The 57,671-nt window shown below is 62.3% G+C and carries 51 protein-coding genes (2 of these 51 cut by a window edge); 33 read left to right on the top strand and 18 right to left on the bottom strand.

Annotated elements, in window-relative coordinates:
* The 3 genes from KRX51_RS08480 to ppk2 all read left to right on the top strand — a co-directional run.
* Positions 1-499: the 3' portion of a hypothetical protein gene (locus KRX51_RS08480; RefSeq protein WP_218362708.1), read on the top strand. It extends 251 nt beyond the left edge of the window; the window shows 499 of its 750 coding nt (coding positions 252-750); its start codon lies beyond the left edge, outside the window; it ends in the stop codon at positions 497-499.
* Positions 496-870 (top strand): GntR family transcriptional regulator, encoded by a 375-nt coding sequence (locus KRX51_RS08475; RefSeq protein WP_218362707.1) that lies wholly within the window; start codon positions 496-498, stop codon positions 868-870. The genes KRX51_RS08480 and KRX51_RS08475 overlap by 4 nt, the downstream gene beginning before the upstream one ends.
* A gap of 75 nt (positions 871-945) precedes the next feature.
* The gene (gene ppk2 / locus KRX51_RS08470) at positions 946-1,842 is read left to right on the top strand and encodes a polyphosphate kinase 2 (RefSeq protein ID WP_218362706.1); all 897 of its coding nucleotides are present in this window, start codon (positions 946-948) and stop codon (positions 1,840-1,842) included.
* A gap of 64 nt (positions 1,843-1,906) precedes the next feature.
* On the opposite strand, the gene KRX51_RS08465 is transcribed toward ppk2, so the two are convergent.
* From KRX51_RS08465 to KRX51_RS08450, 4 genes are read right to left on the bottom strand one after another with little or no spacing between them, the layout of a single operon-like run.
* Positions 1,907-5,791, bottom strand: a complete 3,885-nt coding sequence (locus tag KRX51_RS08465; RefSeq protein ID WP_218362705.1) for a Pls/PosA family non-ribosomal peptide synthetase — start codon at positions 5,789-5,791, stop codon at positions 1,907-1,909.
* Positions 5,788-6,318, bottom strand: coding sequence for a MarR family winged helix-turn-helix transcriptional regulator (locus tag KRX51_RS08460; protein ID WP_218362704.1), 531 nt, complete (start codon positions 6,316-6,318; stop codon positions 5,788-5,790). The genes KRX51_RS08465 and KRX51_RS08460 overlap by 4 nt, the downstream gene beginning before the upstream one ends.
* Before the next feature lie 16 nt (positions 6,319-6,334).
* Positions 6,335-6,628, bottom strand: a complete 294-nt coding sequence (locus tag KRX51_RS08455) for a rhodanese-like domain-containing protein (RefSeq protein WP_218362703.1) — start codon at positions 6,626-6,628, stop codon at positions 6,335-6,337.
* Between the two features lie 36 nt (positions 6,629-6,664).
* Positions 6,665-7,138, bottom strand: a complete 474-nt coding sequence (locus KRX51_RS08450; protein WP_218362702.1) for an inorganic diphosphatase — start codon at positions 7,136-7,138, stop codon at positions 6,665-6,667.
* A gap of 111 nt (positions 7,139-7,249) precedes the next feature.
* Here KRX51_RS08450 and dacB point away from each other — a divergent pair, with 111 nt between their 5' ends.
* The 15 genes from dacB to lysS all read left to right on the top strand — a co-directional run bounded on the left by dacB (position 7,250) and on the right by lysS (position 22,922).
* Positions 7,250-8,548 (top strand): D-alanyl-D-alanine carboxypeptidase/D-alanyl-D-alanine-endopeptidase, encoded by a 1,299-nt coding sequence (dacB, locus tag KRX51_RS08445; protein WP_218362701.1) that lies wholly within the window; start codon positions 7,250-7,252, stop codon positions 8,546-8,548.
* On the top strand, positions 8,545-9,615 hold the full coding sequence (gene tilS, locus KRX51_RS08440; protein ID WP_218362700.1) for a tRNA lysidine(34) synthetase TilS: 1,071 nt from the start codon (positions 8,545-8,547) through the stop codon (positions 9,613-9,615). The genes dacB and tilS overlap by 4 nt, the downstream gene beginning before the upstream one ends.
* On the top strand, positions 9,603-10,187 hold the full coding sequence (gene hpt, locus KRX51_RS08435) for a hypoxanthine phosphoribosyltransferase (RefSeq protein ID WP_218362699.1): 585 nt from the start codon (positions 9,603-9,605) through the stop codon (positions 10,185-10,187). The genes tilS and hpt overlap by 13 nt, the downstream gene beginning before the upstream one ends.
* Positions 10,188-10,213: 26 nt before the next feature.
* Complete coding sequence (gene ftsH / locus KRX51_RS08430; RefSeq protein WP_255549578.1) at positions 10,214-12,700, top strand: ATP-dependent zinc metalloprotease FtsH; 2,487 nt, start codon at positions 10,214-10,216, stop codon at positions 12,698-12,700.
* Positions 12,697-13,266, top strand: coding sequence for a GTP cyclohydrolase I FolE (folE, locus tag KRX51_RS08425; RefSeq protein WP_218362698.1), 570 nt, complete (start codon positions 12,697-12,699; stop codon positions 13,264-13,266). The genes ftsH and folE overlap by 4 nt, the downstream gene beginning before the upstream one ends.
* Before the next feature lie 6 nt (positions 13,267-13,272).
* Entirely contained in the window at positions 13,273-14,178 is a 906-nt protein-coding gene (gene folP, locus KRX51_RS08420; RefSeq protein WP_255549577.1) for a dihydropteroate synthase, read from the top strand.
* Positions 14,178-14,549 (top strand): dihydroneopterin aldolase, encoded by a 372-nt coding sequence (gene folB / locus KRX51_RS08415; protein WP_218362697.1) that lies wholly within the window; start codon positions 14,178-14,180, stop codon positions 14,547-14,549. The genes folP and folB overlap by 1 nt, the downstream gene beginning before the upstream one ends.
* A complete protein-coding gene (folK, locus tag KRX51_RS08410) occupies positions 14,549-15,049 on the top strand; it encodes a 2-amino-4-hydroxy-6-hydroxymethyldihydropteridine diphosphokinase (RefSeq protein WP_218362696.1) in 501 nt (166 codons plus the stop codon). Before folB ends, folK begins: the two co-directional genes overlap by 1 nt.
* Entirely contained in the window at positions 15,049-15,540 is a 492-nt protein-coding gene (locus tag KRX51_RS08405; protein ID WP_218362695.1) for a DUF3180 domain-containing protein, read from the top strand. The genes folK and KRX51_RS08405 overlap by 1 nt, the downstream gene beginning before the upstream one ends.
* A gap of 10 nt (positions 15,541-15,550) precedes the next feature.
* The gene (locus tag KRX51_RS08400; protein ID WP_218362694.1) at positions 15,551-16,636 is read left to right on the top strand and encodes a DUF6779 domain-containing protein; all 1,086 of its coding nucleotides are present in this window, start codon (positions 15,551-15,553) and stop codon (positions 16,634-16,636) included.
* Positions 16,637-16,639: 3 nt separating this feature from the next.
* Positions 16,640-17,512 (top strand): DUF2520 domain-containing protein, encoded by an 873-nt coding sequence (locus KRX51_RS10365; RefSeq protein WP_218362693.1) that lies wholly within the window; start codon positions 16,640-16,642, stop codon positions 17,510-17,512.
* 92 nt (positions 17,513-17,604) lie between these two features.
* Positions 17,605-18,627, top strand: coding sequence for a pantoate--beta-alanine ligase (gene panC / locus KRX51_RS08390; RefSeq protein ID WP_218362692.1), 1,023 nt, complete (start codon positions 17,605-17,607; stop codon positions 18,625-18,627).
* Positions 18,628-18,629: 2 nt separating this feature from the next.
* Positions 18,630-19,043: an aspartate 1-decarboxylase gene (gene panD, locus KRX51_RS08385; protein ID WP_218362691.1), complete on the top strand. Its 414-nt coding sequence runs from the start codon at positions 18,630-18,632 to the stop codon at positions 19,041-19,043.
* Positions 19,044-19,217: 174 nt separating this feature from the next.
* Positions 19,218-21,347 (top strand): PhoX family phosphatase, encoded by a 2,130-nt coding sequence (locus tag KRX51_RS08380; RefSeq protein ID WP_218362690.1) that lies wholly within the window; start codon positions 19,218-19,220, stop codon positions 21,345-21,347.
* A 36-nt stretch (positions 21,348-21,383) separates the two neighbouring features.
* Positions 21,384-22,922: a lysine--tRNA ligase gene (gene lysS, locus KRX51_RS08375; protein WP_218362689.1), complete on the top strand. Its 1,539-nt coding sequence runs from the start codon at positions 21,384-21,386 to the stop codon at positions 22,920-22,922.
* Here the strand turns inward: lysS and KRX51_RS08370 are convergent.
* The 6 genes from KRX51_RS08370 to KRX51_RS08345 all read right to left on the bottom strand — a co-directional run bounded on the left by KRX51_RS08370 (position 22,919) and on the right by KRX51_RS08345 (position 31,957).
* Positions 22,919-23,749, bottom strand: coding sequence for a DNA-formamidopyrimidine glycosylase family protein (locus KRX51_RS08370; protein ID WP_218362688.1), 831 nt, complete (start codon positions 23,747-23,749; stop codon positions 22,919-22,921). The genes lysS and KRX51_RS08370 overlap by 4 nt on opposite strands.
* 3 nt (positions 23,750-23,752) lie before the next feature.
* Complete coding sequence (locus KRX51_RS08365) at positions 23,753-28,399, bottom strand: ATP-dependent helicase (RefSeq protein ID WP_218362687.1); 4,647 nt, start codon at positions 28,397-28,399, stop codon at positions 23,753-23,755.
* Between the two features lie 73 nt (positions 28,400-28,472).
* On the bottom strand, positions 28,473-29,339 hold the full coding sequence (locus KRX51_RS08360; protein WP_218362686.1) for a metal ABC transporter permease: 867 nt from the start codon (positions 29,337-29,339) through the stop codon (positions 28,473-28,475).
* Complete coding sequence (locus KRX51_RS08355) at positions 29,336-30,268, bottom strand: metal ABC transporter permease (RefSeq protein ID WP_218362685.1); 933 nt, start codon at positions 30,266-30,268, stop codon at positions 29,336-29,338. The genes KRX51_RS08360 and KRX51_RS08355 overlap by 4 nt, the downstream gene beginning before the upstream one ends.
* Positions 30,255-30,971, bottom strand: coding sequence for a metal ABC transporter ATP-binding protein (locus tag KRX51_RS08350; RefSeq protein WP_218362866.1), 717 nt, complete (start codon positions 30,969-30,971; stop codon positions 30,255-30,257). Before KRX51_RS08350 ends, KRX51_RS08355 begins: the two co-directional genes overlap by 14 nt.
* A 26-nt stretch (positions 30,972-30,997) precedes the next feature.
* Complete coding sequence (locus tag KRX51_RS08345) at positions 30,998-31,957, bottom strand: metal ABC transporter substrate-binding protein (RefSeq protein ID WP_255549595.1); 960 nt, start codon at positions 31,955-31,957, stop codon at positions 30,998-31,000.
* Positions 31,958-33,068: 1,111 nt separating this feature from the next.
* On the opposite strand from KRX51_RS08345, the gene KRX51_RS08335 reads away from it, so the two are divergent.
* The 4 genes from KRX51_RS08335 to KRX51_RS08320 all read left to right on the top strand — a co-directional run bounded on the left by KRX51_RS08335 (position 33,069) and on the right by KRX51_RS08320 (position 36,799).
* Positions 33,069-33,647: a metallophosphoesterase gene (locus KRX51_RS08335; RefSeq protein ID WP_255549575.1), complete on the top strand. Its 579-nt coding sequence runs from the start codon at positions 33,069-33,071 to the stop codon at positions 33,645-33,647.
* A gap of 126 nt (positions 33,648-33,773) precedes the next feature.
* Positions 33,774-35,153, top strand: coding sequence for an acyl-CoA dehydrogenase family protein (locus KRX51_RS08330; RefSeq protein WP_218362681.1), 1,380 nt, complete (start codon positions 33,774-33,776; stop codon positions 35,151-35,153).
* A gap of 31 nt (positions 35,154-35,184) precedes the next feature.
* Positions 35,185-36,393 carry an acyl-CoA dehydrogenase family protein gene (locus KRX51_RS08325; protein ID WP_218362680.1) on the top strand — a complete coding sequence of 403 codons (1,209 nt, stop codon included), beginning with the start codon at positions 35,185-35,187 and terminating at the stop codon, positions 36,391-36,393.
* Positions 36,394-36,526: 133 nt separating this feature from the next.
* Positions 36,527-36,799: a hypothetical protein gene (locus tag KRX51_RS08320; RefSeq protein ID WP_218362679.1), complete on the top strand. Its 273-nt coding sequence runs from the start codon at positions 36,527-36,529 to the stop codon at positions 36,797-36,799.
* A 125-nt stretch (positions 36,800-36,924) separates the two neighbouring features.
* Here the strand turns inward: KRX51_RS08320 and KRX51_RS08315 are convergent, their stop codons facing one another.
* Together KRX51_RS08315 and KRX51_RS08310 are read right to left on the bottom strand one after the other, a co-directional pair.
* The gene (locus tag KRX51_RS08315) at positions 36,925-38,379 is read right to left on the bottom strand and encodes an FtsX-like permease family protein (RefSeq protein WP_218362678.1); all 1,455 of its coding nucleotides are present in this window, start codon (positions 38,377-38,379) and stop codon (positions 36,925-36,927) included.
* Positions 38,376-39,077, bottom strand: a complete 702-nt coding sequence (locus KRX51_RS08310; RefSeq protein ID WP_218362677.1) for an ABC transporter ATP-binding protein — start codon at positions 39,075-39,077, stop codon at positions 38,376-38,378. Before KRX51_RS08310 ends, KRX51_RS08315 begins: the two co-directional genes overlap by 4 nt.
* 109 nt (positions 39,078-39,186) lie before the next feature.
* Here KRX51_RS08310 and KRX51_RS08305 point away from each other — a divergent pair, with 109 nt between their 5' ends.
* From KRX51_RS08305 to KRX51_RS08295, 3 genes are all read left to right on the top strand, one after another.
* The gene (locus KRX51_RS08305; protein WP_370625078.1) at positions 39,187-39,990 is read left to right on the top strand and encodes a sensor histidine kinase; all 804 of its coding nucleotides are present in this window, start codon (positions 39,187-39,189) and stop codon (positions 39,988-39,990) included.
* Positions 39,991-39,992: 2 nt separating this feature from the next.
* Positions 39,993-40,706, top strand: a complete 714-nt coding sequence (locus KRX51_RS08300) for a response regulator transcription factor (RefSeq protein ID WP_218362676.1) — start codon at positions 39,993-39,995, stop codon at positions 40,704-40,706.
* Between the two features lie 134 nt (positions 40,707-40,840).
* Complete coding sequence (locus KRX51_RS08295) at positions 40,841-42,268, top strand: metallophosphoesterase (RefSeq protein ID WP_218362675.1); 1,428 nt, start codon at positions 40,841-40,843, stop codon at positions 42,266-42,268.
* On the opposite strand, the gene KRX51_RS08290 is transcribed toward KRX51_RS08295, so the two are convergent.
* The gene (locus KRX51_RS08290) at positions 42,265-43,956 is read right to left on the bottom strand and encodes an AMP-binding protein (RefSeq protein ID WP_255549574.1); all 1,692 of its coding nucleotides are present in this window, start codon (positions 43,954-43,956) and stop codon (positions 42,265-42,267) included. The two genes, KRX51_RS08295 and KRX51_RS08290, sit on opposite strands and share 4 nt — an antisense overlap.
* Before the next feature lie 470 nt (positions 43,957-44,426).
* Between KRX51_RS08290 and KRX51_RS08285 the strand changes: the two genes are divergently transcribed.
* Positions 44,427-47,000 (top strand): ATP-dependent Clp protease ATP-binding subunit, encoded by a 2,574-nt coding sequence (locus KRX51_RS08285; protein ID WP_218362674.1) that lies wholly within the window; start codon positions 44,427-44,429, stop codon positions 46,998-47,000.
* A gap of 15 nt (positions 47,001-47,015) precedes the next feature.
* Here the strand turns inward: KRX51_RS08285 and KRX51_RS08280 are convergent, their stop codons facing one another.
* A complete protein-coding gene (locus tag KRX51_RS08280; RefSeq protein WP_370625077.1) occupies positions 47,016-47,900 on the bottom strand; it encodes an A/G-specific adenine glycosylase in 885 nt (294 codons plus the stop codon).
* 31 nt (positions 47,901-47,931) lie between these two features.
* On the opposite strand from KRX51_RS08280, the gene KRX51_RS08275 reads away from it, so the two are divergent.
* Complete coding sequence (locus KRX51_RS08275) at positions 47,932-48,576, top strand: carbonic anhydrase (protein ID WP_255549573.1); 645 nt, start codon at positions 47,932-47,934, stop codon at positions 48,574-48,576.
* A complete protein-coding gene (locus tag KRX51_RS08270) occupies positions 48,573-49,250 on the top strand; it encodes a hypothetical protein (RefSeq protein WP_218362672.1) in 678 nt (225 codons plus the stop codon). The genes KRX51_RS08275 and KRX51_RS08270 overlap by 4 nt, the downstream gene beginning before the upstream one ends.
* Here the strand turns inward: KRX51_RS08270 and radA are convergent, their stop codons facing one another.
* Both radA and KRX51_RS08260 read right to left on the bottom strand, forming a co-directional pair.
* Positions 49,251-50,606, bottom strand: coding sequence for a DNA repair protein RadA (gene radA / locus KRX51_RS08265; RefSeq protein ID WP_218362671.1), 1,356 nt, complete (start codon positions 50,604-50,606; stop codon positions 49,251-49,253).
* A gap of 4 nt (positions 50,607-50,610) precedes the next feature.
* On the bottom strand, positions 50,611-51,318 hold the full coding sequence (locus tag KRX51_RS08260) for a hypothetical protein (protein ID WP_218362670.1): 708 nt from the start codon (positions 51,316-51,318) through the stop codon (positions 50,611-50,613).
* A gap of 144 nt (positions 51,319-51,462) precedes the next feature.
* Between KRX51_RS08260 and KRX51_RS08255 the strand changes: the two genes are divergently transcribed.
* Genes KRX51_RS08255 through KRX51_RS08235 form a run of 5 tightly spaced genes read left to right on the top strand, consistent with a single transcriptional unit; the run spans position 51,463 to position 56,428 of the window.
* Positions 51,463-52,011, top strand: coding sequence for a CarD family transcriptional regulator (locus KRX51_RS08255; RefSeq protein ID WP_218362669.1), 549 nt, complete (start codon positions 51,463-51,465; stop codon positions 52,009-52,011).
* Between the two features lie 31 nt (positions 52,012-52,042).
* Complete coding sequence (gene cysS, locus KRX51_RS08250) at positions 52,043-53,440, top strand: cysteine--tRNA ligase (RefSeq protein WP_218362668.1); 1,398 nt, start codon at positions 52,043-52,045, stop codon at positions 53,438-53,440.
* A complete protein-coding gene (rlmB, locus tag KRX51_RS08245) occupies positions 53,441-54,388 on the top strand; it encodes a 23S rRNA (guanosine(2251)-2'-O)-methyltransferase RlmB (protein ID WP_218362667.1) in 948 nt (315 codons plus the stop codon).
* Entirely contained in the window at positions 54,388-55,212 is an 825-nt protein-coding gene (locus KRX51_RS08240) for a DNA adenine methylase (protein WP_218362666.1), read from the top strand. The genes rlmB and KRX51_RS08240 overlap by 1 nt, the downstream gene beginning before the upstream one ends.
* Complete coding sequence (locus KRX51_RS08235; protein ID WP_218362665.1) at positions 55,205-56,428, top strand: hypothetical protein; 1,224 nt, start codon at positions 55,205-55,207, stop codon at positions 56,426-56,428. Before KRX51_RS08240 ends, KRX51_RS08235 begins: the two co-directional genes overlap by 8 nt.
* On the opposite strand, the gene KRX51_RS08230 is transcribed toward KRX51_RS08235, so the two are convergent.
* The gene (locus tag KRX51_RS08230) at positions 56,391-57,203 is read right to left on the bottom strand and encodes a metal ABC transporter permease (RefSeq protein WP_218362664.1); all 813 of its coding nucleotides are present in this window, start codon (positions 57,201-57,203) and stop codon (positions 56,391-56,393) included. The two genes, KRX51_RS08235 and KRX51_RS08230, sit on opposite strands and share 38 nt — an antisense overlap.
* On the bottom strand, positions 57,203-57,671 hold the 3' portion of the coding sequence (locus tag KRX51_RS08225) for a metal ABC transporter ATP-binding protein (protein WP_370625076.1). It continues 230 nt past the right edge of the window; 469 of the gene's 699 nt are visible here — the last part of the coding sequence; its start codon lies beyond the right edge, outside the window; it ends in the stop codon at positions 57,203-57,205. The genes KRX51_RS08230 and KRX51_RS08225 overlap by 1 nt, the downstream gene beginning before the upstream one ends.

The following is a 57,671-nucleotide window of genomic DNA, read 5'->3' as shown; positions in this document are numbered from 1 at the left end:
CCAGCTTGCGGTCGGCTCATTCGTCACCGCCACCGTCGTCCTGCTCACCGGTATCAATACTGGTAGCGCCGATGATATGGGCCGGTCCGGGCGTGCAATCACCGCATACTGCCAGCCGGATCAATTCGGCTACGCCTCGACTACTACCGCTACGCCATGGCCAGGTAGTTGGTACGCGGTGCCGATCCTCATCGTGCTAGCCGTCTGCGCCATCGTTGCGGTCAGCGCTGTGCTCGTTGTGCACCGGCGACCCGCGCTACCCGTCGAACTCCTCGACGTTGACAAAGCACTACGCCGCACCGCAGGACGCACCATCACAGCGTCAGCAACGATCGCCGCCAGCGGTTCCGCGGCTCCACTTGCTGCGCTGATGTCCTTCCGCTACCCGGATTGCGCAGCCACCAACCCGTTATTTGTCCCCATGGGTGCTATCACCATCGGTTTATGTGGAGCATGGATATGGGCACTGTTCACTTTGGTGGAGGAGCTGAAGGAATGATCGCAGCGATTGCTATCAACACTGCGGACCCCACTCCGGCTTTTGAACAGCTGCGTCGTCAGATCGCCGATCGGATTACCTCCGGGGTGCTGCAGGTCGGCGACCGGCTGCCGTCGGTGCGCCAACTCGCCCGCGACCTTGACCTTGCTCCGGGAACTGTGGCCCGAGCGTACAAAGAACTCGACACGGCGGGGCTGACAGTCTCCCGACGAGGCGGTGGCACCCGCGTGGCCGCCACCGCCACGGCAACTCCTGACCCGGACCGGGCCGCGCGTGATTATGTCGCCCAAGCGCTCGCTGCCGGTGATGACCTAGACCGCGCAATCGTCCGGCTACGGGGCGTCTGGCCTACCCAATTACCGGGGGACTGACAAGTGTGCGAAAGAAAGATGAGCCGTGGTGGGCATACCGTAATTTTGCATCCACGATGCGAGTAAACTAGAGGTATGGCCGAGAATAACGAGGAAGAACACATCGTCGATCTAGCAGCGACCGAGGGTTATGTCGTCGACGACTCCGACGATGATGATCCGGTCCTGATCACTCCCGACGGAACCCCCGTCAACACCTGGCGCGATGGTTACCCCTACGACGAGCGGATGAGCCGCGCGGAGTACGAATCCATCAAGCGCAAACTGCAGATCGAGCTACTGAAGTGGCAGAACTGGACCAAGGACACCGGCCAGCGGCACATCATCCTCTTTGAGGGCCGAGACGCCGCCGGTAAGGGTGGCACCATCAAGCGCTTCAACGAGCACCTCAACCCCCGCGGTGCCCGCACCGTCGCACTGGAAAAGCCCTCCCCGCGTGAGTCGACCTCCTGGTACTTCCAGCGCTATATCGAACACTTCCCGGCCGCTGGCGAGATCGTCTTCTTCGACCGCTCGTGGTACAACCGCTCCGGCGTGGAGCGGGTCATGGGCTTCTGCACCGAATCACAGCACGCAGAATTCCTGCGTGAAGTGCCGATGCTGGAAAATATGATCCTCGGCTCGGGTATCTCGCTCACCAAATTCTGGTTCTCGGTGTCCCAGAAGGAACAGCGCACCCGCTTCGCTATCCGCCAGGTTGATCCGGTGCGGCAGTGGAAGCTGTCGCCAATGGACCTGGCCTCCTTGGACAAGTGGGATGATTACACCCGCGCTAAGGAAGAACAGTTCCGCTACACCGACACCGACGAGTCGCCGTGGATCACTATTAAGTCCAATGACAAAAAACGCGCCCGCATTAATGCCATGCGCTACGTGCTGTCCAAGTTCGAGTACACCGGCAAGGACCACGACCTCGTCGCCCAGCCCGACCCGCTGATCGTCAAGCGCGGTCGCGACCAAATCGGCGACTAAACACCGGCCCACCAGCCAACTACACGCCCGGGACCCACACGGTCCCGGGCGTTTGGCGTAGGTACTAAGAAAACTGCTCCGCTGACGGCTCAATCGGATTGCCCTGCCAGCGCGTTCCCGCCGGAACATGGTCGCCACGCTGCACCAGGGAACCCGGGCCAACCGTGCAACTCTGGCCCAACTCAGCAGCCGGCAGCGCCACCGAATGCGGACCCAGGCTCGCCCCAGCAGCGATATCCACTCGGTCCAAGCTCATCACCCGATCCTGGAACAGGTGCGTCTGCACCACCACGCCTGGCCCCACCGAGGCACCATCGCCGATATGGCACAGGTCAGTCTCCGGTAGCCAGTAGGACTCCAACCACACCCCGCGGCCAATATCGGCACCCAGCAGGCGCAGTGCCCACACCATGCTGTGCGTGCCTGAGGTCATGGTGAAAAACCACGGGGCCGCGACATTCTCCACAAAGACATCCTGGAGCTCATTGAGCCACACAAATGGGCTCCACAACACGTGCTCACCAGGTCGATGCCGCTGCACACACAGCCACTTCGCGGCCACAGTCACCAGCACCGCCACCCAGCCAGCCAGGAGGAACACCACAGGGGAGACCAGCCATGCCACGAACAGCCCGGCCACCCCGGCCACCGCCTGCAAAGAACCACACACGCCCACTGCGATAGCCAACGACGTCATCGGCGCCAGCAGCCGCAGCACCTCCACCGCCGCACGAGCGGCCTTCATACGCCGCGCTGGCTGGTACGTCTGCGTCGCGTCGGCGCCAGCGTCGGCAAGCACCCGGCGTAGCCGCTCCGGGGGAGAACCCCACCAGTTCGACGCCGCCTTCGCCTTCTTCGGCGTAGAGGACAACACCGCCACCAGCGCGTCGCGGCCAAGCTTGCGGCCCGGGGCAGTAATACCGGAATTACCGAGGAAGGCGCGTTTACCAATCCGGGACCGGTCAATATGCAGCCAGCCGCCGCCCAACTCGTAGCCGGCAACCATGGTGTCATCAGCCAGGAACGCGCCATCGCGGATTTCCGTCATCGACGGCACCACCACCGCCGTGGAAATCTCCACATTGCGCCCCACCGACGCACCCAGCGCACGGAACCACATTGGTGTCAGAGTGCTCGCATACAGCGGGAAAATATCGCTACGGGCGGCATCCATCAGCCGCTCTACCGCCCAGACCTGCCAGCCCTGCCGGGACCGCACCGGGTGCACACCAGGCCGCATGCCGACGGAGAGGGCACGCACGAGAACCAACGTCAGCAGCATATACACCGCGAAGGCCGCCACCGCCGCAACCGGAACCCACCCCAGCGCTATAGCCACGGCCGCCCCGATAGTCACCGCATCATGGGCGGCCAGCGCAAGAATCGCCGCCGCGCTCAGCAACGCCGCCGTCGGCACGCCGGCGAGCAGCAAAGCAGACACACCATAAATCGCCACCCAATAAGGCCTGCGTGGGGCAGGCTGGTCCGGGAATACCCGCTTCGACCGGCCGACCTTATGCGCAGGTGAGCCCGCCCACCGGGAGCCGCGTTTGATCCGCTTCTCACCAGTGACACACGAACCGGCCTCAATATGCGCCCCAGGGCCAATATGGGTGCCGGGCAGCAAGGTGCAGCGCGTGCCGACGCGGGCGCCCGGGCCGATAAACACCTCACCAACATGCACCGTATCCCCGTCGACCCAGTACCCACTGAGATCCGTTTCCTGCTCAACGGAGCAATGATCAGCTAGCGTGAGCAAACCCGTCACCGGCGGCAATGTATGCAAACTCACGCCCTTGCCGATTGTCGCCCCCAACGCCCGGGCGTACCACAGCACCCATGGGGCACCGGAGCTGGAGCGGGCACCGGAAATATCAGCGAGCCGCTCAGCCGCCCACAACCGCAGATGCACACTGCCGCCACGCGGATAATCACCCGGCGTAATACCACGCACCACAACCCGGGTGATGAGCGCAGTCATCGGCAGCGTGCCGACAGGGGTGAGGAATAACACCGCCAACACCACAGCCACCCCGACGGGAATATCCACCGCCAAAGGCACCCCAAGGACATGACCAATGGCATTAAAAACCGCCAGCCACGCTATCCAACGGGCAGCCCGCGCCCACTGGATAGCCACCAGACCAATGGCCTGCCAGCAGCGAGTGCGCGCAGCAACCGGGGTGACCTCGGGCACATCCCGCTCAGTCGCCGAGGCCGGTCCGGCAGGATCGACTACGCCGCGGGAGACCAACTCGTCGGCAAGCCGACCCAACCGGGGGTTGTCATATAAGTCGCGCACCGCCACCTGCGGGGCGACCTCACGAATCCGGGAAACCACCGTTGCCGCAGCTAATGAGGTACCACCCAGAGCGAAGAAATCAGCCGCCGGGCCCGGGGTAGGCACCGCCAACACCTCAGCCCACAACTGCGCCAGCCACGCCTCAACCGGGGTGAGCGCACTGGTATCGGCATCGGCCGTGTGCGGCAGTGGCCACGGCAATGCGGCCTTATCGACCTTGCCGGAAGTACGCACCGGCAGCTCATCCATAATGTGTAGCCGTGGCACCAGGGCGGCGGGCATATTCTCCCGCAATATCGCCACGCAGTGCTCAGCATCCATGGTCGAAGCATCACCGCCGGCGCCCACATAGCCCACCAGCACCGAATCGCCCGCCCCGGTTTTCTGCACGATGGCAGTAGCCTGCGTCGCGCCGGGCAAGGCCGCCACATTGGCCTCCACCTCACCCAGCTCAATCCGGCGGCCACCAATCTTGACCTGGTCATCGACGCGGCCGACAAAGTACAGGCCCTCGGGTTCATAACGGACGTGGTCGCCGGTGCGGTAGGCGCGATCCCAGCCCAGCGCGGGGGCGTATTTTTCCGCGTCCTTGGCCGGGTCGAGGTAGCGGGCCAAGCCGACACCACCAATGACGAGCTCGCCGACCTCGCCGAACTCCACCTGGGTGCCGTCGGCACCAATCACAGCTAAGTCCCATCCCGCCAGCGGCAGCCCAATGCTGACCGGCTGGCCTGGGTAGAGCCGCGCCGCCGAGGCCACCACCGTTGCCTCAGTGGGGCCGTAGGTATTCCACATATGCCGCTCATCTGTGGCCAGCCGGTCCACCAACTCAGCCGGGCAGGCCTCGCCACCGACAATGAGCAGCCGCACACTGTCCAGGGCTTCAGCGGGCCACAACCCGGCCAGCGTCGGCACTGTGGACACCGCCGTTATCTGACGGGAAATAAGCCACGGCCCCAAGTCCACACCAGAGCGCACTAAGGATCGCGGTGCTGGTACCAGACATGCGCCGTGCCGCCAGGCCAACCACATCTCCTCGCAGGAAGCATCGAAGGCTACGGACAGGCCGGCGAGCACCCGGTCGTCTGGGCCCAGTGGGCCTTCCGGGTGGTCCTGCAAAAACAGTTGTGCCTCAGCGTCCACAAAAGCCGCGGCATTGCGGTGGGTGACCGCCACGCCTTTAGGAGTGCCGGTGGAGCCAGAGGTGAAAATCACCCAGCAGTCATCGGCCGGGCGCGGGGTGCGGGCGGTATTGCTGGAGTCGCGCACCTGGTGCAGGCCATCGGCGCCGAACCAGGCCACAATATCGGCTTCCCCGAACACCATTTCGGCGCGCTCATCGGGGTCATCGGCATCGACTGGCACATAGGCGGCGCCGACTGTAAGGGTGGCGAGAATCGCGATATAGAGGCCACGATCCCCGGAGGGCATACGCACACCGACGCGGTCACCAGCGCCGATTCCTTTGTCGGCAAGCCAGCTGGCGGTGTGGTCGACCTCGGCGATGAGGTCGGCGTAGGTGAGCACCATATCCCCGTCATCCAGGGCTGCGGCCTGCGGGTATTCCTCAGCGGTGGCCCGCAGGATATCGATCAAAGTGCGCGGGGCGGCAGCCTCAGCATGGCGGGTATAGGGCGGTGTGGTCATCGTCGGCGGCCTCGCAGCGCGATGCGCTTGCGGGCCCGTTCACGCCACTGCGCAAGCCGGTTGGGGTCATTGAGGGCCGCTGTGGCCCGGCGCAAGGCATTGACCACGACTTCGTCGGATTCGACAAGAACTTGTTCTTCAGCCAGGGCGATGCGTTTGCGGATTGTGCGGCGCAGGCGTTCACCAGCGTCGGTAAGCCGCACCAGACGGCGGCGTCGGTCGACACGATCTTGGACGCGCTCGACAAGTCCATCGGCTTCCAGGGAGTCAAGGAGTCGCACCATATCGGAGCGATCCATATTGAGCGCGTCACAGAGTTCACGTTGGGCCCAGGACGCCGTTGGGCCGATGGATTCCAACAGCCAGTAGCCACGCAATGTCGTCGTCGGGCCGTCGGTACGCAATGCCTCTGCGACTGCGGTTCGCAGGGAGGCTTCAAAACGCTGAGAAGCAAAAACCAATGAACCCGTCACTGCGGCCGGAAGTTCCGGCGCAGTGCGGGGAGTTGGGTCCGCAGCATGTGCCATAAGGACAGATTACTGCCTAGGCCTTTTCGATCGGCCGGTTGTGGTACTCCCAGTCGATGAAGCCGCCGGTGACGCTGTAGGCGTCAATGCCGTTGCGCTCCAACCACTGGCCGACCTGGCCCGACCGGCCGCCGGAGCGGCAGATCAGGTAAATGTCCTCGTCCAGGTCCAGCTCGCCGTAGCGGGCCGGGATCTGTTCCATCGGGATGTTGATAGCGCCAGCGGGGTGACCGTCGGCGAACTCTTGCTCAGAGCGCACGTCGATCAGCTGGCAGTTGTCGGGCACGTCTTTCACGGGGATAGTTTCCATGCCCGTGATTCTAAGAGGCTTTGCCCGAAAGCGCTGTTACTTGTATCGCGCGATGGCTTCGTCGAGGATGCGCTGGGCTTCTGCGGTGTTACCCCAACCGGAGCCCTGGACTTCCTTGCCCGGCTCGAGGTCCTTGTAGTGGACGAAGAAGTGCTCGATCTCATCGCGGGTGAAGGAGGAGATGTCCTCAATGTCCTTGATGTGCTCGAAACGGGGGTCATCGAGGACGCAGAGCAGCTTGTCGTCGCCGCCGGCTTCGTCGGTCATCTTGAACACACCGACCGGGCGGGCCTTGACGATGACGCCGGGGAACAGCGGCTCGGGCAGCACTACCAGGGCGTCGAGGGGGTCGCCGTCTTCGCCGAGGGTGTGGTCGATGAAGCCGTAGTCAGTGGGGTAAGCCATCGGGGTGAACAGGTAACGATCGAGGTAGACCTTGCCGGTCTCGTGATCGACCTCGTACTTATTGCGCTGGCCCTTGGGGATTTCGATGGTTACTTCGACGCTCACGTCGGCTCCTTTGTCGTCGGTTTCGGGTGTGTCGCACCAAGCCTGGGCACATTGATGTCCAGGCAGCGCCTACAGTGTCCATGGTATCTGCCGAGTGGGAGGAGGGCCCTAATGAAGCGCGTCACTGCAGTTATTGCTGCATTAGTGCTGCTTCTTGGTGTCGCTGGGGTGGTTGTGATGGTCAACCAGCGCGCTATCTCGGTTGCTCAGGCCCCTCAGGTCACCCAGGCGCCGGAGCCATTATTGCTCAGTGCGTCCTCGCCGCCGAGCCCGGAGTTTCGGGCGAAGGTCACCGAGGTCATGGATGCGCTTGCCGACGATGACGCCATGGGCGATGTGCACGGCATGGTTGCTGATGTGGCCACGGGGGAGGTGCTGTGGTCGCGTAATGCCGATAAGCCGGTCACTCCCGCCTCGACGACGAAACTTTTGACGGCCACTGCTGTGCTGTTGGGGCTTCCGGGCGATGACCGGGTGCCGACGAAGGTGCTGTCCAGCCCGCAGGACGGCACAGTTATTTTGTCCGGCGCGTGGGACCCGACGTTGTCTCGCTCTGGTTCGGGTGCTTATCCAGGTGCGGCCTCGATAGCGGATTTGGCCGCGCAGGTGCGTAAGCAGGCCGGTGCGGTGGATACCGTGATTGTTGATACCGCCCCTAATAAGGATTCCTGGCGGGATGATTGGGATCGCTCCGGGATTAAGGCCGGCTATATCGCCCCTATTGAGTCTGTGGAGATCGATGCGGGGCAGCTCGGCTCGGGCCGTTCAGACAGCCCTGCGATGGACGCGGCGGCAGCGCTTGCCGACGAGCTGGGCGCCAACAACGTCGAGGCCACTGATAATGCTGCCGGGGTTGACCTGCTCGGGGAGGTGCGCTCCGCGCCGTTGACGACTCGGGTCCACCAGATGTTGCAGCACAGTGACAATGTGCTCGCCGAGTCGCTGGGCCGTGAGTTGGCGGTATCTCGCGGCAAGCCAGCTACTTTCGCCGGTGCCGCCGAGGCGGTCAAAGAGGTGCTTGCGGAGCATGATCTTTTGGTGCCGGATGGGCTCAGCGGTGCCGATACGTCGGGTTTATCGCCGGCTAATAAGGTCACCCCGCAGCAGCTCACCCAGGTGCTTCGTGCCGCCACTACCAACGCGGAATTGGCGGCGGTTCTTGATGGGATTCCCGTGGCTGGGGTGAATGGCACCCTGTCCACCCGCTATACCGGTAGCTCCGGGCGTGGGTGGATTCGGGCGAAGACCGGCACGCTGAGCCCGGTGTCGTCCCTGTCCGGTGTGCTCACCAACTCGGAAGGCCGGGTGCTTACTTTTACCCTCATCTCCGATGATGTGGATATCGCTGCTGCCCGAGCCGCCGCTGACCGTGGTGTTTCGGAACTCCAGGCCATCACTGATTCCCCATGACCACCCCGTTTTGGCCCCGTCGTAGTCCAGCGTTTTTGCGTTTGCGCCACCATGTGCGCGCCGGGCTGGGGCAGTGGCTTGCCGGTTCCGGGGAGCTGACTGTTGGTGTGTCTGGTGGGGCGGATTCGCTGGCGCTGGCTGCGGCGTGCATTGCTGAGGGCCGCAGCCTCGACCGTATTGTGCACGCTGTTGTTGTCGATCATGGTTTGCAGGCCGGGTCTGGTGAGGTCGCCGCGTGTGCTGCTGAGACGGTGGCGGCCTGGGGTGCTGAAGCTGAGGTCCAGCAGGTGCGTGTGGCTAAGGGCGGTGGTGTGGAAGACGCCGCCCGGCGTGCCCGTTTTGATGCTTTATTTGCTGCCGCGCACCGCAATGCTGATGGTGGGCCAGCCTGGCTCGGCCTGGCGCATACCGCCGATGACCAGGCCGAGACGATGTTGCTTGGTGTGGCTCGTGGTGGTGGCACGACAGCTATTGCCGGCATGGCCGCGCAGCGCAGGTGGGCTAATGGGGTGATTGTGGCGCGTCCGCTGTTGGCTGCGCGCCGGGATGACACTGTGGCCGCATGTGCGGAACTTGGGGTGCATCCTTGGCAGGACCCGCATAATGCTGACCGCCGGTTTAGTCGTGTTCGGGTGCGTCGGGATGTGTTGCCTTCGTTGGTGGAGGCCGTCGGCCCGGCGGTTATTGACAATCTTGCCCGTACTGCCCGGCATATCCGTCGAGACGCGGAATACCTTGACCAGCTGGCTGGGCACACGCTGGGTGAGGTGGCGTCTGGTGACTGTGCCAATGAGCTGCCTGCGGCGGAGATTGCTGCCTTGCCGGAGGCTTTGGGCACGCGGGTGCTGAAATTGTGGGTTGAGGGATTGGGCGCGTCTGGGGTGACTGAGGATCACATCAGTGCGCTGGTGCATCTGGTGGCATCCCCTGGTGGGCGAATGCGTGTCCAGCTGCCCGGTATGGTGGTCGTGTCACACCAAGGTGGCATCCTAAAGGCATATCCCGGCGCGGCACCCGCGCATCCCGACGGTGACAGCCCCGGAAAGGTAGACCCATGCACGACGTGAAGAATTTCGATGTTCCCCCGAATCCTTATGGGGATGATGTCGAAGCTGTCCTCATCAGCGAGGACGAGATCCGTGCCCGCATCAAGGAGATGGCTGCGGCCACCCGTGAGCGCCATATCAATGACGATAAGGACCTCATCCTGGTGGCGGTGCTCAAGGGCGCGGTGTTCTTTATGACCGACTTTGCCCGCGAGTTGGATCTGCCCGCTCAGTTGGAGTTCATGGCGGTGTCCTCGTATGGCAATTCCACTACTTCCTCCGGTGTGGTGCGCATCCTGAAGGATCTGGACCGCGATATTGAGGGCCGTGATGTTGTCATTGTTGAGGACATCATTGATTCCGGCCTGACCTTGTCGTGGCTGATGAAGAATCTGAAGAACCGCAATCCGCGTTCCCTTGAGGTGGTTTCGCTACTGCGCAAGGTTGATGCGGTGCGCGCCAAGATTGAATTGGCCGATGTTGGTTTCGACATTCCCAACGAATTCGTCATCGGTTATGGCCTTGACTTCGCCGAGCGTTATCGTGACCTGCCCTACGTGGGCACCCTCCACCCGCGTGTTTACCGCAGCTGATTGAGAAAAACCGAGTACCCCCACATATGGATAAGCAGAAGGTCTTCCGATTTGCGGGCATCGCAGGCATTGTCCTGTTGGTGCTGTTAGCCATCACCACGTTTGGCGATGACACCCGCAGCTATCGTGATGTCGATACCTCCGTTGCCTTGCAGCAGCTTGCCGACGGCAATGTTGAGCAAGCCCAGATTGATGACCGTGAGCAGCGCCTCCGGTTGACGTTGCGTGACCCGATCACCGTCGAAGAAACCGACGATGTCGAAGAGGTCATGACGCAGTACCCGGCGCGGGCTGCCGACGATATTTTCGTCGCGGTGCGCGATGCCAAGAACCTTGAGTCGTTCAGCACCAATGTGACGAAGGAATCCTTCCTCATGTCGATGCTGGGCTTCTTGCTGCCTATGGTCATCTTCTTCTTCCTGATCATGTGGCTGTTTAGCCGTATGCAGGGCGGCAGCCGTGGTGGTGGCCTGTTCGGCATCGGTGGTTCCAAGGCGAAGCTGCTGAGCAAGGAAACCCCCACCAATACTTTCGACGATGTTGCTGGCGCCGATGAGGCTGTTCAGGAACTCGATGAGATCCGGGACTTCTTGCAGAACCCGGCCCGCTATGAGCGCCTCGGTGCCACCATTCCGCGCGGTGTGTTGCTGTATGGCCCGCCCGGTACTGGTAAAACCTTGCTCGCCCGCGCTGTTGCCGGTGAGGCTGGGGTGCCGTTCTACACCATTTCTGGTTCGGACTTCGTGGAGATGTTCGTTGGTGTGGGTGCTTCCCGTGTGCGTGATCTGTTCAATCAGGCCAAGGAAAACAGCCCTTGCATCATCTTCATTGATGAGATCGATGCTGTTGGTCGCCAGCGTGGCGCCGGCATGGGCGGCGGTCATGATGAGCGTGAGCAGACGCTGAACCAGTTGCTGGTGGAGATGGACGGTTTCGGTGAGCGCCAGGGTGTGATCATCATGGCTGCCACGAACCGGCCCGATATTCTTGACCCGGCGCTGTTGCGCCCGGGCCGTTTTGACCGCCAGATTCCGGTCGGTGCGCCTGACCTGAAGGGCCGTGAGGCGATCCTGAAGGTGCACGCTAAGGACAAGCCGCTGGCTGAGGATGCCGACTTGGATTCGTTGGCGAAGCGTACCGCTGGTATGTCCGGTGCGGATTTGCGCAATGTGCTCAATGAAGCCGCGTTGCTAACTGCCCGGATTAAGGACGAGAAGATCACCGCCGATGCGTTGGAAGAAGCTGTGGACCGTGTGGTCGGTGGCCCGCGTCGGACTTCCAAGCTCATCTCTGAGCAGGAGAAGAAGGTCACTGCGTACCACGAGGGTGGGCACACTCTTGCCGCGTGGGCGCTGAAGGATATCGAACGTGTCTATAAGGTCACGATCCTTGCTCGTGGCCGCACTGGTGGCCATGCCATGACCGTGCCCGAGGACGATAAGGGCATGTATAACCTGCCTGAGCTTTTCGCCCGGCTGGTTTTCGCTATGGGTGGTCGCGCCGCCGAGGAGCTGGTCTTTGGCTTGCCGACGACGGGTGCGTCTGCGGATATTGAGCACGCCACGAAGGTGGCCCGCGCGATGGTCACTGAGTACGGCATGACTCCTGAGCTGGGGCCGGTGAAGTACGGCGTTGAGGACGGTGACCCGTTCATGGGTCGTGGCGGCGATGGTTCCCTGGAGTACTCCCCGGAGGTTGCCGCTGTTATTGACGCCCAGGTTCGCTCTTTGATTGAGAAGGCTCATGAGGAGGCGTACGCGATCCTGCGTGAGAACCGAGACACCTTGGATCGGCTTGCCGAGAAGCTTCTGGAGAAGGAGACCTTGCGTCGCCCGGATCTGGAAGAGCTGTTTACTGACGTCGTGCAGCGCCCCCGCGTCACACTGTTCGATCAGTTGTCGCGCTATCCCGCTGATGGCCGAACTCCGGTGAAGACGCCGGTGGAGTTGGCTGTGGAGCGCGGTGAAGAGCCGCCGCGCCGCACCAATAAGTTCGCCCCGGTCGATATCGCCGAGCGTCGCGCGCAGCGCGAAGCCGAAGCTGAAGCTGAGGGCAAAGATAATGCGGAGACGCAGCAGCCGGATAACCAGGAGCCGCAGCGCGAGACGGGTTCGGCTCCGGTCTATGGTGGCCCGCCGCCGCCGAAGGACTGGACTGCTCCGGGCTGGCCGACGCAGAACCCGCCGCGTTATGGAGAGCACCCGGGTACCGCTAATTACCCGCCGGCGCAGCCGGCACCCCAGCCGACGCCGGAGCCGGCGCCGGAGCCTGCCACGCCACCGGAGCAGCCGACTCACCAGTCGCCCGCTGAGCAGGATTCGGCAGGCGCGGGACGTGATGATGAGGACACCAACGCGCGGAGCTGGCGTGATCCCGATTGGGACCCGCTGACTTCTCCGTTGCCGGAGTTCGATAAGGATGAGCACCGCTCCTTTGGTTCACGCCCGCTTGGTCAGGATTCCGAAGACAAGAATGATTCCGGTCGGCATCGTTGGAGTAGTGACGAACAGTGAGTGTTGATCACGCCCGCGCCGAAGCTGCGGTTCGGGAACTTTTGCTGGCGGTAGGGGAGGACCCCGACCGGGAAGGTCTGCGTGATACTCCGGCCCGGGTCGCCCGCGCCTATGAGGAGGCCTTCGCTGGCCTGCATGTTGACCCCGCAGAGGTCTTAAATAAGACCTTCAACGAGGACCATCAGGAATTGGTGCTGGTCCGCGATATCCCCATGTATTCGATGTGCGAGCACCACCTTGTGCCCTTCTTTGGGGTCGCCCATGTTGGCTATATCCCCGGACCCGGTGGTGAAGTCACCGGTTTGAGCAAGCTTGCTCGCCTGGTGGATCTCACCGCCAAGCGCCCGCAGGTGCAGGAGCGTCTCACCACCCAGGTTGCTGATGCTTTGGTGGAGAAGCTGCATCCGCGGTCGACGGTTGTGGTGATGGAATGCGAGCACATGTGCATGTCGATGCGCGGTATCCGCAAGCCCGGCGCTCGTACTGTGACCTCTGCGGTACGTGGTGGTTTTAAGTCTGACGCCCGGTCCCGCGCGGAGGTCATGAGCCTGATTATGGGGAGGTAAAAGCTGATGTCCGTGCCGCAGCGTGCCGACGGCCGGTGCCTCATTATGGGCATCGTCAATGCCACCGAGGACAGCTTTTCCGACGGTGGCCGCTGGGAAGACCCGGTTTCTGCTACCACCCACGCGCGCGTGTTGCTCGGTGAAGGCGCCGACATTATCGATATCGGGGGTGAGTCGACTCGCCCCGGGGCGAAGCGGGTTTCTGAGGAACTCGAAATGGCCCGTGTCATTCCCGTGGTGGAAACCCTTGCTGCCGAGGGAGTAACCGTCAGTGTGGATACCATGCGGGCCTCCGTCGCGGAGCGCGCCATCGCTGCTGGTGCGGCCATTATTAACGACGTCTCCGGTGGTCTGGCCGACCCCGATATGCTGCGAGTGTGCGGACAATCCGATGTGTCCGTGCTGCTTATGCACTGGCGCACGGAGCGTTTCGCCGGGGCCTCGGGCCGGGCTGAACCGGATGCCCGCGGCATCGTCGCCGAAGTGCGGGAGCACTTACTCAACCGCGCTGAGGCAGCTATGGCCGCCGGGGTGGATCGGGACAATATCATCATCGACCCTGGGCTGGGGTTCGCGAAGAACGCGGACGATAACTGGGCGCTGCTGCACGCCTTGCCCGAATTCATCGCACTGGGTTTGCCGGTGCTCGTTGGTGCTTCCCGGAAGCGGTTTACCGCCACGGTGCTCGGTGGCGCGGCGGTGCCGCCGGTGCAGGCAGACCCGGCGACCGCGGCGATTACTGCGCTGTCGGCAGCCGCCGGTGCGTGGGGCGTGCGCGTCCATGATGTCGCCCCGAACCGGGACGCTGTTGCTGTGGCTGCTGCGTGGGGAGCCGGCCGCGCCCCAGAAGGGGTCACCGCGGACCAGGATTACCCCACCGGCGGCGGTGGCCAAGCAATGCAGGAGAACTAATGGCTGATCGGATCGAACTTCGTGGGCTGCGTGCCTTTGGCAGGCACGGCGTTTTCGACCATGAGCGTCGGGATGGCCAGGATTTCCTCTGCGATATCACGCTGTGGCTGGATACAACCGAAGCCGCCGCCACCGACGACCTGGCAGCAACAGTCAATTACGGCCAGGTCGCAGACACCGCCCACGCTATTCTCACCGGCACCCCACGCAACCTGATTGAGACCGTCGCCGCGGAGATCGCCGACACCCTCATCGCCGATGAGCGCCTGCACGCGGTCGAAGTTACCGTGCACAAACCCCAGGCCCCGATCGAGCACGAGTTCCGTGATGTTGCTGTGGTGGCCCGGCGGTCGCGAAGGGCTGGTCGCTGATGCGCGCAGTGCTGTCAATCGGGGGCAATATTGGCGATGCCACGCAACGGTTACGCGAGGTTGTTGAGCATTTCGGCACCGATCTCGTTGCCCGCTCAGAGGTGTACCGCACGCCCCCGTGGGGAGGGGTGGAACAAGATGATTTCCGCAACGCCATTCTTATCGTCGAGGTGCAGGGCACCCCGATGGAGCTGCTTCGGCGCTGCCAGGCCCTCGAGGCTGCGGCCGACCGCACCCGGGAAGTGCGCTGGGGGCCACGAACCCTTGATGTGGATATCGTCGACATCACCGTCGGCACGCAGCAGATAATAAGCACCGACCCGGTGCTGACCCTGCCGCACCCGAGGGCACATAGCCGGGCATTTGTGCTTATCCCCTGGTTGGATGCCGATCCGGACGCTAAGTTAGGCGACACACCGGTAGCGCAACTGCTTGACGTGCTGCCAGATGAGGAGCGTGCGGGTATCCGGAAGCTCCCAGGGGCGTGGGAGGCAAGCTGATGCAGCCAACGAAAATACGAAACCTGGTCCTCGGTGCAGTATGTGCTGCCGTGGTGACCTATCCGGTGCTGGTGGCGTTTTACAGTCAGCTGGTCCAGTCGTGGTGGGACTTATTATTTCCGTGGGTGTTGATCGCGGTATGCGTTATCGGGTCGATTCGGGTGCGTAATGCCATGTCGGAGGACAATCGCATCGGCCAGGACACCCGCCAGGTCAATCCCGTGGATTTAGCGCGTTGGGTGCCGGTGGGGACTGCTTCTGCGTGGTTGGGTGCGATTTTGACGGGGGCGTATATCGCCGGTGCCATGTATGTGGTGCCTCGGTCGGACCTATTAACGGCCGCGAAAGAGGAGACACCAGTGGTGCTGGTGGGAATTGCTACTGGGTTGGCGCTTACGGCAGCTGGGTTGTGGCTCGAAAAGACCTGCCAACTTCCGCCCGAGGATGGGGATTCGCCACGCCTTCCTGGCCTATCTCTCGAGCCCCGGTAAGCTAGCTCCTATGAATAACGCCGACGAGCGCCCCGAAGGTCCAGAGCAGGACGCCGCCGTGTGGTCTGAGACCGACGATTACGGTGACGAGGGTTATGCCTGGGCCGACACTGCTGAGCCCACCGAACAGCCCTCGAGTGACCCGACCGACACCATTGGCATTGTGCTGATGGTGGCGTTGGTGCTGTTCGCGGTGGCCGCAAGCATCATTATGCTCTTCGCCACCTCGACCGGGTGGATGAAGATAGCGGTCCTCGCCGGCCTATGGGCAGGTGTCATCGGTGCGCTGTTGACCACGCGGTACCGCCGCCAGCTCAACGCTGAGCGTGAGCGTGTGAATGAGTTGCAGCGCTCTCATGAGCTGGAATTAGAAAAGGAGCTGGCTACTCACCGCGAGCAGGAGCTTATCCTCGAGCAGAATTATCTCGATTCCCTCGATCATGGGCGGGATGAAACGCTGGCTCAGTTGCGGGCGGAACTGACTGTGCTGCGCGAGCACCTCTCGGAGCTGCTGGGCCAGGACTTGGACGAGGAGCGCGTTGCTTTGCGGGCCCGCGCCGAGCGGCTTAAGGAGATTGGTGCTGGTTCCTCGGCATCCCCATTGCAGGACCCGGAAGCCTATGACCGCCCGGCCACCCGTGCCCAGGCGCATCGTTCACAGGTCACTAATGAAGGTGTGATTGGTTCGCATACTGCCACTGGCCCGGTGGGGCAGGACAAGTCTCGTCCCGAGCCGGTGGATGTTCCCGAGGTTGGTGGCGGTTTCAGCACCGATGAGTTCCAGGCTGTGCCGTGGCAGAAGCCTGCCGAACAGAAGCCGGAGCCGAAGAAGCCCGAGCCGAAGCCGGAGCCGAAGAAGCCGGCCGCCGAGGAAGAACCGAAGACGGAGACTTTCGCATCGGTGACTCGGATCAAGCCCGCAGAGAAGCCGGAACCCAAGCCCGAGCCCAAGCCCGAACCCAAGCCCGAGCCCGAGCCCAAGCCGGAGCCGAAGCCCGCGCCGAAGCCGCGTCCGCACGGCCGCCGCCGCGCCGAGGACCACTCTGATGGTCTGACTGTCGCCGAGCTGCTGCAGCAGATGCGTAAGGACAATTAAGTAGTGGCAGCACCGCGCCTTAGCTCCGGGATTATTTCTGCAGGCGCTGTTGGTACCGCTGTCGGCGAAGCCCTCAACCGCATTGGACATCATGTTCATGCGGTTGTTGCGCGTTCACCGCAGTCCCAGGCCAGGGCCCGATTACGGCTTGCCGACGCTGATATCGCCGATGCCCGTGCAGTCGCCGCGCACTCAGATCTCATCATTGTGGCGGTGCCCGACCCGCTGCTGCGAGATGTAGTCGACGAGATCGCGGACGTGGTCGGCCCGGGCCGTATCGTGCTGCATACCTCCGGTGCCCACGGTCGTGCTGTGCTGGACCCCCTGGCATTAAACGGCGCGATGACTATCGCAGCCCACCCGGCCATGACATTTACCGGCGGCCCCGCCGATACGGACCGGTTGATGGGGTGCCCCTGGGGTGTCACCGTCGGCGATGAGTTGGCCCGCACTGTGGCGTCGTTGCTGGTTGGTGAGTTAGGTGGGCGTGTGGTGGAGGTTCCTGAGCGTTCCCGCCCGCTGTATCACGCGGCGATGGCCCACGGTGCGAATCATCTCGGTGCGGTCGTTGCCGACGCGACCGGTCTGCTTGCCGAGGCGCTTGCCGACGGCCGCGCCGCCGCCGATGTCCGCGATGACGCCGCGGCGTTGCTTGGCCCATTGCTGCAGGCCAGTTTGGATAACGTGCTGCGCTGGGGAGAAAACGCGTTGACGGGCCCAGCTGCCCGTGATGATGCTGACACCGTCGGCAAGCATATAGCTGCCATCGCGGATTCAGGCAGGCCCGCTGTTGAGGTGTACCGGTCTTTGGCGCGGCGCACCGCCGAGATGCGCAATAGTGGTCAGGTGCGCCGGATGCTGGATGGTCGGCAATAGCGTCCAGTTGAGTTGCCAGCCGGTGCGGATAGTACGGTGTAAACCGCATACGGGGGCTACCCCCTGGGAGTGAATAGTGTTCGGAGGACCCGTTGAGCGGATACACCGCAGGTACAACCACGGTGCACACCACGATCGCCGATATCGGTAGGGTCACCCGAGCCCTGCGCGCTACCGGCCGTCCGGTGGTGTTGGTACCAACTATGGGCGCATTGCACGAGGGTCACCTCGAGCTGGTGCGGGCGGCCCAGCAGTTGCCGCGTGCTGTTGTTGTGGTCAGTATTTTCGTTAATCCTTTGCAGTTCGGTGAGAACGAGGATTTCGACGCCTACCCACGCACGCTTGATGATGATGTCGCCAAGCTTGAGCGCGTCGGCGCGGAATTGGTCTTTGCCCCCACCGCCCGCGAGGTCTATCCCAATGGTTTCCGCACCACGGTTTCTGCTGGTCCGCTGGCCGAGGAGTTGGAAGGCGCCACCCGCCCGGGCCATTTCGATGGTGCGTTGACTGTGGTGAATAAGTTGTTCCACATCACCAACTGTTCGGATGCTGTTTTTGGTGAGAAGGACTACCAGCAGCTGGTGTTAATGCAGCAGATGGTCACGGACCTCAATATGCCGGTGCAGTTGCATTCGGTGCCGGTGATTCGCGAGCGCGATGGCCTGGCTATGAGTTCGCGCAACCGGTACTTGTCGGAGGATGAGCGCGAGTTGGCGATTACTCTGTCAGCGGCGCTGACCGCCGGCGCTCACGTCGGCATGCAGGGTGCTGATGCGGTGCTTGATACTGCTCGTGCGGTGCTTGCGGCCCGCCCTGAGGTTGAGGTTGATTATCTTGAGCTGCGCGATGGCACTCTGGGCCCGTTGACGAAGGACAGTATGGAGGCCCGCCTGCTGGTGGCTGCCCGGGTGGGTTCGACCAGGCTGATCGATAATGTCGGGGTAGTGCTTGCCGACGCTGTGGCCCAGGCGGATCGAGAGATCGCGGAGGCGGCGCTGCATGCGGCAGGCCTGGACGATAAGCCGCTTACCGACGCTGAACTGGCCGAATTGCAGCGGTTGCGGGACAAAGTGCGTGAAGTGCGTGCGCAGCGGGAAAGCAAGGAGGGGGAGTGACGATGTACCGCACGATGTTGAAGTCCAAGATTCACCGCGCGACGGTGACGCAGGCTGACCTGCACTATGTGGGGTCCTGCACGATCGATGCGGATCTTATGGAAGCCGCGGACCTGCTCGAGGGCGAGGCGGTGGACATTGTCGATATCGATAATGGCAACCGGCTGACTACTTACTGCATCACTGGTGAGCGTGGCAGCGGGATTATTTCGATTAATGGTGCTGCGGCGCGACTTATCAGCCCCGGTGATCTGGTCATCATTATTGGTTATGGCCAGATGGAGGACGCCGAAGCACGTGCCTACAAGCCGCGGGTGATTTTCGTTGATGAGAATAACCGCATCCTGGAGCAGGGTGCGGACCCGGCTGATGTGCCGGAGGGCTCCGGCCTGTGGAATCCGCGTACCCCTGAGTAGGGGATGGGTTTTGTAGCTAGAACTGTCGTCATTTGTGGCGATATCACCTCTCATTCATCCGGACGTAACCCGGACCTGACTGGAGGGCAAGGTTAGCGCCTTAGCTTGAGGTGCGTTCCGCGTGGGAACTGCCCACCCTGCCCACCGGTTCGCCTAAACCAGTCCGAAAACTGAATGAGGTGTGTTGTGGTCCAGATCCGCCAAAACCTGCTGAGTAATCCCTTCGCCTCCTCGCGAAGCTCCCTGACCTGTACCTATAAGTGCGGCAACGCCTGCCGGGATGATGCCCCCAATGAGTACGCCGATAATGCTTATTTCGGCGATATCGCCCGCCGTGCCTTCTCCCGCCGCCAGGCCCTGAAAGCCACCGGTGTTGCCACCGTTGCCGTTGGTGGCGCCAGCCTGCTGGCCGCCTGCTCTGATGAGACCAGTGCGGGCGCGGCCGGCACCAGCACCTCCGAGGAAACCTCCGCCAAGAATGCGGCCAAGGACTCCGGGCAGTCCCCGGAGGGCATGCGTTTTACCCCGGTGGAGCCCAATGAAAAAGATGAGGTCGTCATCCCCGAGGGCTATGACCAGAATGTCCTTATTGCCTGGGGTGACCCGGTTGTCGATGGCGCCCCGGAATTCGATTTCGATAAGCAGACCCCGGAGGCGCAGAAAAAACAGTTCGGCTTCAATAATGACTTCGCCGGCATTGTCGAGGCCGAGGACGGCACCAAGCTGTACTGCTGTTCGCATGAGTACACCACCGAGCCGATGATGTTCGCCAACTGGTCCGTGGCCGACACCACCAAGGACCAGGTCGATATCGGCCTGGCTGCCCACGGCCATACCGTCATCGCTGTTGAGGAAGACGACAAGGGCCTGCTCACGACCAAGAAGGATAAACGCAACCGCCGTATCACCGGTTTTACTGAGTTTGCGGTCACCGGCCCGGCCGCTGGCCATGAGCTGCTGCAGACCTCTGCGGACCCTTCCGGCACGAAGGTCATCGGCACCTTCAATAACTGCTCCGGCGGCATCACCCCGTGGGGGACCATGCTCTCCGGTGAGGAAAATGTTGACCAGTACTTCGCTGGCGTCGACAAGCTCGACGATAAGGACACCGTCGACAAGCTTGCCCGCTACTCACTGAAGAACGAGGAGTCCGACCGCGGCTGGGAGAAGTACTACGACCGCTTCGACGTCTCCGAGGAACCCAACGAGCCCAACCGTTTCTACTGGGTTGTGGAGATCGACCCCTCGGACCCGAACTCCACCCCGGTCAAGCACACCGCCCTGGGGCGCTTTAAGCATGAGGCCGGCCAGGTGCATGTCCTCGATGACGGCACCGTGGTCTGCTATATGGGCGATGACGAGCGCTTCGAGTACATCTACAAGTTCGTGTCTTCCCGCAAGTACAAGGAAGGCGACCTCAAGCACAATATGGGCATTCTCGACGAGGGCACCCTCTACGTCGCCAAGTTCGATGGCAATTCCCCCGAGTCTGAGATTGACGGCTCCGGTGAGCTGCCTGATGACGGCAAGTTCGACGGCACTATCGAGTGGGTGCCGCTGATGACCGCGAAGGCCGACGGTTCGGCCGAGTCCCATGTTGATGGCATGGACGGTGCTGAGGTGTGCATCTACGCCCGCCTGGCCGGCGATAAGGTCGGTGCGACCCGCATGGACCGCCCGGAGGATATTGAGCCCAACCCGGTCACCGGCAAGGTCTACGCGGCCCTGACGAACAATAAGTACCGCGGCATGGCCGGCAAGGAAGACGGCACTGATGGTGCTGGCCGCGAATACGAGGGTGTGACCGAGGTCGCCCCCATCGAGGAGAATAAGAACGGCCTCGTGCTTGAGATGGACGATGATCACGCCGGCACGAAGGGCACCTGGAACCTGCTGCTGGTGTGTGGTGACCCCGAGGAGGCCTACACCTACTTCGGTGGCTTCGATAAGAAGCAGGTCTCCCCGATTTCCTGCCCGGACAACCTTGCCTTCGACGAGCACGGCAACCTGTGGATTTCTACCGACGGCAATAAGGTCTCCGGCAATGACGGCCTCTACGCCGTCGCCCTCGATGGTGACCGCCGTGGTGAGACCAAGTGCTTCCTCACTGTCCCGGTCGGTGCGGAAACCTGTGGCCCTGTGGTGGACCCGAACCGGGTGATGGTGAACGTGCAGCACCCCGGCGAGGGCGATGAGGCCACCGTCGAAAATCCGCTGTCCCATTGGCCCGATGGCGGTAAGGCCCAGCCGCGCCCGGCGGTGGTGCAGGTGGTCCGTGCGGACGGTACGAACATCGGCGTCTAGCGCGAGCACACCAGCGCGTGGGTTACGCTGTTGGCCGTGACTGACGCGAAGAACCCCACCAGCCCCCAGGACGATCTGCCGGAGCAGCTCCGGATCCGCCGTGAAAAGCGGGACCGGTTGTTGGACTCCGGCACCGACGCGTACCCCGTGGAGGTCCCTCGGACGCACACTCTTGCTGAGGTGCGCCAGGGCTGGGGGCACCTCGAATCCGGGGAAGAAACCGAGGATCGGGTCACCGTCGTCGGCCGCGTGATCTTTGTGCGCAATACCGGCAAGCTGTGCTTCGCCACCCTCCAAGAGGGTGATGGCACCCAGCTGCAGGCGATGTTGTCGCTGAAGGAGATCGGCGCGGACCGCCTGGCTGCGTGGAAGGCCGACGTGGACCTCGGTGATTTCGTCATCGTGTCCGGCCGGGTGATTTCCTCGCGCCGCGGTGAGCTTTCCGTCATGGCCACCGAGTGGACTATGGCCTCGAAGTCGCTGCGTCCACTGCCGGTGGCACATAAGGAGATGAGCGAGGATTCCCGAATCCGGCACCGCTACACCGACCTGATTATGCGCCCGGCGGCCCGCGAGAACGCCCTGACCCGCATCAAGGTCATCCGGGAGCTGCGCAACGCCCTGGAGCGACGCGGTTTCCTCGAGGTCGAAACCCCGATGCTGCAGACCCTGCACGGCGGCGCTGCGGCTCGCCCCTTCGTCACCCACTCCAATGCGCTGGATATTGACCTGTTCTTGCGGATCGCCCCGGAGCTGTACCTGAAGCGTTGTGTGGTCGGCGGCCTGGAGCGGGTTTTCGAGATCAACCGCAACTTCCGTAACGAAGGCATTGACTCCTCGCATAGCCCCGAGTTCGCGATGCTGGAGTACTACCAGGCCTATGCCACCTACGATGATTCCGCCCGCGATGTGCGCGAGATCATCCAAGAAGTCTGCACCAACGTTTTCGGTTCCACCACGGTCACGCTTGCCGACGGCACCGAATACGATTTCGGCGGCGAGTGGCGGCAGATGCAGATGTACCCCTCGCTCAACGAGGCGCTGCAGCGTAAGTTCCCCGGCCAGCCTGAGGTGACCACTTCCTCTACCGTCGCAGAGCTTAAGCAGCTTGCCGACGTGATTGGCTTGGACGTGCCCGCCAAGGGCGGCTGGGGCCACGGCAAACTGGTCGAAGAGATCTGGGAATTGCTGTGTGAAGACCAGCTTGACGGCCCCGTTTTTGTCCGCGACTTCCCCGTGGAGACTTCCCCGCTAACCCGCCAGCACCGCAGCGCGGAGGGGGTTACCGAGAAGTGGGACCTCTACGTGCGTGGTTTCGAGTTGGCCACCGGCTACTCCGAGCTTGTGGACCCGGTGATCCAGCGGGATCGTTTCGAGGATCAGGCCCGTCTTGCCGCCGGCGGCGATGATGAGGCGATGGTGCTTGATGAGGACTTCCTGCACGCCATGGAACAGGGCATGCCGCCGACCACTGGTGTGGGCATGGGCATTGACCGGCTGCTGATGGCGCTGACTGGTTTGGGTATCCGCGAGACGGTGCTGTTCCCGATTGTGAAGCCCGAACGCGACTCTTAGGCCTCCGGCCCGGGCTGGCAGCTGGGGCACCACCAGATGATGCGCTCCAGCTCATCTGTGCTGCCGCCCTGGTCCACGCCACCTAGGGCACCTTTGCGGATCTGGGTGCCGCAGCGCCGGCAGGGCCGGTGATTGCGGCCGAAGACATACGTGGTCTGCCCCGGCCGGTTGACCCCGGTGAACACCCGCTGCCGCGCATTGCGGTTAGCCCACATCACTTTCCTGGTCAGATCCAGGATCTGGTCGATATTGCACTCGGCTACTGCGGTGGCCGGGTGCACCCCAGCAAGAAAACAGATCTCCGCCCGGTATTCATTGCCGACGCCTGCGAGATTGCTCTGGTCCACCAGTGCGGTGCCGACGGGCCGGTCCGGCTTGGCCATAAGACGCTGCCGAGCCACCGGGCGGCCTGCCTCCGGCCACTCCGGCGCCAGTACGTCTGGGCCTAGATAACCCATCTGCTGCCCGAATTGGCTGAGTGGGAATACCCGCACCAGGCCCAGGTTATGGCCGACAACCTCAATGGGGTGGGCCCGTTCCGGGGCGCTGAGCGTCAACACCACCCGGGCGGTATGCCCGGGTTTGCGCCACCGGGTGCCTTTATCGTGGACCGCCCACGAACCCTCCATTTTGAGATGGGTGTGCAGCACATTCTGCCCGCACAGCATGAATAAGTGCTTCCCCAACGCCCAGACCCGAGTACACCTCGAGCCCGCCAGATTCACTGTGGCGTAGCGCGGCACCCGCAATGAGCAGGACAACACCTCCCGGCCGACCATGAACTGCAGCCGGGACGATAGTTGGTGGACTGTATCTCCTTCAGGCATCGGTTAAGCCCGCCTCGCGCTGCCAGGGCTGCCAATGCGTACGCCCTTGGGGGTGATGCCGGCCCCGGCGGCCTGAAAATCACCGGCAAGTGGGGAGCTCAGTGCGGCAACACCATTGATTTTCGCTACTGTCACCGGGGAGAGCCGCCGGTGTTCCACCGCAGTAGCCAAGGCGGTGTAGACCATCGCCACTACGTCACGCGTTGTTGCCGGCAGTTCCTCGTCCCGCACCGTCACATTGCGGCCACCCCGGGTAATAAACGCCGCGAGCAGGCCGTCGATAAGCACCACCAAGGCCCCGGCAGCGCGACTGCAGCGGGTACCCGGTGTCGCAGGCCACGCCAGGGCCGCACCATAGGGGTTGGCTGGGTCGGCGGCGGCCAGCACCACCACATCGGGGTGCGCTGCACCAGAAGGCCACCCGGCGAGATCGGGACTATCGGCTACCGCACGCAACCGGTCGACCACCGCCGGTGTGGAAAACTGGGCCGCCCCCAGGCCGTCGATAATATAGCCACGCATCGCCCTACCAGTATCTTCGAACTCTGACAGCACCTTATAGGCCAAGGCGAACCCACCCAGCACATCCTCGGCCTGCACACTGCCCCGAGTCACCACGCCATACCGATCCAGCCACGCCTCACCCAGTGCCACCGAGCGAGTAGTGACCTCATCGGTGGGGCGCACCGTACGGGACCACCGGCCCACCATGTCCGGTGGTGTCGCCGGCCGCCCCAACCCGCCCCCGGCCCCAGCATGGGCCTGGGCGAAACTACTGCGCCCCATCCGCAACCGGGACCGACGAGGCCGCCGCTTCGCCCGATGCGCGGCACCAGCCGACGACGAACCCGCCAACCGGGCCCGAATCGGGGCGAAACCATCCGGGGAGACCAGGCCCGCCTCAGTGAGATCCCATAAGGCCGCGGCAACCGCGGCGGCGTCGGCGCCAACGTCGGCAAGCAATTCGGGGAAGTAGAAACCCCCACCCCGCTCGAGGATCGCCAACAGGTTGTGGTGCAGCTCAGTCAGGCCATCAGTCAGCGGCTCAGGCACCAACTGGGCGGCATAATCACTGGGCAACAGCATGATCCACGGGTCGCGGGCCCCAGCCGAACCCACCCCCACCACCGTTATGTCACCAGCGGCAGTCAACTCATCAAGAAATGCCGGGGAATAATCAGCCACACGGGACGGCAAAATAAGCGACTCCCACGCAGAGGCAGGCAACCGCACCCCCGCCAACTGCTCAAGGGCAATAAAAGTGCCATCCGCACCGCGCAGCTGCGGGCGCCCACCCACCGGGGCGATGCCATGCCACTGCGGCAAAAAACGGCCAAAAGCTGCGCCACTCACCGGCTCCGCCTGGGCCCGGGCCTGCGCCAAAGACCGGGACCGAATCATCCGCAGCACATCCCCAGCGCAATACTCCACGGCCTCCACACCAGGCCGGAAATGCCCCTCCACCAGGTGCTTATCGCCTACTGCGGCGCGAACCGCGCTGTGCGCAACCGATGTCGCCAAACCGAAACTATCCGCCAGATCCGCCACCGTGAACGGGCCCCGAGTCCGGGCGAAACGATGCGTCAACTGCCCAAGCGCATCCGGTACCGGCTCCGGCGCAGCAACCACCCCCGGCGGCACCGGAACCCCCAACGCGTCCCGCAGCACCGCAGCGTCGGTAGCCGCAGCTACGTGCTCGACACCAGCAAACCGCACCCGCATCACCCGCGACCCCAACTGGGCAACGGCCGTATCCACCGGGTCCGGGAAAGAACAATGCTGCGCCACCTGCCCCACCGGTATCGGGCCAATAAGACGCAATACATCAGCTAATTCCTCGGCATTACGGGCCTGCCGATCAGGCGCGGTGCGCTGCAATTGGGCATGTACCTGCGTGATGACATCACCGTCGATAAGCTCACGCAGCTCCACGGTGCCCAATAACTTCGCCAGCAGCGCCGGGTCCAGGGCCAATGCTGCGGCGCGTTTTTCCGCCAGCGGCGAATCCCCCTCGTACATGAACGCGCCGGTGTAGCTGAACAGCAAAGACGAGGCAAAAGGCGACGGCGACTCCACCGTCACCTCCGCGATCCGCACCTGGTGGGCACGCAACTGGGTACACAACTGCTGCAAAGCCGGCAGGTCATAGACGTCGTGTAAACACTCCCGCACCGTTTCCAGGATCACCGGGAACGACGGGTACTGCCGGGCCACATCAAGTAACTGGGCAGACCGCTGGCGTTGCTGCCACAACGGCGCCCGACGGCCCGGATTGCGCCGCGGCAATAACAACGCCCGGGCGGCGCATTCGCGGAAACGAGAAGCAAAGAGTGCCGAATTGCCCACCTGCTCGGCCACCACGTCAGCGATCTCGTCGGCGTCGAAGAGGAATAATTCCGCGCCCGGCTCCGTCGCAGACTCCGGCAGCCGCAACACAATGCCATCATCACCGGCAACGGGCTGGGCCGAGATACCAGTGTGCTCAGAAATCCGGGCCCCCACAGCCAACGCCCACGCAGCATTCACCCCACGCCCATAAGGGGAATGCAACACAATCCGCCAGTCGCCGAGCTCATCTTTAAACCGCTCCACCAGCAAAGTGCGCTCATCCGGGACCACCCCGGTGGCCGCTGCCTGGTCAGCGATGAATGCCACGAGATTGTCCCGGGCGAGCTCATCAAGCCCGATACCGTCGAGCCGCGCCGGGTCAGCAGCAACCTCGCGTCGCAACGCACCCAGCGCCACGCCCAACTCCGCGGGCCGCCCCACGGAATCACCTGACCAGAACGGCAACCGCCCCGTGTGCCCCGGTGCTGGGGTGACCAGCACCTGATCCCGGGTGATGTCTGCGATCTGCCAACTTGATGCGCCCAGGGTGAAAATATCGCCCACCCGGGATTCGTACACCATCTCCTCATCGAGCTCACCGACGCGGCGCGGGGCAGACCCTTCTGATCCAGTACCGGCCAGGAATACCCCGAACATGCCGCGGTCGGGAATTGTGCCGCCGGAGGTCACCGCCACCCGCTGCGCGCCGGGCCGGGCCGACAGCATCCCCGAGACTCGGTCGTAGACAATGCGGGGTGTGAGCTCGGCGAAATCCGTTGACGGGTACACCCCGGCGGCGAGGTCAATCACCGCGTCGAATACATCGCGCGACAGTGTGGCGTACGGGTAGGCGCGACGCACCACCGAAAACCATTCATCAACATGAATATCGCCGGCGGCAGTGGCGGCAATAGTCTGCTGCACCAGGACGTCGAGCGCATTTTTCGGAACCCGCAGTTGCTCAATCTGCCCGGTGCGCATCCGCTCTACAGTCACCGCGGTCTGCACCAGATCGCTGCGGTGCTTTGGGTAGAACGAGCCCCGCGACACCGCCCCGACGGTGTGGCCCGCGCGACCGACACGCTGCACACCAGAAGCCACCGACGGTGGGGCCTCTACCTGGATCACCAGGTCCACTGCCCCCATATCGATACCGAGTTCCAGGGATGAGGTGGCCACCACACATTTGAGCACCCCGGATTTCAGTTGTGCCTCAATGTCGGTGCGCTCGTCTTTGCTGACTGAGCCGTGGTGGGCCCGGGCGATGACTGGGGTGGCCTGGCCCGCAATATCGGTGGCTTTCATCAGTTGGGCTGGTGGGCGCCGGGTGGTGGGGGAGAGCGCCTCCGGGTCGTGGTGGGTGGCCCAGATTTCGTTGAGCCGGCTGGTGAGTCGTTCTGCGGTGCGCCGGGAGTTGACGAATAACAACGTCGAGCCGGCGCCCATGACCTCGTCGTACAGTTGTTCTTCAATAAAAGGCCAGATGGAGCCTTGAGTTGGGCGTGCCGACGTTGGCAGCGCACCGGGCTCGTCGACAGTAGCGTCCGGTGCGGGGGTGCTTGCCGACGGCGCGGCGGCGATGTCGGACATATCGGCTACTGGCACATGCACATCGAGTTGCCATTTTTTCTGCGCCGGTGGCGCGATGATGGTGACTTCCCGGTCGCCACCAAGGAATTGCGCAACCGTGTCAAGTGGGCGCACTGTCGCGGAAAGACCGATGCGTTGGGTCTGCCCGGTGGTGTTGATATGCGCTAGGCGTTCCAAGGACAGGGCCAGGTGGACGCCGCGTTTGGTGCCAGCTAGGGCATGGATTTCGTCGATAATGACGGTATCGACGTCGGTGAGAATCGACTGTGCCTTCGAGGTGAGCATCAGGTACAGCGATTCCGGGGTGGTGATGAGAATATCCGGCGGGTTTTTCAGCTGCCGGCTGCGTTCACGAGGCGTCGTATCACCAGAGCGCACCCCGACGCTTATTTGTGGATGGTGGGCGCCTAGTCGGGCGGCGGTGGCGGCGATGCCGGTAAGTGGGGCGCGGAGATTGTTTTCAACGTCGGCACCGAGCGCTTTCAGCGGGGATATGTAGAGCACCCGCACGCCGTGTGACTGGCGGCGGTCGTCGGGGTTGCACAGGGAGTTCAGTGCCCACAGGAAAGCTGCGAGGGTTTTGCCGGAGCCTGTTGGGGCAACCACAAGGGCATGAGCGCCGCCGGAAATAGCGCTCCAGGCTTGTTGTTGCACCTCGGTGGGCTGGGCGAAGACATCGCTGAACCACGCCGACACTTCGGGGCGGAAACGGTCCAGCACGCTATCAGCCATGCACTCCATCCAAGCAAATGTTCGCCCACCCCGGGGTGGGGTAGGCGAACATGAGGTGGCGTCGCGGCCGGTTTTAGGCGGCGGTTTTGCCGCGTTTAGTGCGCGTGTAGATACGCAGTGCGACGAAGAGGACGACGAAGATAACACCGTCGACGAAGGCCATCACCGCTGAGGTGGGGCCGTTGAATAGGTAAGCGGTCCAGAATCCGATCTGGGACCCGGCCAGGGCGATCACCAAGGCGAGCACCACCATCTGGCGCACGGTTTTGGCGAACAGCATCGCGGTGGCGGCGGGCACAATCATCAAAGCGACGATGAGGATGGAGCCGGCCACGCGGAATGCTGCAACGACGGTGAGGGAGACCAGCACCATCACGACCTGGTTGAGCATGGCCACCGGGATACCGGTGAGGCGAGCGAAATCCGGGTCGAAAATAGCCGCCGACAATGGCCTGCGCAGCAGGAACATCAGTCCGCCGGAGATCAGGCCGACGACGATGAGGGTGTACGCGTAGGACGGGCCGAGGTCGTACCCACCGATGATGAGCCGGTTAAAGGCGGTGATATTGAGATCGCCGACGAGCACGGTGTGCTCGGAAAGGTGCGAAGTGCGGAAGTTCGCGCTCAGCAGGATGACACCGATGGCGAACAGGGGCGGGAAAACCAGGCCGGTGGCCGCATCACCGGCGAGCAAACCGGTGTCACGCAGCCATTGGGTGCCAGCGACCACAATGATGCCGGCGATAGTCGCACCAACCAGCAATAGGGGGGAGTCGACGGCACCGATAATCATGGCTGCGATAACAATGCCGGGAAGCACAGCGTGGCTGATCGCGTCGGTGATCATGGCCTGGCGTTGCAGCACGACGATGATGCCCGGCAGGGCCGCCACAATGGAGCTCACACCGGCTAGGAAGGCAACAGCGATAGCGAAACTCATGCGACGGTCACTTTCCCTTCCTGGTCCTGGGTGCGGCTCGATTTCCGGCTGCGAAATGCGCGGGAGATGAGTCCACGGCGGGGTGCGAAGATGATTGAGAAGAACACAATGATGCTCAGCACCAACACGATGGCTGGGCCGGTGGGGACATTGCCGAGTGTGACCGCCGCCCAGGAACCAACCACACCGCCGACGGCGCCAAAAACGCCAGCTAGCGGCATCATCGTGACCAAAGATTTCGTCCACTGGCGAGCAGCAGCGGCCGGGAAGATAGAGAACGCGAGGATGAGGATAAGGCCGACGGCCTTAATCCCCAGCACCACTGAGATCACAATCAACGCCATCTGCACCAGAGACAGTGCGTTGACCGTACGCGGGTTCATGGAGACCTTCGCTAGTACTGGGTCAAAAAGCACCATCGAAAACTGTCGATGCAGCACAATCGCGCCGATCAACACCACAGCACTGACAGCGGCGAGGATTTTGTTGTCAGCATTCGTCATTGTCGACGCATTACCGAACATCAGCTCAGCAATGCCGCCCTTATTGGGCAGCGAGGACTGCTTGATGATGTGCAGCAGCGTCATGCCGCCACCGAAGAAGAGTGCCAGGGCTACTGCCATCGACGAGTCGTCGCTGACGCGGGAAACCCCGGCCACCCAGTTGGTCAGGGCCACTGCCAGCACACCGGAAACCAGCGCGCCAATAATGATGGCCCCCATGGAGCGGCCATCGACAGCTAGTGCGGCGGCAATGAGGAAAGCCCCCATCACACCGGCGACCGCGCTGTGGCCCACCACGTCGGCAAGCATGGACTGACGCCGCAGGTACAGGTGGCAGCCCAGCACACCGGCAGAAAGACCGATGACGGAGGTGCCGATAACAGTGCGTCGGTACGTGAACTCCGAAATGAACTCAAGAAGCGTCATTCGAGCCGCCCAGATCCGCGAGTCCGAGTCCGAATGCCTTGCCCACCAGTTCCGGCGTAAACGCCTGCTCAACCGGCCCGTTAGCAACGACGCTGCGGTTGACCAGGGTGACGTGCGAGCAAATTTCGCGCACCGTGCCAAGGTCATGGTGAACCAGGATGATGGTGGCGCCGGTGTCGGCAAGCTTTTTCAGCTCGCGCTGAATCACCTTGCCGGACACGACGTCAACACCGGCGAAAGGCTCATCAAGCAGGTAGAAATCCGGCTTCTGAGCCAAAACTCGAGCCAGGAAAGTGCGCTTGAGCTGTCCACCGGAAAGTTCCGAGATCTGGTGATTCCGGTGGTCGGTGAGGCCCATCCGTTCGATGGCCTCGGCGATAGCTTGGTGCTCTTCCTTGCCTGGGCGTTTAAACCAGCCCAGGTTCGGGAAAACACCCATGCGAACAACGCCTTCCACCGTGATGGGGTAATCCAGGTCGATCTTGGCCGTCTGCGGCATGTGCGCAATACGGCTGCGTGACTCCTTCAGCGGCTTGTCGAAGAACGTGACCGTGCCGCTGCTGCGGGGGATAAGTCCCAGAGCAGCATTGAGGAGTGTCGATTTGCCGGCACCGTTGGGGCCGAGCAGGCCCATCACAGAGCCAACGGGAACATCGACATCGATATTTTCCAGGATTGGTGGACCGCCGTAGGAGACGGTCATATCACGGATGGAAAGCGCTGAATTCACTAGGAGAGTGCCTTAGAGATCGCGTCGGCGTTGTGCTTGAGAACGCCGATGTAGGTGTTTACAGGGGGTTCGGAGCCGAGGGTGTCGGCGTAGAGCTCGTCGTCGGAGATCTTGACCTTCCAGCCCTTAGCCTCCACGGCTTCCTGCAGGGACTTGATGGCCTGCGGGTTCTTCAGGTTGTCCTGGAAGATAGCCGGGATCTTGTTCTCGGCGATGAACTCGGCCAGTTCGTTGATCTCAGCAGAGGTCTTCTCAGATTCGGAGGTCACGAAGTCCGTGGCCAGAATCTCGAGGTTGTATTCCTTGCCGAGGTAGTTGAAGGCATCGTGGCCGGTGACCAGGATGCGGCGGTCGTCAGGAATGCTGGACAGCTTCTCTTCGACGTAGGCGTCAGCTTCCTCGACTTCCTTGGTGTACTTCTCGACGTTCTTGGCGTACTTGTCTGCGTTGTCCGGATCGATTTCCTCGAGCTTGTCGCCAATCTGGTTGACAACCTGGATCCAGTTATTCGGGGAGTTCCAGATGTGCGGGTCGTGGAGCTGGTTGCCTTCGGCATCCACATCGTCCCAAGGCAGTAGCAGATCCTCGGCGAGGCTATCGCCGACGTTGATCTGACGGTCGCCCTGCTGCTCCAGCTCGTCGAGCATCTGGGCCTCGAGGTGCAGGCCATTCCAGACCACCAGGTCGGCCTGCTGGATGAGTTCCATGTCCTTCGAGGTCGGCTGGTAGGTATGCGGGTCGCCGCCGGGGCCAACCATGACGGTGATATCGGCATCCGGGTCGATGTTCTTCACTGCGTCGCCGAGGTAGCCGGTGGTGGCGAAGATGGTCAGATTGTCTGACTTCTCGCCGGAGGCAGCAGAGTTGTTGCCATCTTCATCGACAGAGCAAGCGGACAGGCCGAAGGCCAGCGCAGTGGCGGCGGTAACGGCGCCTATGCGGCGGAACGTGGTGTTCAGCACGGGTTTCCTTTCAACAAGAGGGTGTTCTCTGATTGCGATCAGGGCATGCAGCGAACGCCATTGTTCGTACGTACGCAAATCTTAGACGGCGCTCGCCTAATTCCCATATTAACCGAAACGGTTTTTATTAAGCCTTAGTTAGGCGTATTGGGGTGACCATCACATTTTCGTTCACTTGTGAGTCATATCGGCGTCGTACGGAGGACAAATGTCCCTCGTACGTTGCCGATATGCCGAATCCCCAACTGACCCGCCGCGCTGTACTCACTGCGACCGCGACAACTGTGGCAGCCGCAACGATTGCCACCACAATCCCCGCCGCCGCCACCGAACGCCCCTTCCTCGGAACAGGGTGGAAAAAGGGGCTTGTCGTCACCGATCTTGAGGTCACTACGGTCACGCCGACATCAATCACATTTAATTGGGCCACCTATAACGGCCCACATTCCGCCTATGGCCCCTTAGCTCCTACCGTGCCCACCGACTCGCAGGTGCGCATCGCTCGCGCTGATGAACCCTTTGATCGCGCAGCGGTGTACTACGACCCCACCTCGGTGGGTTTTCATCTCGTCACCGTCGATGGCTTGGAGCCAGATACTGAGTACCGATTCGAGTGCAGTTCTGCAGGAATAGTCGCGCAACCAGGCCTTATTACTACAGCGTCGCCGGGTACCCCAGAGGCAACCGGGCTGGTACGCACACTGAGCCAACCCGCAGGTGAGTACGTCACCTCGATCGCGATTGTGAACGATACCCATATCGGCGAAGCCGCCCACGGCCTTATTATTGGCGATTTTCCGCCCGCCATTGTCCAGGCCGAGGGGCTGCCGCCATATCCGAGCCTGATGCTCCAGGGGTGCTTGAGTGAGATCGCTGACCGTGCTGTGTGGCCTGTTTTCGTTAACGGGGATTGCACTTCTGAAGCGCGGCCGGCAGAGTGCCAGCACTTCTTCGATCTGATGTCTACCTACGGCGAGTACGGCGTGGACTGGTATGTCACTCGCGGCAACCATGACCGCCCGCATACCCCGATGAGGATCCCCATGCCGGGTATGAGCACTATCCGGTGCTTGCGGGAACTGCCGATCATCGTGACCCGTGGGGTGAGATGTTTATTCCCCGCCAGCACATGTGGGTCACCGACGTCGGCACGCTGCGTGTTATTGGCCTGGATAGCACCAAACTTGATGCCTCCGGTGGGGAGCTTGCCGACGCTCAACTCGCCGCGCTGGAAGCGGAGCTGCGTACGCACCCGGGGCGGCCGACGATAGTGCTGGCGCACCACCCGGTGACTGCGCAAGCGGCATTTAATAACGCCGCTGGCCCGGCTTTTACCCTCGATCTTGGAGACTCCGCGAAGTTGCAGCGTGTGCTCGATGACGCACCGGGGGTGTTTCTCATGGTTGCTGGGCACACGCACCGGTGTAAGCGCACTGGCGGTGATGCGGCGACAACGGTGGACTTTGTGGAGACCGCGGCCTGTAAGGACTACCCGGGTGGGTACACCTTGGTGCATCTTTATACCGGTGGTTACCAAGTCAACTTTTACCGTGTTGACAAGCAAGAATGCTTGGAATGGGCGGCGCGGGCGAGGTGGGCCTCGTTCGGTTTTCAGCCAGAGCTGACGCTCGGTTCCTTATCGGATCGCAGTTATGTTGTGCCGTGTGATCTGTCTGCATTGGGATAGGGGAAGGGCCCGCGTGAACCTCATTTTTGTGGCGTTGCCCCCTATTCGAGCGTTGAGGTGACACGTGTCACTGTATGTGTTTATGGTTATTAGGAAAACAGTTCTTACGTGAAAGGCCATGATTCCATGAGCGACACGACCAATCGCGACGATTCGACAGTCGGGCGCAACCTCCCCAAGCGCGACATCGTCGGCGCCGCGATGCGGTTCCTCACCAACCTCACTGGTTCGGACTTCTCGAACCGCCACGATCTGCAGGACAAGATCGACCGGGTTGTTTATGAGTCCACCAAGTCCGGTTTCAAGACTCTGGGTGCAGCGAACCGTCAGTTCAAGAAGGTGAAGGGTTCCGGCAAGCCGGAGCGGCCCGCTGAAGAAGCGCAGGCAGCCTTCGAGGAAAAGCAGAAGACGCTGTTCAGCCTGAAGCCCACCGAGGATCAGGAAATGATCGTCGCCACGGTGAAGGAATTCGCCGATTCCCGTCTGCGCGAGGTTGCGCACGACTGCGACGAGAAGGCCGCACCGCCGGAGAACCTTGCCGCCGAGGCCGCCGAGCTCGGCGTGACCATGATCAATGTGCCGGAGGCCTTCGACGGTATCGCCACCGGTGCCGACGTCACCACCAATGCGCTGGTCGCTGAGGCTCTCGCCTACGGCGACATGGGCCTGGCAGTTGCCACGATGGCCCCGGCCGGTGTTGCCGCTGTGCTCACCGCACATGGCACCGACTCTCAGCAGAAGACCTACCTGCCGGCCTTCGCTGGTGAAGACGTCCCGCCGGCCGCTGTGGCACTGTCCGAGCCGCGGCCGCTGTTCAACGTGATGAACCCGGAGACCACCGCCACCCGCGAGGGCGAAGAACTGGTCCTCAATGGCACCAAGTCCCTGGTTCCCAACGCTGGCGCAGCTGAGCTGTTCGTAGTGGGCGTGTCCCTCGACGGCAAGCCCGCCCTGGTCATCGTGGAATCCGACACCGAGGGCCTGCACGTGGAGGCCGACCCCTCCATGGGTCTGCGCGGTGCCGCCATGGGCCGTTTGGTCCTGGAAGATGTGCGCATCTCCGCCGATAACATCATCGGCCAGGAAGACACTGAAGACGCCTACCGCGATGTTGTGCGTCGCTCCCGCCTCGGCTGGGCCGCTCTTGCGTGCGGTACCGGCCAGGCCGTGCTCGACTACGTCATTCCCTACGTCAACGAGCGCCAGGCCTTCGGCGAGCCGATTTCGCACCGCCAGGCAGTGGCCTTCATGGTCGCCGATATCAAGATCGAACTCGATGGCCTGCGCATGATCATGCTGCGCGGCGCCTCCCGTGCCGATCAGGGTAAGAACTTCGCCCGCGAGGCCGGTTTGGCCAAGCGCACCGCCGCTGAAAAGGGCATGAAGATCGGCTCCGATGGTGTCCAGCTGCTCGGTGGCCACGGCTACACCAAGGAGCACCCGGTGGAGCGTTGGTACCGCGATATGCGCGCCATCGCTGTTGCCGAAGGCATCATCGTTCTATAACCCGCCACGACTCACAGAGGACTAAAAACCAATGATTAACCTCGAACTTCCCAAGTTCCTCAAGGCGGGCTCGAACCAGGCTCATCAGGCCGCGGCCGAGATTTTCCGCCCGATTTCCCGCAAGTACGACAAGGCTGAGCACGCATACCCGCGCGAGCTCGACACTCTCGCCTCGATGATGGAAGGCATGGCCGACGGCGGCAAGGCTTTCTCCGGCGCCAAGGGCGGCCGTGGCGACGAGAAGAAGCAAGAAAAGGGCATTCGCAACGGCGGCAATATGGCTTCGTTGCTCAATGTCATCGAGACGTGCTGGGGCGACGTCGCTATGACGCTGTCGATGCCGTACCAGGGTCTGGGTAACTCCGCTATCGCTGCTGTTGCCACCGATGAGCAGCTCGAGCAGTTCGGTAAGACCTGGGCTGCGATGGCCATCACCGAGCCCGGCTTCGGTTCCGACTCCTCGGCTGTGTCCACCACCGCCAAGCTCGATGGTGACGAGTACGTCATCAACGGTGAGAAGATCTTCGTCACCGCCGGTGACCGTGCTGACTCCGTCGTCGTGTGGGCCACCCTGGATAAGTCCAAGGGCCGCGCCGCCATCAAGTCCTTCGTTGTTCAGAAGGGCACCCCAGGCTTCGAGGTCACCCGCCTCGAGCACAAGCTCGGCATTAAGGCCTCCGACACCGCCGTGCTGACCTTCACTGACTGCCGCGTCCCGAAGGAGAACCTGCTTGGTTCTCCCGAGATCGACGTGAAGAAGTCCTTCGCAGGCGCCATGGCGACCTTCGACAACACTCGCCCGCTGGTTGCCGGCATGGCCATCGGCTGTGCCCGCGCCGCCCTGGAAGAGCTGCGCCGCATCCTGGAAGAAGCCGGCATCGAGATCGATTACGATGCCCCGACCTACAACCAGCCGGCCGCTGCCGCGGAGTACATCCGCCTCGAATCCGAGTGGGAAGCCGCATACCTGCTGGCTCTGCGTGCCGCGTGGATGGCCGACAATAAGATGCCGAATACCTTGGAGGCTTCCGCCTGTAAGGCAAAGGCCGGTCGCGCCGCCACCGACATCACCCTCAAGGCTGTGGAACTCACCGGTACCTACGGTTACTCCGAGCGCAACCTGCTTGAGAAGTGGTCTCGCGACTCGAAGATTCTCGACATCTTCGAAGGCACCCAGCAGATTCAGCAGCTGGTTGTTGCCCGCCGCACCCTGGGCCTGTCCTCTAAGGAACTGAAGTAATACTTCGCAGGCCTTAATAAACGCCGTCGCGCCCAGCAATGGGCACGGCGGCGTTTTAGTATGAGGACGCAACGAAGCAGGTTTCCTCGCATATTGGTACTGAACGAAAAGACCGAATGAGTACGGTGCACCCATGAATGAGCTTGAAGAGTCCCTGCGGGAGTGCTGGGAGTGGGTCAATGCGCGCATCCCTGCCTCGGTGTCGCGCGAGTGGGCATTGAGTTCTCTCGAAGACGGTGATTACGATGGCGCGATCGATTGGCTGCTGAATTTCGGTAGCCAGCAAGGGATGGTCCCTGATGAGGTTTTCGACCAGCTTGAACAATGGCACCTGTGGGGCCTCGACTCCGAGATTCTGGCTTATATTCGCAGCATCAACGCCGAGAACCGTGAAAAGAATAAGTAGGCCATCTGGTTGACCCGTGCCGGGTTCGATTCCCGGCGTGGCCACGACACCCCGCTAATCATCCCTGGTGGATGGGGCGGGGTGTCGTTCGTCGGAGGCAGCCTTCCGGAGAAGGCGGCGGTGTCTTATTTCAGGCGCTCATCCCTGGTTATCTGCCGGTGAATGGGCCCAGTTGCCGCTAGCGCAATCACCATCAGAACCACACCAGCTGCGCTGATTCCCGCGATATAGGGGATATCGAACAGCGGCTCTAAATCAAGTTCTTCTGATACGAGGACGGCAATACCAGTTACATCAGCCAGGACCTGACCAAGGACGAGGCACAGCAGGATCGAGCCCACCAGTGGGCCAAGTGCCTCAATCCATGTCACAACGCGCAGTTTTGCGTCTGCCACGCCCATCCGCAGCATGGCCCTGGTTTCATTGGCTCGCTCAAACTCGGCGGAGGCCTGATTCACCATCGTCGAGATAGCCGCCAGAGTGAAACTAAAACCAATGGTGAATAACAGCCCGACGCGTACGTCCGGCAGCAGGGCTTCAGCCACGGATTGATGGGTGTCATTTCCTAGATCAGTAGCGGAGATAGGCATCTGCCCAAGGAATGAAGCGATAAGAACCATGAAGGACAGCACCGCAATCCGCCGCCAGGTCGGTTTCGGACTTGCTGCGACCCGCCGGGAGGCCCAGGAAATAGACATACCCGAGACTCGAGCCAGAAGTCGTGCCAGCAGCTGCAGAATCCGCGGCATGATGAGGTCCACGGTGGCGATAGAAATCACGATGATCAGGGCACTAATAGCAATCTGGTGCAGCTTGCTGGTCTCGGCGCCGTAGTTACGGGCCAGTATTTCTGCCACCACCAACAGGGCCAGCATGATGAGCGCTGATCCCCACCGCAAGGCCAATGGCGGTTCCCGGCGGGCCACCCCCAGCGGTGAGATCTGCACCCGAATAAGCCCAATGACCGTCGCTAAAGCTGTGACCAACAGGATTGCGCCGGCAACAGCGATAAACCCCCACCACGGCATAAGCATTTCTGCATAGCGCACCCGCATTGTCTGAAATGTCAATTGTTGAAACAGCGGCAGTAACGCCAGTGTGAGCACACCACTGGCAAAAATCCCCAGAACCGCCTGCGCAATAACCTCGAGGAAACCTAGCGTCGAAACTTCTCGACGGGTCATACCCAGCAGACGCAGAATAGCCAGGCGCTGCTCCCGAGACCGCGCACCAAGCAGCGTCGCCGAGGTAGCCAAATGCACCACCGGGAAGACCAGAAGAGCACATGCCAGTAAGGCGAGGACGAAATACGACTCGATTACTGGTTTAAATGTCGGGTCCTCAGCCAGTACCTCTGCGACGATTCCAGTGGGATGTTCGGAGCGGTGATAAAACATCCACGTACCAGAAGCAACGATATTGGCAATGGTTGCGGCGACCGCGAAGGCCGCAATGGACATCGCTGCAAGAACGCGATCGCCGGTGCGTGCTTGCCACCGTGCGGCAGCGAGATGGCCCGCCAGGCGGCTCAACCCTTTAGGCCGGGGAAGTTCCCGGATGGACGTAGCGGTATTGCTCATCGAGCTTCACCCCTGGTCGACCCGACAGGGCGATCGGCGTGAATACGGCCGTCCCGGATTTCCAGAAGCCGATTGCACCATGATGCGACGTTGACATCGTGTGTGACCATCACCAGCGCCATATTGTGCATCCGCACCATGGATGTCAGCAGCTGCATTACCTCGTGCCCGGTGGACTGGTCCAAAGCCCCGGTGGGCTCGTCTGCGAATACAATCTTGGGCCGCCCGACAATGGCACGCGCTACCGCCACTCGTTGCGCCTGGCCGCCGGACATCGCCCCGGGCAACTTATGTGCCTGAGCCTCAAGCCCTAACTGGGCCAGCGTCTCCTCAGCCCGCGAAAGTGCTTTACCAGCGGCGACGCCGGTCAACCGGAGGGGTAAAGCGACGTTTTCCCGTGCGGGTAACTCCGGCAAAAGCTGGCCATCCTGGAACACGAAACCGAAATGGTTTAGCCGCAACCGCGAGCGGTGCGCGTCGGAAAGCTCAGTCAGACGCACCCCGTCGACCACAATCTCGCCATCAGTGGGGGCCAGCACACCGGAAAGACAGTGCAATAACGTGGACTTTCCCGAACCGGACGGCCCCATGACAGCAACGGTTTCGCCCGGCTGGATACTCAGGTCGATGCCGCGTAAGGCATGCTCAGCTCCGAAAATCTTGGTAAGGCCAGTGGCCTTCAGTAGTGATTCGCTCATGGCTTCTACTTCAGTCCGTGTGGGCTGATTAATCGATGGGGCCCAGTCTAGTTTTCGAGGTAGGGCCAGCCCTACCCCCGGACAGTGGCGGCTCTCTAGGATGAGCCACGTGAACGCTAGTGCTGACCGTGCTCCCAACCCCCGCAGACAGCGCCTGCTGTCCATGCTGTCGTGGGGCCAGCGGCGTGCACAGCGCACGGAATCGGTGGAAGCATATGAGGCCGAGATCGCCCGGCTCATTGACTCGCGCCGGGCCATTGTTGCTGCTTATGAGGTAGAACGCCGACGGATCGAACGTGATCTGCACGATGGTGCCCAGCAGTATTTGGTGGCCGCCTCAGTGCAACTCGGTGAAGCCCGTTTAGAGGCCCCAGCCGATCATCGGGAACTGCTGGGGCTGCTGGACCAAGCCCACTGCAGTATCGAGTGTGCGTTGACGGCGCTGCGTCGCACCGTACGGGGCATTCACCCGCAGTTATTGTCCGAAGCCGGGTTGGTCGCCGCCTTAGAGGATGCAGTCACCCATTCCACAAGTGATGTGACACTGACCTGCCCCAACGAAATTCCACACCTGCCGGAGGGGGTTGCCGCATGTGCGTATTTCTTGGTCATGGAGTGTCTGACCAATGCCGCCAAGCACGCCCCCGAGGCCTCAATTAGTGTGCTTGTCACCGTGAGTGAGGATTTGCGGATTTCGATTGTCGACACCGGCCCTGGTGGAGCCCGGGTTATTCCCGGCGGCGGTCTCGCCGGAATGCGTGAACGATTGGCGGCCTTCGGCGGCACATTGGATGTCTCCTCACCAGCGGGCGGTCCGACGCAAATTATCGCTAGGGTGCCCTTGCTGCTCTACCGCGGTGAATCATCGGTGGTCCTGCCGTCGTCGCACACACCTGCACCAGGGGAGAAATAACCATGACGCGCCCTGCTGCCACACCAGCCGACCAGGCTGATTCGGTACGGGTATTGCTTGCCGACGATTCGGGCTTATTGCGTGAATCCTTAGCCGCGATGCTCGCCCGACGGGGATTTACCGTGGTGGGGCAGTGTGCTGACGCTGATGAGCTCCCTCGCGTTGTTGAGGAGCTTGTTGCCGCCGGGAACGCCCCTGAGGTGATCATCACTGATGTACGGATGCCGCCGGAGATGACTGATGACGGGCTGCGCGCCGCCGCGGATATCCGGGCTGCCTATCCCCAGATTGGGATTGTGGTGTGTTCGCAATATGTCGCTGCTGCTTATGCCCGCCGAGTGCTTGAGTTATCTCAACCGGCCGGTTCGGTCGGCGGGACGGGGTATGTCCTCAAGGACAATGTGGGCCACGTCGCTGATTTCATCCGTACGGTGCGTGCTGTGGCTGCTGGGGCGGTGGTGATTGATCCGGAGGTCGCCGGGGCGATGAGTCGGACCGCTCCCGGGATTACTGGGCTGACCCCGCGTGAAACTGAGGTGCTTGAGGCAATGTCGCGGGGCCTGGCGAATTCGGAGATAGCCGCAGAGCTGTTCATTTCGGAGGCTGCCGTCGGCAAGCATATTGCCGCGATTTTGATGAAGCTCAACTTGCCGCCGGAGATCCCCAATCGCAGAGTGAAGGCCATTTTGGCGTATCTGGCTGATTCTGCGGGCTAAGCCCTGGGGTGATGGAGCACCTGCCCAGATAGCGACTACCGGTAACGCTGTGTTCGCCGGGCATTCATACTCGTTTTGGCGACATTAAACCCAGCACAACCGCCCCGTAGCCCGCGTAACTTACCGTCAGCCTCATGATCGAGATGAGCACCCGGGCATTACGTTCCATCGCCAACCTTGCAGCCGGTGGGGTTGTCTTGGCCCGTTCCTCCAGCACGGTGTCTAAACTGCGCCGCCCCGAGGCTGTGCCCGAGGCCCTGGATATTCATTTCGGCGCCGCAGGTCCGGCAGTCACAGCCGCTGACCTGGAGGTTCCAACCCTTACCGATACTCGAGTCGCATTCACGTGGACCACGTATGCCTCTGAGGTCCGCACTCCCTACGGGCCGGCTCGGCCCACTGCGGCCGTCGGTGAGACTGTTTTGCTTGGCCCTGTCGACGGCCCGATGCAGGTTGTGCACCATGACGACACCCCACGTGGTGTCCACCACGTCATTATCGATGGCCTCGAACCGGGCCGAGAATACCGCTTCGAGTGCTGGTCAGGCGCACTGCGGGCGGCTCCGTCGCTGGTGGCTACCCGGCGTGTAGATAGCCCGGAGCTCACGGGCCGGTTCCGCACCCAGACCACCCCGCAGGGCCGTTTTATCGGCACCGTTGCCATCACGAATGACACCCATATCGGCAAGCCCTTTCACAGCCCGGGGTTACGCGAGCCCGACGGCCAGCGGCCTTTTGCACAGATGCAGCTGGAAGAGCTCATTGCTGATGTGAAGAAGCGCGATATCGACGCAATCGTGGTCAATGGCGACTGCACGGACGGTAATACACCTGAGCAGGTTGAAACCTTCCGCCGCATTATGAACGGTGCTGGTCAGCTCAATAAGGACTGGTTCGCGGTACGCGGAAACCACGATAATTTCCTCCCCGGGCATCCCCCGCCGAAGCGCCGCCGGGAGGTTGACGTGCCGGATAACTACGGCGCCCATTTCACCCCGCGCCAGCAGCACTGGTCAGCGCAGTTCAAGGGCCTGCGGATGCTGGGTATTGATACCGCAACTGTGCGCCATAACGGCGGCTATATCTCGCGGGCGCAGATGGACGCGATCCGCACTGAGGTGCACTCCGACCCGGATCGGCCCACCATCGTGTTCGGCCACCACCCCATGACCACCTGCGCGGCATCCAGCAACCTGGGTGGGGCCGAATTCATCGTGCCGAAGGAGGAGTCGCTAGAACTGCAACGCATCCTCGCCGACGCCCCCGGGGTGATGTCGATGTTCGCCGGGCATACCCACCGCAGCCGCCGGGGGCGAGCTGATATCGGCGGCGTCGATTACTGCGAACGCGCTGCCTCTCTGGGCTACCCCGGCGGCTACAGCCTGGTTGATGTGTACGAAGGCGGGTATATGGTCAGTTTCCACCGCACTCCGGGACGTGAGTCCGTGGACTGGTCCGCGCAGACCCGCTGGTCACTGTGGGGAATCGAGGCGGAATATATGCTCGGTGCCCTCGGCGACCGCAACTACGTCGTCACGCAAGACCTGTCCGGATTGGGCTAGTTGTCCGCACCGGGCTTCGGCAACATGCGGGGCACGACCTTGCCCACAGCATTACGCGGAAGCTCGTCGAGGAAAATGGTTTCGCGCGGGACGTTGAAGCGAGTCAGCTGCTCCTTGACGAAGGAACGAATCGTCTCGTGGTCCAGTGCCTCGCCGGCCTCATCATTGGTGCGCACCACGTAGGCCACAAGGGCCTGGCCGAATTTGTCGTCGGGGGCCCCGACCACAGCGCACTCACGGATACCTTCGAGTTCAGATAGGACATCCTCGGTCTCACGGGGGAACACATTTTCGCCGCCGGAGACGATCATGTCGTCCTCACGGCCGGAGACGTAGAGCAGCCCCTCATCGTCGATATAGCCGAGGTCGCCGGTGCACACCATGCCCTCGATGATGTCCTTATCGGCACCAGGCCGAGTGTAGCCCTCGTAGAGCATGTTGTTGCCGATAAAAATGCGGCCAACAGTGCCGTCGGGGACTTCATTGCCCTCGTCATCTCGGATGGAGAGGCGGGTACCCAACGGGGCTTTGCCGGCAGTGGTCGGCTGCTTGGCCAGCTCTTCTGGGGTGGCGATGGTCGCCCAGGAGACCTCGGTGGAGCCGTACTGGTTGTACAGCACCGGGCCGAAACGCTCCAGGGTTTCTTCGACGATGCGCTGCGGGATAGCCGAACCGCACGAAGCGATGACGCGCAGCCAACCGGCGTCGATATCGCGGGACCGTGGGGTGGCCTCCAGCATGCGCTGCAGCATGGTCGGCACCACAAATAAGGTGTCGGGCTGGTGTGACTCAAGCATGCGCAGGCAGTCGATCGGGTCGAAGTGGCGGCGCAGCAAGATAGTGGAGCGCAGCCCCAGGCAGAGCTGCAGCGCACCGAAACCCCAGGTGTGGAAGAGCGGTGCGGCCAGGAATGCGAGGCGACGCTGGCGTAGCGGAATCTTAGAGATAATCGCCGACGCCGGCTGCCAGGAGCGTGCCTCCGGGCGGCGGGCGCCCTTGGGGGTGCCGGTGGTGCCGGAGGTCAGAATGATGACCCGGCCCCGGCGGGGTCGGGACTCTAGTTGTGCACCCGCGAAATCGGCTGGGGGAGCGGTGCGAATCATCTCCCGCATGGAGGTCCATCCCTCGCGTACGCAGGAGGTATCTTCGTAGTCTTCCAGCCAGGCGACTGCTACCGGGCACTGGTCAAAATCATCGGCGAGGATATGGGTGAACTCCTCGTCGATGAACAGGAAGTCAATCTTTTGCTCGCGGATGACGGCGTTGGTCTGCTGCGCAGAAGCGCCGGGGTTGAGTAGGACCAAGTCAGTGCCGAGGCGGCCGTGGGCGCATAGCGCCATGATGAAACCGCGGTGATTGCGGCACAGCACACCGATGCGGTCGCGAGGCCGGATATTGCCGTGGCGCAGGGCGCGGGCGAGCTGTGTGCTGCGCTCGTTGAGGCCGCTGTAGGTAATGGAGCCGCCGTCGTCGATGATCGCGGTGTGGTGGGGGTCGCGTGCGGCGGCGATACCGAGCAAACCCGAGGGCATGAAGTCCCAGCGGTAGATGGACTTCACGGTGTTACCGATTGCGGCGGGGCCCATCGTGCCGAGTACGCCGGAACTGGTGGCCGGGCCGAGGCCTCGGATTAAGTCTGCGGTGGTGCGAAAACGGTCGCGTAGGCGCGGTGCGGAGTGGTCGCTCATCGGGGCGTCCTTTTCGTTCGGTGAAGATACTTCGTAATAACTCTAGATGTGATCTGCATAACTTTTAAAGGTTTTGAAATAAAATCTGTAATGCACGTCACAAACAAAGCGATATAGCAGGGCGCATACACCGCCTTAAGGCAGTGTCAGGGCGCAGCGCTACATAGCGTTGTCATGCCCATTTCCCCAGCTGAAGCGCCTGCAGGCACAGGTATGTGGAGCGCCTCGGGGTGCACCTGGGCCCAATAACGAACCTGGGTGGCGCAATGGGGGTCGACTACCCCCTAATGGACCTAATACCAGCGCCACCAGCTACCAGTACCTGGACCAGAAGCGGGCCAGAATCGGCTTCGTCTGCTGCGAATAAGCCCTCTAGCTGGGTGTTCGCTATCGGCGTACGGCAGGAAGGACGACTGTTGCCCTAGGCGTCGTTAAGCTCAGTAAAAGCCCCGACGCCTATAGGAGTTCCGATGTTCGAGAGGTTTACTGACCGCGCCCGCCGTGTTGTCGTCCTGGCACAGGACGAAGCCCGCGAGCTCAATCACAACTACATCGGCACTGAGCACATTCTGCTCGGCCTCATCAGCGAAGGTGATGGTGTCGCCGCCAAGGCACTGGAATCGATGGGGATCTCTCTAGAAGCAGTGCGCAACGAGGTCGTCGAGATCATCGGCCGCGGCGCCCAGCCGCCCAATGGCCATATCCCCTTCACCCCGCGCGCCAAAAAGGTACTTGAGTACTCGCTGCGTGAGGCCCTCCAGTTAGGCCATAAGTACATCGGCACCGAGCACATCCTGCTCGGCCTCATCCGCGAGGGTGAGGGAGTAGCCGCCCAGGTGCTGGTCAAGCTCGGCGCGGACCTGCCGCGCGTGCGCCAGCAGGTTATCCAGCTGCTCTCCGGCTACCAAGGCCAGGATTCCGACGAGGGATCCGGGGACCAGTCCCGCCCCGTCGGCGCCACCGCAGGTTCGCGCAGCACCGAAGCCGGCCAGCAGTCCGGTTCCCTGGTGCTTGACCAGTTCGGCCGCAACCTCACCGCCGCCGCCCGGGAAGGCAAGCTGGACCCGGTCATCGGCCGTGAGAAGGAAATCGAACGCATCATGCAGGTGCTTTCCCGGCGCACCAAGAACAACCCGGTGCTCATTGGTGAGCCCGGCGTCGGTAAGACCGCTGTGGTCGAGGGCCTGGCTCTCGACATCGTTAATGGCAAGGTCCCGGAGCTGCTCAAGGATAAGCAGCTGTACTCGCTGGACCTGGGTTCCCTGGTTGCCGGCTCCCGCTACCGCGGTGATTTTGAGGAACGCCTGAAGAAGGTCCTCAAGGAAATCAACCAGCGTGGCGACATCATCTTGTTCATCGACGAGATTCATACTCTCGTTGGTGCCGGTGCTGCGGAAGGCGCTATCGACGCCGCCAGCATTTTGAAGCCAAAGCTGGCTCGCGGTGAACTGCAGACCATCGGTGCCACCACCCTCGATGAGTACCGCAAGCACATCGAGAAAGACGCCGCACTGGAACGCCGCTTCCAGCCGGTCAACGTGCCCGAGCCCACGCTCGATATGACCATCGACATCCTCAAGGGCCTGCGCGATAAATACGAGCAGCACCACCGAGTCTCGATTACGGACTCCGCACTGGTTGCTGCAGCAACCCTGTCGGACCGGTACATCAACGACCGCTTCCTGCCGGATAAGGCTGTTGACCTCATCGACGAGGCCGGCGCCCGGATGCGCATCCAGCGCATGACCGCTCCGCCGGAACTGCAGGAGATGGATAGCCGTATCGCCGACGTGCGTCGCGAGAAGGAAGCAGCCATCGACGCCCAGGACTTCGAGAAGGCCGCTGGTTTGCGCGATACCGAACGCACCCTCGGTGAGGAACGTCGCGAGCGGGAAAAGAAGTGGCGCGCCGGTGAGTCCGACGTGATCTCTGAAATCGGTGAAGAGCAGATTGCGGAGGTGCTGGCCAACTGGACCGGCATCCCGGTGTTCAAACTCACCGAGGAAGAGTCCTCCCGACTGCTGCGTATGGAGGACGAACTTCACAAGCGCATCATCGGCCAGAACGAGGCTGTTGCCGCGGTCTCCCGCGCTATCCGCCGTACCCGCGCTGGCCTGAAGGACCCGAAGCGCCCCTCCGGTTCGTTCATCTTCGCCGGCCCGTCCGGTGTCGGTAAGACCGAACTGTCCAAGGCTCTCGCCGAGTTCCTCTTCGGTGAGGAAGACGCGCTCATCCAGATCGATATGGGTGAGTTCCACGACAAGTTCACCGCTTCCCGCCTCTTCGGTGCGCCTCCCGGCTACGTCGGCTACGACGAGGGTGGTCAGCTCACCGAAAAGGTTCGTCGCCGCCCGTTCTCCGTGGTGCTTTTCGACGAGATCGAGAAGGCCCACAAGGAGATTTACAACACCTTGCTGCAGGTGCTTGAAGACGGCCGGCTTACCGACGGCCAGGGCCGCGTGGTGGACTTTAAGAACACCGTGCTGATCTTCACCTCGAACCTGGGTACCTCGGATATCTCCAAGGCCGTGGGTATGGGCTTCTCCGGTGCTGGTGAATCCAGCCGCGAAGGCCAGTACGAGCGGATGAAGAGCAAGGTCAACGACGAGCTGAAGAAGCACTTCCGGCCTGAGTTCTTAAACCGTATCGACGAGGTCGTCGTCTTCCGGCAGCTGTCGAAGGACGAGATCATCGAGATGGTTGATTTCATGCTCAACCGAGTGCGCAACCAGCTGGTCGAAAAGCGCATTGCCCTGGAGGTCTCCGACGCGGCGAAGGAACGTCTCGCCGAGCGTGGCTTCGACCCCGTGCTGGGTGCCCGCCCGCTGCGTCGCACCATCCAGCGTGAAGTGGAAGATAAGCTCTCCGAGCAGATCCTCTACGGCGAGGTCGGCCTTGGCGATACCGTCACCGTTGATGTCGACGGCGAAGAAGGCTTCACCTTCATCACCACCTCCGCTGAGGTCGAAGACGCCGCTGACAAGCCCGACGTGGACACCGCCACCGTGGAGCAAGCCAACGAGGAGCTGAACTCCGAAGAGTAGGGGATAGGTACCGGTTCAGAGCCGGTACCGCCCGCTCTCATCGCGCTGCGCCAACCCATCGGCCAGCAGCGATTCCAATGCCCGATCTCTTTGCTCGGCGTCGTCCCAGACGGCGTCGAGCATTTTTCGTTCCACCGGGGACTCCGCCCCACGCAACACATCCATCAACAACCCACGCACCTGTCGGTCAGTGCCGGTGAATTTCTGCACCCGCTTCTTCGACAACTCTTCAGCACTGGGTTGGGGGCACCCCGCAGCCCGCCAGGCACAAGTCGCCCGCAGTGGGCATTGCCCACACTTTGGGGTGCGCGCAACACACACCAACGCGCCCAACTCCATCAAACCGGCCGAAAACGTCGCGGCGTCCCCGTCGGGAAGCAATTGTGCAACCAGCTTCAGATCAGCCGGGCGGTGCGCACCCGGCAAGAACACACCTTGCTCATGGCGGCGCAGTACGCGGCGCACATTGATATCAACCACCGGCACATCCGCGTGATAGGCAAAAGCCGCCACCGCGCGGGCGGTGTAATCGCCTATCCCAGGCAGCGCCAGTAGGTCTTCCACCTTGTGGGGGACAATATCGCCATGCTGGGTGGCGATTGCCTCAGCGGCTGTATGTAAGCGCTGGGCGCGCCGTGGATACCCAAGCTTGCCCCAGGCGCGGATAACGTCGGCACGCTGCGCGGCGGCAAGATCACTTGGCCGCGGCCACCGGTTCATCCACTCCACCCACTGTGGCGCCACCCGGGACACTGGGGTTTGCTGGCTCATCACCTCGCTGACCAGCACACCCCAGGCGGTAGTGCCCGGACGTCGCCACGGCAGGTCGCGGGCGTGGATCGCGAACCAGTCAATGACCGTGTGTGGGTCAAGTGGTGTTGTCTTGTCCGAATTAGGCACGTGGTGAGCCTAATCACGCACAATGGGAAGCATGACTCGCACCCCCCAAAGCGTCTGGCAGGAATTACAAGAGGGCAACCTCCGATTCATGCGGGACGAGTCCGCGCGCCGGCAGCAGAATTCCACCCGCCGCAGTGAACTCACCAGCGGACAGCACCCTAAGGCTGTTGTTCTGGCCTGTTCGGATTCCCGGGTGCCGGTAGAAATCATCTTCGACCAAGGCCTCGGCGACCTGTTCGTGATCCGCACCGCCGGACAAATCACGGACCTATCCGTGCTCGCTTCCTTGGAGTTCGCCGTGGTCAGCTTGGGGGTGCCCATGATCTGTGTGCTCGGCCATGAGTCCTGCGGCGCGGTGAAGGCCGCCCATTCTGCGCTGCTCGGCGGGGAGATGCCTTCCGGTTTTCAGCGGGTGCTGATTGAGAAAGTCACCCCGTCACTGTTGGCGGCCCGCCGCGATGGGCAGACCGCCGGGCACGAATTCGAGTCCCGCCATGTCGCCGAGATTGTGGAACACCTCATTGACCGTTCCCCGGAGATCCAGCAGCACCTGGCCGATGGCACCGTCGGTGTGGTGGGGATGCGCTACCGGCTTTCCGACGGATTGGCGCAACCTGTAGTTGCTCGGGGAGTCGACATCAGTTCCGCCGATGAGACCGTTAGTCTGAAGAAGTGACGAATCAGCAGCTTCCCCCCGAGGTCTACCGTCGGCGCCGTATTGCGGCAATTGCCCTGCTTGCCGTACTGCTGCTCGTGATTGTCGCCCTGGTGAAATGCAGCACCTCTGGTGACGAGACCGATACCGACACCGAACAGGCAGCCAATACCCCCAAGGTCACTGCCACTCGCACTGATGGTTCTGAAGTGACCACTGTCCCAGGTGAGAAGGACGAAGAGTCCACTGTTGCCGCCCCGTATGAGACCACGTCGACGCGAGAAACCATCGACAAGGACGAGTGCGAGCCCGGCGATATTCAGCTGAGCATTGAGTCTGACCAGCCGACTTATTCGGCCGACCAGAATCCACAGTTCAGCCTGACTCTCTATAACCCCACCCGCGGTGATTGCACGATCAACCTCGATGAGCAGACTCTTCGCTTCGAGGTGTTCAATATGGTCGACTATTCCCGCATCTGGTCCGACCTGGATTGCCACGAGTCCGAGGGCACTGGTGTAGAAACCATCGCCCCGGAGGAAGAAGTCGTCTACACCGTGCGTTGGTCCCGCCTGGGCTCCGCCCCGGGGGCGTGCTCGTCGAGTGAGCGTCAGCCCGCACCTGCCGGCGGCTACTTGGTGTATGGCCTAGTCGGTGAGCGCAATACTGAGCCGTACACGTTTAACCTGCGCTAACTAGCCGACGGTGGCGGAAAGTGCCTCGGCTATGGTGCCGACGCGCACTGCCTGCACCCCGGCGGGCACATCTGCGCCTTGCGGGACAATGGCGCGGGTGAAGCCCATCCGTGCGGCCTCTTTGAGCCTACGGTCAATATCGGGCACCCGACGTACCTCCCCGGCCAGCCCTAACTCGCCAAGCGCAATGGTTTTCGCGCTGACTGCTTTATCCGCCGCCGAGGATGCGATAGCGATCGCGATGGCCAGGTCTGCGGCGGGTTCATTCAGTTGCATGCCGCCGACCGTTGCGACGTGTAATTCCCGGTCCGCCAGGGCTTTCAACCCGCCGTGCTGCTGCATAATTGCCGCGATCATCGGCACTCGTCGTGGGTCCAGCCCGGTCACATTGCGCCGCGGATTGTGTTGCTGAGTATCCACAACAAGGGCTTGTACCTCGGCGAGCAGGGGGCGGCGCCCATCGACAGCGACGGTGATGGCGGTACCGGGGGCGGGGCTGCGGTGATGCAGGAACAGGCCGGTGGGGTCGGGGACTTCCCGGATTCCGTCGGTGGTTTGTTCAAAGCAGCCGACCTCGTCGGTGGCGCCGAAACGGTTTTTGATGCCGCGTAGGAAGCGCAGTCCGCTATGGCGGTCGCCTTCGAAATTGAGGACCGCGTCCACCAGGTGTTCCATGGTGCGGGGGCCGGCGACGGTGCCGTCTTTCGTCACATGCCCTACGACCAGCACCGCGATGCCGGACTCCTTGGCTAAGGAGGTCAGGGCGGCGGTGACCGCACGGGCTTGGGCCACACCCCCTCGGGTGCCTTCGACCCCGGTGGCCTGCATGGTCTGGACTGAGTCCACGATGAGTAAGCCGGGGCGTTGTTCGAGGGCCGCTTCGATGACTCGGGAGATATCGGTATCGGCCACCAGCAGCAGATTGTCGTGCAGTGCGCCGGTGCGCTGTGCGCGAAGTGCCACCTGGCCGGGGGATTCCTCCCCGGTGACGTAGAGGGCCGCGCTGTTTCCGGCCGCTGCCCAGCGGTGGGCAACCTCAAGGAGGAGGGTGGACTTTCCGACGCCGGGTTCGCCGGCGAGGAGCAGCACTGAGCCGGGGACCACGCCGAGGCCTAAAACGCGGTCGAGTTCACCGATGCCGGTGGGGATTGCTTTGGCCTCATTGGGGTCGATGCCGGTTATTGGCCGTGCCGTGGCGGCCCCGGAACCAGTGCGTAGACCCCCTGAAGACACCGAAGCGGCAGCTGGGGCCTCCTCGAGAGTGCCCCAGCTGCCGCAGGACGGACAGCGTCCTACCCACTTAGAAACTCGGTGCCCGCAGGAGGAACACCGGTAGTCCGCGCCCTTTTTCGCCAATTATTTAGTGGTGCTCGCCGTTTTTGTGCTCGCCGGTCTTGTGGTCGCTGCTGTGGTGCTTACCGTCCTCTTTGCCGCGGTCGCGGTGCTCACGGTCGGCGCTACCGGCGTCCGGGATGTAGGCGGAGACGGTGCTGAAGACCTCGATGGTCTCGATTTTGCCGGTGTTGTCGGCGAAGGTGAAGGTGATGGTGCGGTTCAGGCCCGCAGCGCTGGAGTCGGAGCCGACCAGGGTGGAGCTGTCCAGGTCGGTGATGAGGTAGTTAATGCAGCTGCCGTTGTCCTCCGCGCCTTCAGCGATGACGTCGATATCGCGGGCGGTGGTGGCGACCAGGGAGCAACCATGCGGGATCTCCAGGTCCTGCTTGTCGTAGCCGGCAGCGCCCTTGGTCTTGGCCTTCGGGCTGAGCTTGACATCGCCAGCGCCCTCGACGGAGACCGACTTGAGGGTGTAGGTGATATCGGAGCGTTCCTGGTTCACGGCGGTGAACTTCAGGGCTGCGTCGTTCGTGCCCGGATCAATAACAACCTGAGCGTCACGGATGGCGATGCCACCGGGGATGGCGGGCTGTTCATTCTGGGCACCGTCGACAGCGGCGACCTGATCAGCGGTCTGCGAAATCTGGCCAGAGCTGCACGCGGCCAGTCCCAGAGCACTAACAAAAGCAACGGTGGCGATGGTGCCGCGGCGGGCTGCCGACTTGAGGGTCATAACTACGGAGCCTCCATGGGGAAGGTAGGTGATTTCCTACAACCTTAACGTCCTTATAGCTTCTTCTCATATTACCTGTGTAGGGCTGGGGGTAATAAATGCCCGTGCTATTCTGGGTGGCCGTTGAAAGGGGCGTGTACGTACATGGAGTTTAAGGTCGGCGATACCGTCGTCTACCCGCATCACGGGGCAGCCAAGGTTGAGGACATCGTCCAGCGTGAGATGGGCGGAGAAACGGTCGATTACCTGGTCCTGGAGATTCTCCAAAGCGACTTGAGCATCCAAGTTCCGGCCAAAAACGCCGAGCTCGTCGGCGTGCGCGACGTCGTCGGTGAAGATGGCCTGCGCAAGGTTTTTGCTGTGCTGCGGGAGACTGACGTCGAAGAGGCAGGCAACTGGTCGCGCCGTTATAAGGCCAATCAGGAACGTCTTGGTTCCGGCGATATTAATAAGGTTGCCGAGGTTGTTCGTGACCTTTGGCGCCGCGACCAGGACAAGGGCCTGTCCGCCGGTGAGAAGCGCATGCTTTCTAAGGCTCGTCAGGTGCTTGTCGGTGAGCTTGCTTTGGCCGAAGGTATCGACGAGGAAAAGGTCACTGACCTGACCACGAAGATCCAGGCCACCATCGAGCGGCATGCCACGATCGGTGAGCCGGATGAGCCTGTTGAGGCTGTCGACCTAGACGCGCGTTAAGGATGTCCGGGCGCCCGCTATGCTCGTGGGCGTGACTTTCCAGATTTACGACACCGCCACCCGCACGCTGCGGGACTTCACACCGCTACGCGAAGGCCATGCGTCGGTGTATCTATGCGGTGCCACTCCGCAGGCCAAGCCGCATATCGGCCACCTGCGTTCTGGCGTCGCTTTTGATGTTCTGCGGCGCTGGTTGGAAGCTAAGGGATATGACGTTGCCTTCGTGCGCAATGTCACCGATATTGATGACAAGATCCTCACCAAGGCCGCTGAAAATGGTCGGCCCTGGTGGGAGTGGGTGTCTACCCACGAGCGTGCCTTCACTGATGCTTATAACCTCTTAGGGGTCATCCCGCCGAGTATTGAGCCGCGCGCTACTGGCCACGTCACCCAGATGGTGGAGTACATGCAGCGGCTTATCGACGCTGGCTTCGCCTACGCTGCCGACGGTTCGGTCTACTTCGATGTGGCTGCCTGGTCGGCTGCGCAGGATTCTGATTACGGCCATCTCTCAGGTAACCGGGTTGCTGAGATGGAGCAGGGGGAGCCGGAGTCGCGTGGTAAGCGCGGTCCGCATGATTTCGCCCTGTGGAAGGCTTCCCGCCCGGGTGAGCCGTCGTGGCCTACCCCGTGGGGTGCTGGTCGCCCCGGTTGGCACCTCGAGTGCTCGGCGATGGCTACGTACTATTTGGGCGCCACATTCGATATTCACTGTGGCGGGTTGGATCTGCAGTTCCCGCACCATGAGAACGAGATCGCCCAGTCCCATGCGGTCGGTGATGGTTTCGCCCAGTACTGGATGCATAACCACTGGGTGACCATGGCTGGCGAGAAGATGTCGAAGTCGTTGGGCAATGTGCTGTCGGTGGACCACATGCTGGAGATGGTGCGCCCGGTGGAGCTGCGCTACTACCTTGGCAGCGCTCATTACCGCAGTGTGTTGGAGTACTCGGAGGATTCCCTGAAGGAGGCCGCAGCCGGCTACCGCCGGATCGAGGCATTCCTGCAGCGCGTTGGTGCCGTCGCCATCGGCGAGCCGACTGCCGAGTTCAGTGCTGCGATGGATGCTGATTTGGCGGTGCCGCGGGCGCTGGCGGAGATCCACAATGCGGTGCGCCGTGGCAATCAGTTGCTTGCCGACGGTTCCGCCGAGGCGACACAGGTCGCCGGCCAGGTGCGCGCCATGTGCGCCATTTTGGGCTTTGACCCCTGCGCTGAGCAGTGGGCCAGTGCCAGCAGCGATGATGATGGCGCCCACCGCGCGCTGGATATCCTGGTCCAGGAACAACTTGAATTACGTACTGCCGCCCGTGCTGAGCGGGATTGGGCAACTGCCGATGCGGTACGCGACCGGCTGGCACATGCTGGCATTGAGGTCACTGACACCCCGGACGGCCCACAGTGGGCGCTGTCCGGCGAGGAGAACTAAATGGCAGGCAATTCCAAGCGCAAAGGCGCGACCCGTAAAACCAATAAGAAGGGCCCCGAAGCCGGTAGTGGCGGCGCCCGTCGGCGTGGCCTGCGCGGCAAAGGGCCCACCCCTAAGGCCGAAGATCGCGTCTACCACAAGGCCCACCAGCGCAAAATGGAGCAGCGTCGGCGCGCCCAGGGCCGCCACGAAAAGCCGGAAGGCCCTGAGCTTGTTGTCGGCCGCAACCCAGTTGTCGAATGCCTGCGGGCGAAGGTCCCCGCGGCCCAGTTGTTTGTCGCACTGGGCACCGATAATGATGAGCGGCTGACTGAGGCAGTGCGTGTCTGCGGCGACCGGGGCATTGCCATTACTGAATTGCCGCGCCATGAGCTTGACCAGATGGTCGGCAACTCCATGCACCAGGGAATTGGCCTGCAGATTCCGCCGTACCAGTACGCCGATGTGCAGACCTTGCTGGAGCGTGCAGAGTCCTCGGGGCGCCCGGGCCTGATCGTCTGTCTGGACAACATCACCGACCCACGCAACCTCGGTGCGGTTATCCGGTCCGCAGCCGCATTCGGTGGCCACGGTGTGGTCATCCCGGAGCGTCGCTCCGCTGCGGTGACAGGTGTGGCCTGGCGTACCTCCGCTGGTGCGGCGGCACGCCTTCCCGTCGCCCGTGCCACCAACCTGGTGCGTAGCCTGAAGGAATTGCAGAAGGCTGGTTACCAGGTTGTTGGTCTCGACGCCGGTGGGGACTGCACCCTCGACGATTACGATGGCACCACCCCCACGGTCGTGGTGGTCGGTTCTGAAGGCAAGGGCCTGTCCCGCCTCGTCCGGGAGACCTGCGACACCATCATTTCGATCCCGATGTCGGCTGGTGTGGAGTCGCTCAATGCCTCCGTCGCGGCTGGTGTCACCCTGTCCGAATTCGCGCGACAGCGTCGGGCTGCTCTGAAGTAGTGCCCGCGCCGATCATCAAGTGGGCTGGTGGTAAACGCCAGCTCCTGCCCGAGATTCGCTCCCGTGTGCCCGAGGACTATGGCCGCTACCTAGAGCCTTTTATTGGTGGCGGGGCGGTACTTTTCGACCTCGCGCCCGAACGTGCTGTGGTGGGGGATATCACCGCAGGACTCATCGAGCTCTACGAAGTGATCCGCGATGATGTCGATGCCGTCATCGACCGGCTGCGCACTCATGCTGCCCAGCACAGTGAGGAACACTTCTACCTGGTGCGCGCCTGGGATCGGCAGCCCGGTTTTGCTGGCCGCCCCGCTGTGGACCGTGCCGCACGCATGTTGTACCTCAATAAGACCTGCTATAACGGGCTGCACCGCGTCAACCGGCAGGGCCAATTCAATGTCCCCTACGGGCGTTATGTCTCCCCAAATATCGTCAACGAGGACGGACTGCGCGCAGTTCACGATTACCTCAGCAGCGCCGACGTTAGCTTTAACGTGGCGTCTTTTGAACAGACCTGCGCCGCCGCGCAACCCGGCGATTTCGTCTACCTCGATCCGCCCTATGACACCGTCAGCGATACCGCGAATTTCACCAGCTACGCCCAGGACGCATTCGGCAAAAAAGAGCAACAGCGACTCAAAGAAGTCTGTGATGATCTCGACCGCCGGGGTGTGTATTTCTTGCTCTCGAACTCAGCAACTGAGTTCATCCGAGAGCTCTACGCCACCTACCGGGTAGATATCGTCAAAGCTGGTCGCGCGATCAATTCCAATGCTTCCCGCCGCGGCAAAGTCAACGAGGTTTTAGTGCGCAATTATGCTTAATGACGATGCCTGGCAGCGTGTGTGCGACGCCCTTGACCTGCCGGGGCGCACCGCCGGCGGCAGCTTAGCCACCGTCACTGCCGACGAGCTGAAACGCTACGGCCACCGTGAACCTCGGCTGATGGCCAAGATTGATCACCGTGGGCAGCTGCCCGCACCATTCGTCGAGCATAAGTGGGGAATTCTTCCGGTCGCCCGTGGCCGCTACGTCATCGGGCACTTCGAGATGTTTTCCACCATGCCCGCCCCCGCAGGCCCCGCCCAGGCCTTGCCGGATATCTCCGCACTAGAGACCGTCTCCGCGCGATCGGGGTTGGGGGAGACCGCGGCGCTGTTCGTCCTGCATTCCTCCGGGGCCTTAGCGCAATTCGCCCAGGAAGAAAACGCCACGGTGACCTTCTTCGGCCGGCGCGGCAGCGGTGATTTCGACTTCACCATCGGGTCCAAGACCGATATCTCTGTCTCCGGGGCCCAGATGGAAATCGACGCCGTCGTGGAATGTCCCGAATCCATCCTGCTTATCGAGGCTAAACGCGAAGGCGACGGCACCTTCGTCACCCGGCAGCTCTACTACCCCTACCGGGCATTATCGGCCCAGTACCGCAAACCTATCCGGCCGATGTACCTCATTGTGGGTGATTCAAGCCTGCGCCTGGTCGAGTTCGAATTCACCGACCCCCACGACTACGGCTCCATCCGCGAATTACGCCAATCCCGCTACGTCTTCACTTCTTGGCGGGACACCTCCCTCACCGAGCTCGCAGCCGGGCAACCAGCGCGCCGCCCGCCCGATCTGCCGTTCCCGCAGGCCGATTCCATCGACCGCCTGATCCGCATAGTCACCGCGGGAACTACCGATTCAGATCTGCTGTACGAGGAGCAGGCCTTCGTGCCGCGCCAGTCCGCCTACTACCTCAATGCGGCCCGCTACCTGGGGTTCCTTGACGGTGACCGGCTTACCGACGTGGGCCGCGAACTTATCGACCTACCCGCCCCACGCCGGTCCCTGGTGGTGGCTAAACAGATCCTGGCGCTGACCCCATTTCGCCGGGCCCTTGCCGGTGTGGACCCGGAAACTGTCGTCGCCGAGGCCGCCCCCGGACTCAGCGGGAACACCATCCGCCGCCGTGCCCGCACCGTGCAGGCCTGGATGGACTGGTTGCACGAGCAGGAGGCGGCTAGCTACGCGTTAGACGTCGGCCCTGAACTGTGTTGATCACCCGGCACACCACGTAGATGAAAAAGGAAATGCCGGTGACGAAAACACTGACCGGCATCCCGGGCGCCAAGGACAGCAACACACCACCCACAGCGGCCAACTCGGCGAAAACGACGGATAACACCATCGCCCGCAGTGGGGAAGCAGTCACCTGTACCGCCGCCGCGCCGGGGGTGATAAGCAGCGCGGTGATCAGCAAGGCACCAACGATCTGCACTCCCTGGGCGGCAGTGAGCCCAGCCAGGACCGCGAACAGGGCCGACATTGTTTTCACCGGCACCCCGGTCGCCGCAGCTAATTGTGGGTCCGCTGAGGCAAAAAGCAATGGCCGCCAGAACACCGCCACGGTGAGCACCACCACGATCGCCACCGCGGCCAGGACCTTCACTGAGGCGGACGTCAAACCCACGATCTGGCCGGTGAGTAGCGCAAACGCAGTCGAGGTCCGGCCCGGGTAGAGGTGAATGAACAGCACCGACAGGCCCAGTCCGAAGCTCAACAGCACACCGACGGCGGCGTCATCACCACGCCTGCTCATCACCCCGAGTACCGCCGCGGCCAAAACCGAACCGACAATGGCGCCACCACCAACAGATACCCCCAGCAGCAGTGCGGCTGAAGCGCCCATGAGCGCCAGCTCAGAGGTGGCGTGCACGGTGAAGCTCATCGAACGCATCACCACCAGTGGGGCAATGACGCCGGAGACTATGCCCAAGATCGCTGCGGCAATAAGTGCTGACTGCACGAACCCAACGGACAACAGTTCCACCATCACAGCACCACCAGCTTCCCTTCGACCTCAGCGACGGTGATATCGGATTGGTACAGCTCGGACAGGGTTTCTGAGGTCATGATCTCGCGGACCGGGCCGACCCGATGCCCGTGATCGGTGAGATAGAGCACCCGGTCGCACACATCGAGAATGGGATTAATGCCGTGGGTGACAAACACCACCGCAGTGCCGTATTCGCGCCGCCGCTGGTCAAACCGCTCCACCGTGCGGGCCTGCGCGGTGGGGTCCAGGCTGAGCAGCGGCTCATCGCACAACAGCAGGTCCGGGTTGCGCACAAAAGCCTGCGCTTGCCGCACCAACTGCTGTTGTCCACCGGATAAGGCACCCACCCGGCGGTTAAGTAAATGCCCAGCGCCGACGTGTTCGAGTGCGGCAACAGCAGCCCGGTCGCGGCGGCGTCGGATAATGCCGTGGTCGCCGCTGAGCGCCACCAGATCCCGCGCCCGC

This window comes from Corynebacterium sp. TAE3-ERU12, assembly GCF_019209905.1.
GTDB lineage: Bacteria > Actinomycetota > Actinomycetes > Mycobacteriales > Mycobacteriaceae > Corynebacterium.
Note: the sequence above shows the minus strand (reverse complement) of the source record. Positions and strands in the feature narration are given on the sequence as shown.

Excerpts from the sequence above, each read along its gene's own strand:
- KRX51_RS08475 (WP_218362707.1), top strand. The coding sequence starts at position 496 with ATGATCGCAGCGATTGCTATCAACACTGCGGACCCCACTCCGGCTTTT.
- ppk2 (WP_218362706.1), top strand. The coding sequence starts at position 946 with ATGGCCGAGAATAACGAGGAAGAACACATCGTCGATCTAGCAGCGACC.
- KRX51_RS08465 (WP_218362705.1), bottom strand. The coding sequence starts at position 5,791 with ATGACCACACCGCCCTATACCCGCCATGCTGAGGCTGCCGCCCCGCGC.
- KRX51_RS08460 (WP_218362704.1), bottom strand. The coding sequence starts at position 6,318 with ATGGCACATGCTGCGGACCCAACTCCCCGCACTGCGCCGGAACTTCCG.
- KRX51_RS08455 (WP_218362703.1), bottom strand. The coding sequence starts at position 6,628 with ATGGAAACTATCCCCGTGAAAGACGTGCCCGACAACTGCCAGCTGATC.
- dacB (WP_218362701.1), top strand. The coding sequence starts at position 7,250 with ATGAAGCGCGTCACTGCAGTTATTGCTGCATTAGTGCTGCTTCTTGGT.
- tilS (WP_218362700.1), top strand. The coding sequence starts at position 8,545 with ATGACCACCCCGTTTTGGCCCCGTCGTAGTCCAGCGTTTTTGCGTTTG.
- hpt (WP_218362699.1), top strand. The coding sequence starts at position 9,603 with ATGCACGACGTGAAGAATTTCGATGTTCCCCCGAATCCTTATGGGGAT.
- ftsH (WP_255549578.1), top strand. The coding sequence starts at position 10,214 with ATGGATAAGCAGAAGGTCTTCCGATTTGCGGGCATCGCAGGCATTGTC.
- folP (WP_255549577.1), top strand. The coding sequence starts at position 13,273 with ATGTCCGTGCCGCAGCGTGCCGACGGCCGGTGCCTCATTATGGGCATC.
- folB (WP_218362697.1), top strand. The coding sequence starts at position 14,178 with ATGGCTGATCGGATCGAACTTCGTGGGCTGCGTGCCTTTGGCAGGCAC.
- folK (WP_218362696.1), top strand. The coding sequence starts at position 14,549 with ATGCGCGCAGTGCTGTCAATCGGGGGCAATATTGGCGATGCCACGCAA.
- KRX51_RS08405 (WP_218362695.1), top strand. The coding sequence starts at position 15,049 with ATGCAGCCAACGAAAATACGAAACCTGGTCCTCGGTGCAGTATGTGCT.
- KRX51_RS08400 (WP_218362694.1), top strand. The coding sequence starts at position 15,551 with ATGAATAACGCCGACGAGCGCCCCGAAGGTCCAGAGCAGGACGCCGCC.
- panD (WP_218362691.1), top strand. The coding sequence starts at position 18,630 with ATGTACCGCACGATGTTGAAGTCCAAGATTCACCGCGCGACGGTGACG.
- KRX51_RS08380 (WP_218362690.1), top strand. The coding sequence starts at position 19,218 with ATGAGGTGTGTTGTGGTCCAGATCCGCCAAAACCTGCTGAGTAATCCC.
- KRX51_RS08370 (WP_218362688.1), bottom strand. The coding sequence starts at position 23,749 with ATGCCTGAAGGAGATACAGTCCACCAACTATCGTCCCGGCTGCAGTTC.
- KRX51_RS08365 (WP_218362687.1), bottom strand. The coding sequence starts at position 28,399 with ATGGCTGATAGCGTGCTGGACCGTTTCCGCCCCGAAGTGTCGGCGTGG.
- KRX51_RS08360 (WP_218362686.1), bottom strand. The coding sequence starts at position 29,339 with ATGAGTTTCGCTATCGCTGTTGCCTTCCTAGCCGGTGTGAGCTCCATT.
- KRX51_RS08355 (WP_218362685.1), bottom strand. The coding sequence starts at position 30,268 with ATGACGCTTCTTGAGTTCATTTCGGAGTTCACGTACCGACGCACTGTT.
- KRX51_RS08350 (WP_218362866.1), bottom strand. The coding sequence starts at position 30,971 with ATGACCGTCTCCTACGGCGGTCCACCAATCCTGGAAAATATCGATGTC.
- KRX51_RS08335 (WP_255549575.1), top strand. The coding sequence starts at position 33,069 with ATGTTTATTCCCCGCCAGCACATGTGGGTCACCGACGTCGGCACGCTG.
- KRX51_RS08330 (WP_218362681.1), top strand. The coding sequence starts at position 33,774 with ATGAGCGACACGACCAATCGCGACGATTCGACAGTCGGGCGCAACCTC.
- KRX51_RS08325 (WP_218362680.1), top strand. The coding sequence starts at position 35,185 with ATGATTAACCTCGAACTTCCCAAGTTCCTCAAGGCGGGCTCGAACCAG.
- KRX51_RS08320 (WP_218362679.1), top strand. The coding sequence starts at position 36,527 with ATGAATGAGCTTGAAGAGTCCCTGCGGGAGTGCTGGGAGTGGGTCAAT.
- KRX51_RS08315 (WP_218362678.1), bottom strand. The coding sequence starts at position 38,379 with ATGAGCAATACCGCTACGTCCATCCGGGAACTTCCCCGGCCTAAAGGG.
- KRX51_RS08310 (WP_218362677.1), bottom strand. The coding sequence starts at position 39,077 with ATGAGCGAATCACTACTGAAGGCCACTGGCCTTACCAAGATTTTCGGA.
- KRX51_RS08300 (WP_218362676.1), top strand. The coding sequence starts at position 39,993 with ATGACGCGCCCTGCTGCCACACCAGCCGACCAGGCTGATTCGGTACGG.
- KRX51_RS08295 (WP_218362675.1), top strand. The coding sequence starts at position 40,841 with ATGATCGAGATGAGCACCCGGGCATTACGTTCCATCGCCAACCTTGCA.
- KRX51_RS08290 (WP_255549574.1), bottom strand. The coding sequence starts at position 43,956 with ATGAGCGACCACTCCGCACCGCGCCTACGCGACCGTTTTCGCACCACC.
- KRX51_RS08285 (WP_218362674.1), top strand. The coding sequence starts at position 44,427 with ATGTTCGAGAGGTTTACTGACCGCGCCCGCCGTGTTGTCGTCCTGGCA.
- KRX51_RS08275 (WP_255549573.1), top strand. The coding sequence starts at position 47,932 with ATGACTCGCACCCCCCAAAGCGTCTGGCAGGAATTACAAGAGGGCAAC.
- KRX51_RS08260 (WP_218362670.1), bottom strand. The coding sequence starts at position 51,318 with ATGACCCTCAAGTCGGCAGCCCGCCGCGGCACCATCGCCACCGTTGCT.
- KRX51_RS08255 (WP_218362669.1), top strand. The coding sequence starts at position 51,463 with ATGGAGTTTAAGGTCGGCGATACCGTCGTCTACCCGCATCACGGGGCA.
- rlmB (WP_218362667.1), top strand. The coding sequence starts at position 53,441 with ATGGCAGGCAATTCCAAGCGCAAAGGCGCGACCCGTAAAACCAATAAG.
- KRX51_RS08235 (WP_218362665.1), top strand. The coding sequence starts at position 55,205 with ATGCTTAATGACGATGCCTGGCAGCGTGTGTGCGACGCCCTTGACCTG.
- KRX51_RS08230 (WP_218362664.1), bottom strand. The coding sequence starts at position 57,203 with ATGGTGGAACTGTTGTCCGTTGGGTTCGTGCAGTCAGCACTTATTGCC.